This is a genomic window from Pseudomonas sp. PD9R, assembly GCF_019200975.1.
In the GTDB taxonomy this organism is placed as follows: domain Bacteria; phylum Pseudomonadota; class Gammaproteobacteria; order Pseudomonadales; family Pseudomonadaceae; genus Aquipseudomonas.
The window spans coordinates 1-46,876 of record NZ_JAHTMR010000027.1; the positions used below are offsets into that span (position 1 = coordinate 1).

A 46,876-nucleotide genomic window follows, 5' to 3' on the forward strand; every position below is an offset into this window, starting at 1 on the left:
ACTGACGGGATTATTCAGAGTCATCACATAGAGATTCAACCCATCCACGCTCCCTGCCGAACCTGGAGATCCGCAGCCACAGCGGCACGGGTGAAGTGTTGCAGGTGATCARCGTYCRSGCCGGGCGCAGCAGTGTGCGGGTGTTGCATTGGGAATCGGTGCCACTCAGTGCGAATGACCAATATCGTTACAGCCTGAATGACCATCTGGGCTCCTGCGCCCTTGAACTCGACAATAAGGGTGAAGTAATCAGCCAGGAGCGGTATCACCCGTTTGGCACCACGGCGTGGTTCGCAGGACGAGGGGAAGTTGAAGCGAGTTACAAAACCGTGCGCTATTCGGGCAAAGAGCGCGATGCAACGGGGCTTTATTATTATGGGGTCAGGTATTACGTGGCGTGGTGGCAGCGGTGGTTGAATCCGGATCCTTTGGCGGATGTTGATGGTTTGAATTTGCTTTGCTTTGTTGCGAACTCTCCTCTTCGGTTTTTAGATTTTCAAGGGGGAGCAAAATTCCCTGTGGAGTCAATTAGTTCTCATGAGGTTCGAGGTTTAATTGAGCGTGGTAAACACCTCGAGGCGTTGTCGCTAGCTCGTATCAAATCTTCGGTCGATGTGTCTATTATCAATGAGTGGATTTTTTCGCTTACCTCCGAAGTAGATATGCAGTCCATGACCGTGTTTCAGAATCGGCACGACAATACGATTTATCGAGTTGGCTCGGCGGTCGAAGGTGTCGGGTTCTTGGTTAAAAAAATGCAAGGCCCGGAGGGGCCTCAGCGCGAAGAGCTCGCATATAAAGTCAGTGAGAAAATCGGATTGCATTTTGTGCCACCTACAAAAGCTAAAGCTAAATCCATGATTCAACAGGAAGTGATTGGTACCAGAACTAACACTCAAGAAGGGCGAGATTTGCCGGCGGCGGCTAAGCTGTTTTATTTTTTAATAAATGAGTTTGATGATAATTCTGGAAATCAATTGTGGGATACGCTCGGTAATGTGTATTTGATTGATCATGAGGCGGCCTTCTCTGGAAGCAAAAACACGGTCTATAATTTATCTACGATAGAACTTTCGGAAGCTTTCAATGATGATCGATGGGAAAAATTCAAGTCAATAAGCGGCAGTGAGTGGAAAGCTATGATTTCCGAAAAGTATTCGACGCTTTCAAAGGAGGAGGTCACCGCATTTCTGGGGCGGATAGCGGATACGAAAATTGCGGTGCAACGAGAGATTGATTTCGGAGCCTTAGACTTCGGGAGCAAGCGCAGTTTTTGGCAGCGGGCAGTTGGGAAAAAAGCAGCATAAATCACGAGACAAGAGCTACTTTATTTGCAAGAAGCATAGTAAACAGGAACTAACCGCATGGCGCATTCATGATCGTTGATATACAGAAATAGCCCCACTTTCTGCGGCTAGGGGCCGCAGTTGGTGGGGCTATTATTTTTTACTAATTACTGCGCGATTGTCTTCACCGAAACCCCACGCTCAATCGGAGTCGAGCGACCATAGATATCGTCATACCGCTCGATATCGTCTTCGCCCAGATAACTGCCCGACTGCACTTCGATAATCTCCAACGGAATTTTCCCTGGATTGCGCAAACGGTGCACCGAAGCAATCGGAATGTAGGTCGACTGGTTCTCAGTCAGCAGAAACACGTTCTCATCGCAGGTCACTTCAGCCGTGCCGCTGACAACGATCCAGTGCTCGGCGCGGTGGTGGTGCATTTGCAGTGACAGGCACGCGCCCGGTTTGACCGAGATGTGCTTGACCTGGAAGCGTCCGCCCATGTCCACCGAGTCGTAGGAGCCCCACGGACGATAGACCTCGCAGTGGTTCTGGGTTTCGCTGCGGCCCTGTTCGTTGAGGGTGTTGACCATTTGTTTCACGCCTTGGACCTTGTCCTTGTGGGCGATCATCATGGCGTCCTTGGTTTCGACGACCACGATGTTTTCCAGGCCGATCACCGACACCAATTTGCCGTTGCCGTGGATCATGCAGTTGCGGCTGTCCTGGATGACCACGTCGCCTTTGGTGACGTTGCCGTTGACGTCTTTTGCATTCACTTCCCACAGCGACGACCAGCAGCCGACATCGCTCCAGCCTGCGGTCAGAGGCACGACGCAGGCGCGTTGGGTTTTTTCCATCACCGAGTAGTCGATGGAATTGTCCGGGCAGCAGGCGAAAGTGGCTTCGTCGATGCTCACGGTGTCGGCATCCTGCTCGCTGCGTTCCAGGGTCAGCAGGCAGGTATCGTAGATGTCCGGATCGTGTTTTTTCAGTTCTTCGAGGAAGCGGCTGGCGCGGAACAGGAACATGCCGCTGTTCCAGAAATAGCCACCGGACTGCACAAACTCAGTGGCGCGCTTCACGTCGGGTTTTTCGACGAAGTGCGAGACACGGCTGACGCCTTCTGGCAGCAGTGAATCGTTGGTCGACTTGATGTAGCCGTAACCGGTTTCCGGTTTGGTGGCCGGGACGCCGAACAGCACCATTTCGCCGTTTTCGGCGGCGACGGTGGCCAGGGCCAGGGCGCGTTGCAGGGCTTTCTGGTCTTCCAGCACGTGGTCGGCTGGCAGCACCAGCATCAACTCGTCGCGACCTTCGTTGACCAGCATCATCGCGGTCAGGGCCACGGCCGGCGCGGTGTTGCGGCCGAACGGTTCCATCAGGATGCGCTGGGTTTCCAGTTTACGGGCGCTCAATTGCTCGTTGACGATGAAGCGGTGGTCCTTGTTGCAGACCACGATCGGGGTGTCCATGCCTTCGAACACCAGGCGTTCCAGGGTTTGCTGGAACAGCGTGTGTTCGCCGGTCAGGGCCAGGAACTGTTTCGGGAATTGCTTACGGGAAAGCGGCCAAAGACGTGAGCCACTACCACCTGACAAGATCACCGGAATCATATTGTTACTCCTTGAAAATCGTTTGGGTCAGAGCTACTGCGTTCTGTCGTTTCACTCTTGTTTTTGTTCCGTATCGAAAGGCTGACGTTGCCGATGTAGGCGCTGCCGAAGGCTGCGATCTTTTGATCTTGTTTTTAAAGGCGAAGATCAAAAGATCGCAGCCTTCGGCAGCTCCTACATGGTTTGTGTCAGCTCTCCGAAAAAATTGTTAGCGCGTCGATACCGGGCGTTTCACCCAGACCGGCGACAGGCTGCTGCCACTGCCGGTGACGTACAGCACTGCGGCTTCACCGCGTTCCAGGGCGACCGGTTTTACGTCGCCGACTTTCGTTGCGCCATCGTATAGCGCCAGGCTGACTTTCACCGGGTTGATTTCGCGTTCGCCACGGCCCTTGGCGGCCACGTTCGGCACCACGTCGGTCTTGCCGTCGGCGGTTTTCAGGGTCAGTGCCTTGTCACTCAAGTTCTGCACGCGTACCAGGGATTTCTGTTTGTTCTTGAACGGTGGCTCTTCGATCAGTTGCGGCGCGCCGGAGGCGTTGTTGACCAGCGTGTAGTAGTGGTCACCCGCCAGTTTCACCGGCAGGCTCTGGCTGCCGACCTTGGCGCTGTAGTCGCCGCCCGGCATGAAGCTGAAGTCACTGCTGGACAGCGGCGCGACGTCGCTCAGGTTGGTGCTGCCGACGGTGGCGCTGACTTCGGTACTGCTGGCGTTGTAGATGCGCACGAAGGTCGAGCCTTTCGGAGCGGTCGGGCCGTACAGCGCGGCATCACCACCAGCAAAGGCGTGCATCGAGAGCACACTCATACCAGCAACCAGTGCAAAGGTCTTGGCGAGACGACGAGGAGTAGTCGTGAAAGTCATGGAAGTACCTCTCTCTTTCAGTTTTGCGCCCGATCGGGCGTCTCGGATTTAGCGTTGATGGCTACGTTTTGTTGGCGCGCGCCGGCTTGTTTAAGCTCTGCGACCCACTGCGGGTCGGCGTCGCCGATTTCGTTGTTCACAGGCAGATATCGTTCAGGAAACTCCCAGATCAGCACTTGTGGCGGGCTGTTCTTGAAAGCGTCGCTTTTCAGGTAGCTGAGCATCGGCAGAATCGGGCCGTGACCGTCTTCGGCGTAATTGACCACGTCGCTGTGCAGCGCCTGTTTCAATGCGCCGACGAAGTTCCAGTTGGGGTTGGCGCTGTAGCTGGTGCCGATCAGGGCCACCGGTACTTCGGTGTTGGCGAACAGGGCGTCGTCGCCGGCTGGCTGGTCGGAAACGGCAACGGTGTTGCGCTTCTGCAAAGGCTCTTGCTTGGGCATCAGGTTTTCGAACAGCGGGTCCAGCGGCAGGAACAGACGCAGGTCGCCCTTGTGGGTGATTTTCTCCGCCGGCGTAGTGACAAATTGCTGCGGCTCACCGCTGAGCGGGTACTTGTCGGCAATGGTCTTGGCCAGGCGGTTGGCGGCGATTTCGGCGCCTTCCGGGGTCCAGTGAGTGTCGGTGCGCAGGAATACTTGCTTGCCGTTTTGCTTGGCCTGTTGCAGTGGGCCGAGCAGGTCGGGCGCAGGAATTCGGTCGGCAGCCAGACGCTGATGGAAGTCCTTGTAGAGATTGGCGTGGATGCTCGCCGGTTTCACTTCACCCAGGTGTTCCGGGTACAAGCGCACCTTGGCCGGTACCACCGCCATCACCAGTTGCACACCTTTCTCTTTCAAGGTTTGGCGCACGCCTTCGACCAGCGCGTAGTTGCCTTGCAGGTTCAGCTCTTCGTTGACCACCGGGTGGAATTCTTCATCGCTGTACAGCCACTGATCGCGACCGAGCACCACGCCCGGACGACCTTCGTTGAACAGCTTGAAATCCAGTGCAGCCCAAAGGTTGGTGCCCAGGCGCTTGATCGGAAATTCGTCGTCGTAGTGCGTCTCTACGGCTTTGGTCCAGCGACCGTTCAGCACCGTCGCATCAGCGTTGGTACTGAAGCCGAGGAAGCTGCGCACCGACCATAGGCCGAGGGCCAGCAGGGTCACCAGAAACAGGCCGATGTAGAAGACGCGTAATGAGCGGGTCATGGTCAGATCCCTCAGAACTGGAAGTAAAGGAACGGCGAGAAGCTTTGTGCCGAGAGTTTGAGAATCGAGGCAATGAACAGCAGCAACACCAGGGCACGCATTGCGTAGCGCGACCAGTTCGCCGTCCAGTAGGCCGGTTGTACTTGAGCCTCGACGCCGACGGTGTAGCCAGGTTCGTGAATGCTCGCCGGGTTATCCCCAGGCACGGCTTTGATCAGGCCCGGTTGTGCAGCAGCGGGGCCATCAGCATCGACGTTCACCGCAGGCTTGGTCTTGACCGGTGGCTGGTTGGTGTAGAAATCGCGCAGGCCAAAGAACGCCAGGGTCACGTAAGCCACGATCAGCGTTGCCACTTGCAGGCCGGTGAGGCTGGCCTGGTTGAGTTCCGACAACGACCAGTCGCCGAAGCTGAACATCGCGCCGTACATGCGGCCGGCAACGTGCAGGTTTTCCGCACGGAAGATCACCCAGCCCATCACCACCAGCAGGAAGGTCAGCACCCAGCGGATCGGATTGAAGCGGCGCGGCGACGTGTTCAGGCCGATGGCCTTTTCTATCGCCAGCCACATGCCGTGCCAGGCACCCCAAACGATGTAAGTGATGTTCGCGCCGTGCCACAGACCACCGAGCAGCATGGTCAGGAACAGGTTGCGATAGGTCATCAACGTGCCTTTGCGGTTGCCGCCCAGCGTGATGTACAGGTAGTCACGCAGCCAGGTCGACAGGCTGATGTGCCAGCGCCGCCAGAACTCGGTGATCGACTGGCTGACGTACGGCTGCTTGAAGTTTTCCATGAAACGGAAACCCATCATCAAGCCCAGGCCGATGGCCATGTCGCTGTAGCCGGAGAAGTCGAAATACAGTTGCGCGGTGTAGGCCAGTGCGCCGAGCCAGGCATCGCCCGTGGTCGGGTTTTGCAGGGCGAAACAATGGTCGGCCACTACCGCGAGGGTGTCGGCGATGAACACCTTTTTGATGAAACCCTGCATGAACCGCGTGCAGCCCTCGGAGAATTTATCGAGGGTGTGGGTGCGGTTGTTGAACTGATCGGCGAGGTCACGGAAGCGCAGCACCGGGCCGGCGATCAGGTGCGGGAAGATCGCCACGAACGCCGCGAAGTCGATCAGGTTGCGGGTCGCCGGGGTGTCGCCACGGTAGACGTCGATGATGTAGCTGATGGACTCGAAGATGTAGAACGAGATCCCGATCGGCAACAGCACATGCGTCAGGATGAATGGCTCCAGGCCCACCGACGTCATCATCGCGTTGATGCTGTCGACGCCGAAGTTGGCGTACTTGAAGTAGCCGAGGATGCACAGGTCAACGGCCACGCCGAGCAGCAGCCAGCGCTGCGCCGGTTGGGTCCTGACGCCTGCGGCACCGACTTTCAGGCCGATCCAGTAGTTCCACAGCGTGACGGCCGCGAACAGCGCCAGGAAGTCCACACGCCACCAGGCGTAGAACACGTAGCTGGCGATCAGCAGCAGCAGATTGCGATAGCGTTGCCCGCTCAGGTAGTACAAGCCGAGAAAGATCGGCAAGAACAAAAACAGGAACACATTGGACGAAAAAACCATCCCGATCTCTCCTTGTTTAACCAACAGTCAAGGGCCAACGGCCCCCCCAAACCCCCCACGAAAACGGGGGCTAACTCACAAAAACAAACCTGACACCGACCGGTGTAGGAGCTGTCGAGTAAAACGAGGCTGCGATCTTTTGCTGTTTAGAAGATCAAGATCAAAAGATCGCAGCCTGCGGCAGCTCCTACAGGTCAGGAGCCTTTACTGCCTTTTTCATTGGCCGGGTCGTAGACCCTGGTCAAATCCCCACCGAGGCGGAAGGTCTTGAACGGTTGCATCCCGTGCTTTTTCGCCAGCACATCCGGCGCGCAGGTGTAGAGGGTGCAGAACGGTTCGAGCCAGGCGAATTTCATGTCCTCTTTCAAGTCGGTCATGTCCTGTTCCTTGCCGTTCTTTTTCTCGAACTCGTCCGGATCTTTCACCCCGGCGAGCACGCGATCACCCAGGCGTTTCAGCGCGCCGTTGTTTTCCTGGCGCAGATCCACACCGTTGACCTGGGCAAAACTGGCGATCATCGCCAGCGGCGGCAGGGCGTAGTTGTGATAGGCGAGGGCGCGCTGTTGACGCTTGAGTTCGTTGGGCAGGAAGCCGTCGGCGTCGACCTGATTGGCGCCGACTTTGTATTCCTTCACCGCCCAGTCGAACAGGTCGCGGCGGTTGGTGGCGATGGAGGTTGCCATCACCGACCACGCAGCCCAGTACGAGTGGTTGTTGGTCTTGTCCAGCGGCAGGTTGTCCCAGTCGCTGACCACCTGATCGGCCATTTTGCTGAACCAGGCTTCGATCAATTGCGACTCTTGCTGGTGGTTGGCCAGCGGATGCGAGTCGGAAAATTTCAGGCGAATGTACGATGAGGCCATGCTGCCGAGCGCCCATTTGCGCATCGACTTGCCGGTGTGGTTGAAGTCCTTGGACATCAACGCATCGGCCTTGGCCCAGGCGGTCAACCAGTTGAGCGTGCACTCCAGTTGTTCCGGACGACCGTCACGCATGAACTGCATCACGCGCTTGCTGGTGCCGCGCTCGATCTTGGTGATGTCGGCGGTGCTGTCGCGGAAGGCTTTTTCCGATTGCACGTTCAGGGTTGCGCGGGACTTGTCCGAACCTTCGTACTTGCTGCGAAATTGCAGCGAGCCGGTGTACGGCGTCGGCATCGCATCGCAGCCTTCGCTGCTGTCGCCGGTCTTGAGTTTTTCAATCGGCGCGAAGTAACCCTGGGGCGGGCGCAATGGCGCGGCGGCCTGGGTCGCTCCGGCAAATATCGCCAGACTCAATAACGTCGGTGCCAACAGATTTGAACGTTTCAGATGTCGCATAGCAGACCTCATTGCCCGGCCTGAGCGGTACGTTGCTCAGCGCCCGGGAACACGTTGCGTTTGCAGATTTTCGCTTCGACTTTCTGTGGTGCGGCGCCTGCTTGTTCAGGCCCCTGGACTTCGACGGCCAGCAGGTTCTGCGAGGCCCAGTCTTCGTCCGTGCGCAACTCGAAAGCGAAACGCCCGTCGGTGTCGGAGGTTTCCGGTTTGTCGATCTTGATGTCCTCGTGGCGCCCGTTCATGTACCAGAGGGTGGCTTGCAAGGTTTTCACCGAGGTGTCGGCGAAGCGGATGTCGACCTGGTGACTGCTGTTACGCAGGTCCATGTTTTTGCTGTTGACCATCAATTCGTTTTTGCCCGGCTTCAGGGTGGTGCTACCCGACATCTGCGCATCCTTGCCTTCGCAACCGTTGTCCAGTAGCGCCATCATCTGGCGGTAGATGGTTTCCTGGTCGAGGCGATAGAGCGGCGAGAATTCCCAGATGAGAATCTTCGGCGGGTTCTTCTGGAACTCGTCGCTGCCCAGGTACTGCAACATCGAACCTTCCAGGCCGCCGCCGGGGAACGCCACGTTGAGAATGTCGGCGCCGATGGCCTCTTCGAGGAAACCGGCGAAGTTGTAGTTCTTGCCGCTGTGGCTGGTGCCGACCAGGGTGATCTGCGGGTTACCGGAGTCGCCGAACAGATCGCCATCGCCCGCTTCGCCCTTGGGCTCGGTGGTGAATTGGTCCATGTACTGGATCGCGTAGCTGGTGCCACAGAGTTGACCGGCCATGTTGTGCAATGTTCCGGTCTTGCCCATGCGACCCGACTTATGGGTCTCGAATTCACGCTTTGGAATGTCGGCGAATTCAGGCAGTTGCTTGACCTTCTCGGCGACGATTTTCGCCGTGCGCTGCGCGCCGTACGGCGTCCAGTGCTGGTCGCCACGGAAGTAGAAATCGTGGGCGGGCAGGGTGTCCGGCAATTGTTCGTTGGTCAGCGGCGACAGGTCCGGCACCACGTAACCCATGGCGGCGAAACGGCCGAGCATGGTCTTGTAGTTCTTCAGTGCCTTGTCGAAGTCGTAGCTGGCTTTCTCGGCCGGGTTGAGCTTGTTGCGGTTCACCAGGCCACGGGTCGGCTGATAAACGACGACCAGTTCCACGCCTTTGCTCTTGAACGCATCGTGCAGCTGTTTCATGCGTTTGTAGCCAGCGGGTGTGGTGTCGAATTCGGTGCGCAAGTCTTCTTGCGTACGGAACAACCAGTCGCCCTGGGCCTGCACCAGCGTGGTGAAGTTCTGCTGATAGCGCGTGGTGTAATTTTTCGCGTCGTGGGCGGCCGGGCACAGGCTGCAGCACGGCTCGGCAGAGAATTTGGGTGCCTGGATATCGTCGGCGCGCGCGCCGCCAGAGGCCGCGAGAATGCCAGCGGTCAGTGCCGACAGGCTGAGTAATTTGATCAAGTGTGGGTGCATAAAATTATCCTCAGTCCCGCATTTCGGTCTGGCGTTCGACAGGGTCGATCAGCACGGCTTTCTGCTGGCGCACCAGCAGGTCGAGAATTTCATCCTGGCGCTCGCCGAGAATCCCCGAGAAGCTGATACCGCTGGATTTGGTCGGCGCGAGCATGGACACGCGATACAGTTCGACGCTCAGTGGCGAGTCGATGGACAGCGGGCCGCTGCCGTTGGCCGCCAGTTCACCGCCGACCACGATCAGCGACACCTCGGCATCGAACGGGTCGAGCTTGATGTCACGGTCGGTGTTGCTCAGGTCCTTGATGTGCCCGTAGACACCGGTCAGACCGTTGGTCATGGCGACGTTTTCGTAGAGGCGAATGTTCACGCTGTTACGAATGCGGATGCCGTGGCGGCGGTTGCTGATGACCTTGTTGCCCCACAACAAATTGTCGGCACTCTCGTAGAGGGTGATGCCGTCGGTGTGGTTCTGGTAAATCTCGTTGTGGGCGATCAGGTTGTTGACGCTGTTACGGTCGATCACCAGCCCCGAGAGGTGGTTGTCGTAGCTGCGGTTGTTGAAGATGAAGCTGTCGTTGACCTCACGGGAAATAATGATCCCGTGCTTCTTCTTGGTCCCGTACACCGTGTTGTCGGCGATGATCAGGCCGTGGGAACGGTCATGCGGGTCAATGCCGTAGACGATGTTGTCTTTGTAAGTGTTGCCCTTGACCACGAAGTCTCGGGTTTCGTAGCAGTAGAAGCCGTACCACATGTCCGAGAACTCGGAACCGACGATCCAGCCGGTCGGTTCAGGACGCTTGAGCACCTTGGCCATGTTCGGCGTGTACTGGGAAATACTCACGCCGTAGGACTTACTGTTGGCGTAACCGAAACTGGCGATCTTGCTGTTGGCGATGTAGGTCTCGGTGCCGCCCCAGGACAGCAGGAACGGACGGAATTCCTTCGGCGAATTGAACGTCGCCGGGCCGTTGTCCTTCTCGCGCCAACCGGTGATTTTGGTGTCGCGCACAAACAGCTGGCCATCGTTGACCAGGAACGAGCCGGCCTCTTGGGACAGGCGCAGTTCCTGAGTCTGTTTGTCGATTTCCAGAATGCCGTGGCGGCCGACCACGATCGGCAATTTGGCAAGGAATACGCCAGGTGCGGTTTCGATGACGTACTTGGGCAGCTTCTTCGCCACGTCCTTGAGGTTCATGTAGCCGTCGTCGACGAAGATTGCCTGCGGGATGCCGTGCTGACGCACCACCCATTCGGCCATTTTGTTGTCGCCGCCGATGAAGTCCTTCAGGGCGTCTTCCTGCATCATCCGGCGCACGCTGATTTTGCCGGCCTTGGTCCGCACGATTTTCGCGGCGATGGCTTCGGCGGTGTAGCCGGAGAGGTCCGGCAGTTTCGGCGTTGCCAGTTCCAGCGGCGCGGTGGGTGCACTGCTCACGGTGTAGGTCTTGGCCTGTTGCAGTTCCTTGGCAATGGTCGCCGGCTTGCCCGGTTGAGAGGCGACCGGCTCCGCAGTGGCGAAGGCAGCTGCGCTTGCCAGAAGCATCGCGCCGGCCAGCAAGGTCAAGGAACCTTTCTTGGCATTGTTCATGTCGGGGACTCCCTTCGCGGTATGCATCAGAAGCGCCAGATCACGTCGATGAACGCGCGGTGCATGTACGAATCGACCTGGCTGCCGTAGGCATCACCGGGCTTGAACACACCGCCACGGAATCGCACCAGTGCCGAAGGCTCGTCGATCTTCTGGCTCAACGCCGCCGGCAGCAGGCCTTGCTTGAAGTATTTGGTGACCACCAGATCCATTTCCTGGCCGAGGTCTTTTTCGCCATCGTTCAGCGGCAGCGAGGTGCTGGAGAGCACAGCGCCGGTGACGTCGTCGGTGTTGTTCTGCACCGCGTCGATGCCGTTGCTGCCCACCGGCTTGTTGCCGTCGACACGCCAGAATTTGTGGTAGATCAGACTGGCGTCGTATTCGTCGTTGAGCATCCACGAACCGAACAGGGTCGCGGTTTGCAGGTTGTTCATTTCGCCACGGAAGGCCTCGCCGAAACGATGCACTCGCGAGCGTGTGCCGGTGTAGTTCGAGCGGTTGCTTTCCAGGCCGTTCTGTTCGTAATCGGCGCTGGCACGGGCGTAGGCGCCACCGACTTGCCATTGCGGATCGAGGCGCAGGCGCACACCGAGGTCGGTCGCCCAACCGTCGACATTGCCGCTGCTCTTGGCTTGTGCGGGAGCGGTGCCGTCGGCGTTCAGCGGGTTGACCTTGTCGCGGTCGCCGCTCATGCCGGTGACGCTGCCCCAGTAATTGACCGTGTTGGTGTTGCGCCAGTTGTAGGCGTCGCTGTTGGCTTGAACGCCCAGCCAGCTGATGTCGCCGTTCTGTTTCTTGTCCAGCGAGTCATTCGGTACGCCCGGTTCCGGGTAGTCGAGCTTGCCGTCATCGTGGGTGTGATGACCGCGAATGCCGACCCATTGGCCCGGCGTCCACTGGTACTCCGCGTCGGCATAGGCGTGCAGGCGGTCCTTGTCGGCCGGTGCCAGTTCTTTCAAGTCAGTGCGGTACTCGCTGAAGCGCTCGGCGACACCGGCATGGGCGCGCAACAGGGTGGTGTCGAAGTCCCAGTTCAGGGCTTCGATGTTGGTATCGCGCCATTGGCCGTCGTCGTTGTGCAGACGCTGGCGACCGAATTTCAGGATCTCGCCGGGGTAAGGCGTGAAGCCGCTGTAGCCGACCCAGAACTCGCGCATTGCCAGGTAGTTTTTCTTGGTTACGCGGTCATTGTTTTGGGTGTTCTCGGTACCCTCGGACTGTTGCAGGGTGTCGGTCTCGATGATGTCGGTCGACGTCACGGCCTGACCCATCGCATAGGCGTTCCACGCGCCGTTTTCGCCGTAGACCCAAGGGCGCAGGTCGAGGCCGACGCCATTGACGTCGCCACCACGTTGGGTGCCGAGGTCACGATCGTCTTCGGATTGGCCGGTGATTTTCACTTCCAGGCCGAAGTTCTTGGTTTCGGTGATCGCCGCGAGTGTCGGGCAAGACCAGATCAGCGCGAACGTCAGGCCGATGCCGGCCTTCATGAATGGATTCAACTTCATAGGGTTTCCTCGCTGTCTTCTTGCAGCGCGTGCATTTGCAGCGTGTTCTGGCTCAAGGCACCGCGAACGGACTGTTCCTGTTTCAACAGGCGTTGGGCCTCGGCAAGCTGCGCAGGCGGCAGTTGGGCTTCGAGTGTTTGCGCAAGTTCGGTGGCTTGCGGGGTGTTCTGCGCCTTGGCCAATTGGCTGAAGACGTACGCATTGAGCGGGTCAGGCTTGGTGCCCTTACCTTGGGAAAACAGTTGGGCGATGGCGAAGTCGGCGCTGTTCTGGCCGTTGCGCGCGGCGGTCAACAAGTGATCAAGGGCCTTCTGCGGGTAGACCTTGCCCAGATAACCACGACGGTAAATCTGGCCGAGGTAGTAGTCGGCAGCAACTTCGCGGCCGACGGCTTTCTGGAAATGTTCTTCGGCGACCTTGGCGTCGGCCGGGACCATTTTGCCTTCGTAGTAGAGCCGGCCCAGCAACAACTCGGCGCGCGGTTGATCGGCGGCGCGGCCGTTGTCGAGGTACTTCATCATCTGGTCGACGTCGCCCAGTTCGGGGAAGTCGTAGAGCAGTTGCGCGAGGGTGACCCACGATGCCGGGTAGCCGGGGGCGATGGGTTCGAGCAGCGACTGCGCGGTTTTTTCGTCGGTCTTGCCCAGGGTTGGATCGGCGAGTACACGCGCGACGCTGTCGACCCGTTGGGCGGATACGGTGCCGCGAGCATGAGCTGCCTGCATCTGTTTGATCAGTTCGGCCTGTTGCTCAGGCTGGGCTTTTTTCTGATAGACCGTGGCCAGTTCGACGTAGCAAATGTCGGTGGTGTTGATTGCGGCTTTGCAGATCTTTTCCACGTCATCCAGATGCTGGTCGTAGGTGCCTTGGGTGCGATAGAGCAGCACTTGCGCCAGGCCAGCTTCCGGTTTGCCTTCGGCGCGCCATTGGCTGATTTGCTGCTGGGCATTGATGTTGGGGAAGCTGTGTGGGTATTGCAGGTACAGCATCGCCAACGGGATCAGGGTGTTGCCTTCGCCAGCGGCCGAGGCTTTTTTCAACAGGCCTTCGGCTTCGTGCTGCTCGGCTTCGGTAGAACCAGGTTTGGCCACCAGCAAACGACCCAGGCGCGCTTGTGCCCGTGGTGACACGCTGGCCGCAGCGCGGTAAGTCGCCTCGGCCAGTTTCATCTGCGCCGGGTCGCGGCTGTCGACCTGAATGTCGGCCAGACCAACCTGGGCTTCGCTGTAGCCCAGGTCTGCCAGTTGCTGATAGTTCGCCGCAGCGGTGGCGGTGTCGCCGCGCTTTAGGGCTTCGTTGGCCAGGCGCTGGTCGGGCAGGCCGGCGCAACCGCTGAGGCTGACAGCCAACGCAACTGCACACACTGTTCCAATGTGGGAGCCAGCCTGCTGGCGATTAGCCGGGGTCGCGCTCGACCAGCGCGGTGCATCAGTTGAACCGCGTTGATCCCATCGCGAGCAGGCTCGCTCCCACAGGGATTGCGGTGTTTTGAGTATAAGGGTCACGGGCATGTCCTCGACTTAAAGACCGGCAGCCATGGCTTTGTCGATCAGCCAGTTCAGGTTCGGGCCACGGTCGCTGCTCACTTCCACCGGGCGGCCGGTGAGGGTGGTGTCCAACGCTTCGTCCGGCTGAATCAGGACGCGGATATCGGAGGACAGGTCGGCGCTTTTCAGGCTGGTGCTGCTGACGATCTTGCCGGTGCGGGATTTGTCTTCGCCGGCAATCTGGAAGCGCACGGTCGTACCTGGCAGCACGTCGCCGAACTGGCGGTAGGAGAAGCGCGCTTCAACGTTGGCTTCGCTATTGCGCGGCACCAGTTGGAAGATCACATCGCCCTTGCTGGCGTACTGACCGTTGGCGACCATTTGCTGGCCCACGGTGCAATCACATGGCGAAGTCAGGGTGCCGGTCATTTGCTTGCCGAACAGCTCTTCAACCTTGGCCGGTGACAGTTGATCGTCTTCCAGGTGGCCCTTGAGCACGTCGAGCATGCTAGTACTGAAGGTTGCCAGCGGTGCGCCTTTGGCGGCCACGCCGTCAGCTTTCACCAGGCTCTGCACGGTGCCGTCACGGGGCATGGTGATGTTCACGCCGGGCACGCTGACCAGGCCGGCCTGGGCGTGGCTGACGAAGTACATCCCGTACACCGACTTGAAGATAAAGCCGAATGCGACGAGGCCGACAATGAAAATGCCCAGGCTGAAAGTCACCGCTTTCAGACGCCCGAACGCAGTCATGCCGTGGCCGCCATCCTTGACCTTGCGTGCCTTGGTGAAGTTGTCGCGCTGCAGTGTCGCGAGCACTTCGCCGATGCTGACGATGTCGCCGGCCAGGTGCGAAGTGATCAGGTGGCGCAGGGTGGAAATGTCCTGCTGTTCCAGGTTCTGAAACTGGCAGCCGGCACGACCGGTCTGGCGGTCGTAGGAGCGCACCTGCAATTCCACATCCATGGCCAGGCCGAGGTTGTCGATGACGAATTGCAGGCGGGCCTTGTACACCTCGCCGGTCTTGAGTGGCAGCTGGCCGGCGTTGAAGGCCAGGCCTCCGGCGGAGAGGTCCAGCACTCGCGCTTCGACCGGCGTGCGGTCAGGGCCGAAGAAACGCAGCTTGGCCGGGATTTTCACGCGGGCATGTTGGCGCTGGGCTTCGGATTCGTGCACTACGTTGGCGTTGACGGCGGTATTCATATGGGCGATTTCCTAGTTAATTCAGGCGAGTTCGGTCAGACCATCATCAGCAGCACGGCGACGAAAATGCTGCCGGCGGAGAAGGTCATGGTCCGAGACGACCAGGTGTTGAACCAACGTTGAAAGCTGGCGAGATCACGGGTCAGTTTGGTGTCCTGGCGAGTCCAGGATTGTTGGTCGAGGCGGAAGAACACGTAGATCTTCACCAGCGCGCCGACGATCTGGTTGTAATAGAGAATCGCCGGGTAAGCCGGGCCGATCCGGTGACCGGAGCAGGACAGCAGCAGGGTCAGGATCAGGCGGGTAATACCGATCCACAGCAGGTAAACCAGGATGAACGCGGTGCCGTACTTGAAGCTGGCGATCAGCGCTACGGTCAGGCCCAGCAGGGAAGTCCACATCGATACGCGCTGATCGAACAGCACCACCGACGTGAACGCGCCGAGGCGTTTGATCCCCAGGCCCAAAGCCCGGGAGTTCTGCCGCAGGTTGTTGCCGTACCAACGAAACATCAGTTTGCGACTGGCCTTGATGAAGCTTTTCTCAGGCGGGTGTTCCACAGTGTGGATCGCCGCATCGGGCACGTAGAAAGTGTCGTAGCCCAGGCGCATCAGGCTGAACCAGCTCGACTTGTCGTCACCGGTGAGGAACTTGAAACGGCCCAGGCGCCAGTGTTGCAGCGAGTCGCTCTCCACGTCGGCGATGAAGTCCGGGTTGGTGACCACGGTGGCACGGAACACCGACATACGGCCGGTCATGGTCAGCACGCGCTTGGACAGGGCCATCGAGCACATGTTGATGTGACGTTGGGCGAAACGCAGCTTGTGCCATTCGCTCATGATGTAGCCGCCGCGCACTTCGCAGAACTCGTTGGTGGTCAGGCCGCCGACGTTGCCGAACAGCTGGAACCACGGCACGGTCTTGAGCACGACGCCTTCGGCGAGCACGGTATCGCCATCGATCACGGCGACCACGGCACGGTCATCCGGCAGGTGCCGGGAGATCGCACGAAAACCATAAGCCAGGCCGTCGCGCTTGCCGGTACCGGGAATGCGCACGAAATCGAGCTTCACGCGGGCTGGCGGATTCATCCGGTTCCACAGGCTTTTCACCAGCAGTTCATCGGACATTTCGACGATGGAGCAGACCACAGTGGTCGGCAGGCCGCAGTCGATGGCCTCGCGAATCACCGAGCTGTAGACCTGTGCGGTGGTGAGGGCGTCGATACGAAAACTGGTGACCATCAGGTACACATGGGACGGGTCTGCCGCTTTACCCAGCTTGCGCACTTTGCGCCGCAGGTGCGGATAAACCACATAGAGAAACAGCATGCCGCGCAGAAAGTGCGTGGCACCCATCGAGTAACGCCAGATACCGACGAACCCGATCAGGAAAATGAAGTCCTTCGACTCGGAGTCGAACGTGGACACAGGCAACGCCATGGCGAGGCCCATCAGTAAACTTATATAAAACAGCCAACCGGCGGCCTGGAGTAGGCCGTGCTTTAGCCTGTGCATAATCTGCATCCGTCTATGGGGTTAAGGCAGGCTTACAAGGTCATGTAGGAGCTGCCGAAGGCTGCGATCTTTTGATCTTTGTCTGTTGATCGTTGGCGCCGTTGATGACGCCAAAAGATCGCAGCCTCGTTTCACTCGTCAGCTCCTACTGCGGGTTCGCACCGTTATTGCGCGGCGCCGCAGAGAGGCCTTGCGATTGCGCTTACCAGCAGATGCCTTCGGTGCGGCCGGTCACGCTGGTGGCCTTCGACATGAAGCCGACCAGGTCGATCACCTGCTTGCCGTGTGGAACGTTCTGCGCCAGGGCGCGGAATTTTTCGTCACGGTTGCCGAGGATGATCACGTCGGAGTTGTTGATCACGGCGTCGAAATCGGCGTTGAGCAAGGACGAGACGTGAGGGATCTTCGACTCGATGTAATCCTTGTTCGCACCGTGGACACGGGCGTATTCGACGTTGCTGTCGTAGATGCTCAGGTCGTAGCCCTTGCCAATCAGCATTTCCGCGAGGTCAACCAGCGGGCTTTCACGCAGGTCATCGGTGCCGGCCTTGAAGCTCAGGCCCAGCAGGGCAACTTTGCGTTTGTCGTGGCTGGAAACGATGTCGAAGGCGTTCTGCACCTGGGACTCGTTACTGCGCATCAGCGAGTTGAGCAACGGCGCTTCGACGTCCAGGGAACCGGCGCGGTAAGTCAGGGCGCGCACGTCTTTTGGCAGGCACGAACCGCCGAACGCAAAGCCCGGGCGCATGTAGTACTGGGACAGGTTCAGGGTTTTGTCCTGGCAGACCACGTCCATCACTTCGCGACCGTCGACGCCGACGGCCTTGGCGATGTTGCCGATCTCGTTGGCGAAGGTCACTTTGGTGGCGTGCCAGACGTTGCAGGTGTACTTGATCATCTCGGCGACGGCGATGTCCTTGCGGATGATCGGTGCATCGAGTTCTTCGTACAGCGATTGCAGAACGTCGCCCGACGCCTTGTCGAATTCACCGATGACGGTCATAGGCGGTTGGTCGTAGTCGGCGATGGCGGTGCTTTCGCGCAGGAACTCAGGGTTCACGGCCACACCGAAATCAACGCCGGCCTTCTTGCCGGAGCAGTCTTCGAGAATCGGGATAACTACGTTGGCGACGGTGCCCGGCAACACGGTGCTGCGCACCACGATGGTGTGGCGGGTGGTTTTGTCACGCAGGACAAAACCGATCTCGCGGCACACGGCCTCGATGTAGTTCAGTTCCAGGTCGCCGTTCTTCTTGCTCGGCGTGCCGACGCAGATCATCGACAGGTCGGTGTCGCGAATCGCCTCGGCGAAGTTGGTCGTGCCACGCAGACGACCGGTCTGGATGCCCTGTGCCAGAAGTTCGCCCAGGCCCGGTTCAACGATCGGCGATTTGCCGGCATTGATCATATCGATCTTGTCTTTGGCTACATCGACGCCAACGACGTCATGGCCCCGTGCAGACAGGCAACCGGCGCAGACTGCACCGACGTAACCCAAACCAAATATGCTGATGCGCATCGCAATTACCTCTGTATAGATCAAGCCATTAGATGGCCGGAGTTAATGGTGTTCAGCGGTCATAGTGCACTCGCAAGTGCGGCTTACAGGCGCAACAATGCCGTGTGCTGGCATGTAAATTACGAGTGTCTAAATAAGTGCACTCAAGGTGTGCGCAACTAGGCCTTATTGTTATGACTTGCCCTGTTATGCAGCCAATCCTCTGTTCCGAAGATATTCGTGCACTGGTCTTGCGCGCTCAATGCCAGGCCAGAAGCCCGTAAATCAAGCGGTTGGGTGCTCTGGTGAGCACGTTTATAGGGGCGCTGCCATGGCCTTGTAGGGGATAGTCATCAAGCGTTATCTCCTGTCCGTCGTATGTTGCCCAAATCAGTGATTAGTCAGCACAAGTTGTTGTGACAACTTTGCTACATGGATCTCTGCTCTGCGTAAGTTATCTCGTACAAACACGTTGAGAATCGTTACCGGTGGTATGAGCGGTGCATTTGGACATAGTTCCAGTCCACCCATCGTGAATTCTGAAATTTCTTGAAATATTGAGAAAGATGGCACTGCTTTCATATTGATAGCACTTGCCGTTTCGCCCTTTATATATAGGCGGATTATCGGAGGGGATAGTTTTTTGCCACTACTGATAAAAATTTTCAGTGCCACTACTGAAAAAAATGATCGAAGTCGAGTGAAACTAAAGTTAGAAAATTGACCGATGTGTTTTTGGCGTCATAAAAATGGCGAAATAGGCGGGGGATTCGAGGGTTCTCAATGACCGACGCATGATCGATTCAAACGTCATGCGCCGATCCGATGCTCACTCTGGTGCGTGGTCGCGCAGGAACACCAGGTTGTCCGGTTTAGACTGCTCGGCGCTGTAGCGATAGCCTTGCACGTCGAACTGCTTGAGGGCGGCCGGGTCGTTGATACGCTCTTCAATGACGAAGCGACTCATCATGCCGCGAGCCTTTTTCGCGTAGAAACTGATGATCTTGTACTGGCCGTTTTTCAGGTCCTTGAACTCGGTGTTGATGATGCGCGCGTTCAGGGCGCTGCGTTTGACCGCCGAGAAGTACTCGTTGGAGGCCAGGTTCAGCAGCACGTCGTCACCTTGGTCAACCAGGGCTTCGTTCAGCCATTCACTGATCCGCGTGCCCCAGAACGCATACAGGTCCTTGCCACGGGCATTGGCCAGTTTGGTGCCCATTTCCAGGCGATACGGCATCATCAGGTCCAGCGGGCGCAGCAGGCCGTACAGGCCGGAGAGCATGCGCATATGCTGCTGGGCGTAATCGAAATCGGCTTCGCTGAAGGTTTGTGCGTTCAGCCCGGTGTACACATCGCCCTTGAACGCCAGCAATGCCTGCTTGGCGTTGGCCGGGGTGAATGCCGGTGTCCAGCTGCCGAAACGCGCGGCGTTGAGCCCGCCGATCTTGTCGGAGACGTGCATCAACTCGCTGATCTGCGCCGGCGTCAGGTCGCGCAATTGCAAAATCAGTTCCTGGGAATGGTCGAGGTACTGCGGCTGGGTAAAGCGTTGGGTCGCCGGCGGTGTTTCGTAATCGAGGGTTTTGGCGGGTGAAATCACCATCAGCATGAAGTCGTCTCCTTTAATCGTAGGGGCGATTCTAGGGGGTTGTTCGTGTTGACTCCAGCTATAGGGGTAATAGGTGATCGGTGGTTTGTGGGACAAGATCGCAGCCTCGCTTCGCTCGACAGCTCCTACAGGTGCAAGCCGATTCAAGTAGGCGCTGTCTCGCAGCGCGAGGCTGCGATCTTTTGATCTACCCGCGATATAGTGCCGCGCGGGTTTTGTTATGGAGACATCCCATTGCGTATCGTTTTTCTAATCTCGGCCTGGCTCCTGAGCTTTGGTGCCATGGCGGCACCCGGTGACGTGGCGACCCTTGATCGCAGCACCTGGCCCGAGCAACTGAGCAACCCGACGCTGTTCGACGTCGCGTCGCGTGCTGAAATCCTCATGTTCGCCCGTGTGCTGCTGGCGAGTGAAGCCCTGGACGAACCGGCACTGGCCCAGCGCCTGGGCTTGCGCACGATCAACATGGAGTCGATCAACCATGTTCGCCAGCGCCTGTGGCAGCGCCTGCTGAGCAACTACAACTTCGCCCAGCAAAGTTGCGATCAGGATGCCTCCTTCTGTTTCCTGGTCGAGGACATGCCGACCCTGCGCGAGCAAGCCGGTAAAATCCAGATCAGCGAAGACAGCTACTACATCAAGTGGGCCGAGCCGAGTCGCCTGTTTCATGCCCAGTACCTGGACGAGCAACTGCGCAAGGCCGCACTGTTTCCGCAAGCCAGCAGCGAAATCGATCGTTTTGGCGACTTTGAGCGCAACGGTGATGAAATGAACGACCGGTTGTTTCTGCTGACCTTCGACAGCGCCGCGAACGCTATACCGGACAACACGGCCTGGGTCACTGAGTACCTGCGCAAGTCGAACATGAGCGGCACCTTCTTCGTTCTCGGCAAGGATATTCAGGCGCGCCTGGCCGAGCGTTCGGTCGCCAGCCTGCAATCGACGTATTCAATGCAGTGCGTCGGCGTGCAGGGCTGGGAGTTCCGGTCTCACAGCCACTGGCAGGACTGGCAGGACTCGGTGAGGCGCAGCGTAGAACTGGTGAAAAGCAAACTGCCGGAAAACTACGTGCCACTGTTCCGTCCGCCTGATGGGCAGCGACGTTCGGATGCCGAGAGCTTCTTCAAGTCTCAGGGCTTGCAGGTGGCGCTGTGGGACATTGATGCGCAGGATGGTGCCGGCAAGCTCAAAGGCAACCAGAGCGCGCAACGGGTGCTGACCTTGATGCTGCTGTGGCGTCACGGGGTGATCAACTTCAATGTGAAGCAGGACGGGGTGAAAACAGCGATGCCTTGGCTGATTACGCAAACGGCGCAAAGCGGGATCGGTTGGGAGGACTGCCAGGACGGGTTTCGATGAAAACGAAAAAGCCCCGAAAACATTGGGTGCGGGGCGATTTTGAGAGGGGTTTTGCTGCAGGTTGACTTCCGACTGTAAACGGGTGATGGCAGTCCGCCAAGCGCTTTTCGTCACTCTGAAAAATAAACTTCAAAAAAACGTCAAAGTGCTTTTTTCTGTCATGTGTTTTGGAGTATTACGAAGACAGACCGCCGAAACCTGCAACACAGGTGGCGTCTTCCAAGACCCTACTTGTTGCTTGCAATCACTTGAGTCCCCGCAGGTGAATTCGGCGGCCACTTCGAGGCGCAGCACCGCCAAGGTATTGCGTCGAATGGCTCCCACAAAGGTGACCGAGTATGGATGATCACGGACGTAGCTCTTCTTCCAACCAGCCAATCCTTTATGTACTCGATACCAACGTATTGATTCACGATCCAAACGCGCTGCTCAATTTCGAAGAACACCACGTCGCCATCCCGATGACCGTGCTTGAAGAGCTCGACAAGCTCAAGAGCGGGCATCACAGCGTTGCTGCCGAATGCCGCCAGGCCATTCGCCTGATCGACAAGACCCTGGGCGATGCCTCTCCCGAGGACGTCGAACAAGGCGTGCCGATCCAGCGGGGCAAGAGCGGGCCGAAGGGTTTGCTGTCAATTCTGATGAGCAAGCGAGCCGAACCGAACATCATTCTGCCCGAGCACCTGAACGACAACATCATCATCAACCAGTTGATCGACCTGCACGCACGCGATCCGAAACTGCCCGTGGTGCTGGTCACCAAAGACATCAACATGCGCCTCAAAGCCCGCGCCTGTGGGATCGCGGCCGAGGATTACAGCACTGACCAACTGGTCGACGACGTATCATTGCTGCCTAACGGCTACCACAATATGACCGGCTCCTTCTGGGACCTCGTGAGCAAGGTCGAAACCCGTCAGGATCACGGCCGCACCTGGCATCAGGTGAAGCTGATCGACAACCTGCCGGCGGTGCATATCAACGAGTTCATCATTGATGAGCAAGGGTTTGTCGGCTGGATCAAGGAGATCGACGAAGACAAGCTGCTGATTCTTGACCTGCACCAGGAACCGCTGTTGCATCAGGAAGCCTGGGGCTTGAAACCGCGTGACATCTACCAGAGCCTGGCGCTATACGCCTTGCTCGATCCGGACATCCATTTGGTCAACCTGTCCGGTGCTGCCGGTTCCGGTAAAACCATCCTGGCACTGGCGGCGGCGATTGAGCAGACCATGGTCAGCAAGCGCTATCGCCGCATTATCGCCACCCGCAGCGTGCAGGGCCTGGATCAGGAGATCGGCTTCCTGCCCGGCACCGAAGCGGAAAAAATGGAGCCGTGGCTGGGCGCTATCACCGACAACCTCGAAGCCTTGCACATGGATGACGAAAGCACCCATGGCAGCGTTGATTACATCCTCAGCAAAGTGCCGTTGCAGTTCAAATCCCTCAACTACATCCGGGGCCGCAGCTTCCAGCAGAGCCTGATCCTGATCGATGAATGCCAGAACCTCACCCCGCACCAGATGAAAACCATCATCACCCGTGCCGGCGCTGGTTCCAAAGTGGTGTGCCTGGGCAACCTGGCGCAGATCGACACCCCTTACCTTTCCGCGACCAGTTCCGGGCTGACGTACCTGACCGAACGCTTCAAGGATTTCCCTAACGGTGTACACATCACCCTGCAAGGGGTGCCACGTTCGATTCTGGCTGAATACGCGGAATCGCACCTGTAAGCCTCACCGAAACCGGGCGTCCGCAAGGTCGCCCGGTTTTTTTACGCCCGACACAAACCCATGTAGGAGCTGCCGAAGGCTGCGAGCTTTTGATCTTAAAAATCAAAAGATCGCAGCCTTCGGCAGCTCCTACGGGAGACGGTGCCGACCGTGCGTACACGGGATTGTGGTGATTGGATAATCTCGCGTGCGGAAAATTGACCCGCAGGTTTACAATCGGCGCTCCTGATCAGGAGTAATCCCGTGCTGACTCATCTCGATTCCCAAGGCCGCGCCAACATGGTCGACGTCACCGAAAAAGCTGTGACGTTCCGTGAAGCGACGGCCCAAGCGCTGGTGCGCATGCTGCCCGAAACCCTGCAGATGATCGTCAGCGGCGGTCACCCCAAGGGTGATGTGTTTGCCGTGGCGCGCATTGCCGGCATTCAGGCGGCGAAGAAAACCAGCGATCTGATTCCGCTGTGCCATCCGCTGATGCTGACCGGCGTTAAAGTTGAACTCAGTGCCGAAGGTGATGACAGCGTGCGCATCGTGGCGCGCTGCAAGTTGTCCGGGCAGACCGGCGTCGAGATGGAAGCCCTGACAGCCGCGAGTATTGCCGCGCTGACCATCTACGACATGTGCAAGGCCGTTGATCGCGGCATGACCATTGAAAGCGTAAAGCTGCTGGAAAAGGTCGGCGGCAAGAGCGGTCATTTCCAGGCGGACCCGGCATGAACATCACCGTGAAGTTTTTCGCCCGTTACCGTGAAGCGCTGGGCGTGGATTCAGTGAAGGTTGAAGGCCACTTCGCCACCGTCAACGACGTGCGAGCGCTGCTGGCACAACGTGACGGCGCCGAGGTGTTGAGCGAGCAGAACCTGATGTGTGCCCGCAACGAAGACCTCTGTCAGCTCGACGAGCCGGTGAGCGATGGTGATGAAGTGGCGTTTTTCCCAACCGTGACCGGGGGCTGAGCCATGGCGATTCGCGTGCAGTCCACGGCATTCGATCCGGGTGCCGAAGTCAACGCCATGCATGCGGCCAATGTCGGCGTCGGTGCAGTGGTGAGTTTTGTCGGCTACGTGCGCGACTTCAATGACGGGCTCGACGTGGCCGGGATGTTCCTCGAACACTATCCGGGCATGACCGAAAAGGCCCTCGGCAAAATCGCCATCGAAGCCGAACAGCGCTGGCCGTTGCTCAAGCTCGAAGTGTTGCATCGCATTGGCGCCCTGGAACCGGGTGAACCGATTGTCTTTGTCGGCGCCGCCAGTGCCCATCGCCAGGCAGCGTTCGACGCCTGCGCCTTTGTCATGGATTACCTGAAAACCCGCGCGCCGTTCTGGAAAAAGGAAAACACCAGCGACGGGCCGCGTTGGGTCGAGGGTCGTGACAGCGATCATGCGGCGGCGGATCGCTGGAAGAAGTAATTCCTGCGCTGTTCTTTCGTTCGTCATCGCGGGCAAGCCCGCTTCCACAAGTTTGGTGGTGTACATACATTTTGTGTATGACTCGGACACTGTGGAAGCGGGCTTGCCCGCGATGAGGCCATCTGCATCACCCAATAATCTCCTGACTCACCACCCGACCATCGGCCCGGGTCAATTCTGTTTGCCCAATTGACGAATAATACATAAAAGTCCAATATGGAATTATAAGTACAAAAAAGGCTTTCCCCCCGTTTCAGCTCTTTCTTCTGTCTTGCAAAACCAACAACAACCCGCGAGAGAACGAACATGAAGAAGTTTCCCCTCATCACCGGTCTGGCCCTGAGCCTGTTGGCGTGCAGTAGCCTGTTTGCCGCCGAGAAAACCCTGCGCATCGGTATCGAAGCGGCTTACCCGCCGTTTGCCTCCAAGACGGATCAAGGCGAAATCGTCGGTTTCGACTATGACATCGGCAATGCCCTGTGCGCGCAGATGAAGGTCAAGTGTGTGTGGGTTGAAGGTGAGTTCGACGGTCTGATTCCTTCCTTGAAAGTGAAGAAAATCGACATGGCGCTGTCGTCCATGACCATCAATGACGACCGCAAAAAGTCGGTGGATTTCACCCACAAGTACTACTTCACTTCATCGCGTCTTGTGATGAAGGACGGCGCGGTGGTGGATGACCAATACGCGAGCCTCAAGGGCAAGACCGTCGGCGTACAGCGCGCGACTACTACCGACCGTTATGCCACCGAGGTGTTCGAACCCAAGGGCATCAACGTCAAGCGTTACGGCAACAACGAAGAGATCTACATGGATTTGGCAGCCGGTCGCCTGGATGCGATTTTTGCTGACACCATTCCGCTGAATGACTTTCTGTCGATGCCTCGCGGCAAAGGCTACGCGTTTGTCGGGCCAGAGCTGAAAGACCCGAAATACGTGGGCGAGGGTGCCGGGATTGCGGTGCGCAAGGGCAATACCGAATTGGTGTCTGAGTTGAACACCGCGATCGATGGCATTCGTGCCAATGGCGAGTACCAGAAGATTTCCGACAAGTACTTCAAGTCCGATATCTACGGCGACTGATCGATAACAGATCGCAGCCTCGTTTCACTCGACAGCTCCTACAGGTAGACACGATCCCTGTAGGAGCTGCCGCAGGCTGCGATCTTTTGATCTTCAGCCTTTCAATTCCTTCAAATGCTTGTACACCGTCGCCCGTCCCATGTTCAGCACATTGGCCACATAGTTCGATGCGCTTTTACCCTTGAAGGCACCCTCGGCGTGCAATGCCAGCACCAGCTCGCGTTTGTGATCACGGGTCAGCAGGTTCAGGCTCAACTGCCGCTCGCGCAGCCAGTTGTGCAGGAAGGTGTTGATCCGCTCCTGCCAGTCGTCGCGAAACAGTGAGTCCGGTTGTGGGATCAGCTTGCTCGGCGACAGAAAAAGATCCAGCGCAGCCTTGGCATTCTCAAACAGCGAAATATTCAGATTGATGCACAACACTGCCACCGCATGATCCTCACGGTCGCGCAGCACGGTGCTGACGCTGCGAATCTTCTGACCATCCCAATTAAGCTTTTCGTACGGCCCGATGTTTCGATCGCTGACATCGTCACTGAGCATGTCCTCCAGCGCCGAATCATCGCCGATCACGCGTTTCGACAGGTTGTTGGCGATGTAGTCGACCTTTTGCGAGCGCAGGTCGTGCAGCACCACTTCGGCGTGAGGAAAGAACAGCGTGGCGATGGCATCGGCAATCGCCCGGAAGTTATCCAGGGACGCGTCGTTCAGGGCCGGGTCTTTTTCGGGGGCATTCATACGGTGGGGCTCCGGGCAGCGTCAGCGCCCCGTAAAACGGGGCGCTGAAAGTGTGCCGCAATCGTGACGGCGCGTCACCTGAGGACTTGTGTCAGGCCAGGCGGGCAGGGGAGAGCATGTTGGCGTCGAGGCCGAAGCGCGTGAGTTGCTCGGGCAGGGCTTCACCACGTACCAGCGCGGCGCTGGCCTGGCCCATGGCCGGTGAGGTCTGAATGCCATAACCGCCTTGAGCCGCGACCCAGAACAACCCCGGAACCTGTGGATCGAAACCCGACAGCAAGTCGCCATCGCTGACGAAACTGCGCAGGCCCGCCCAGGTACGGGTCGGACGGCGGATGGTCAGGGTCGTGGCTTCTTCGATCTGGTAAATGCCCATGGCGATGTCCAGTTCTTCTGGCTGCACATCGTGGGGTTCCACCGGGTCGGCGTTGGCCGGCGAACCGAGGAACATCCCGGCATCGGGTTTCATGTAAAAGGATTCGTCGAGGCTGACCAGCATCGGCCAATGGTGAATGTCCACGCCCTCGGGGCCGGCGAAGATGAACGCGGCGCGGCGCTTGGGTTGCAGGCCCAGCGGTTTGGCACCCGCCAGTTCGCCGATTTTGTCGGCCCAGGCGCCGGCAGCGTTGATGATGATCGGCGCGCTGAAGGTCTGGGTGCTGGTCTGCACGTGCCACACGCCTTCGGCATCCCGGCTCAGGCCCTGTACTTCGCAATCGGTCTGCACTTCACCGTTGTTGCGGCGAATTCCGCGCAGATAACCCTGATGCAGCGCGTCAGTGTCGATGTCGCTGGCAGTCGGATCGTAAATCGCACCGTGGACTTTTTCGCGGCGCAGGATCGGCAGGCGCACGCAGGCTTCTTCGGCGCTGAGTAATTGCATCTCCGGCACCGTGGCTTTTGCGCTCAGGTATTGATTGTTCAGCTCGGCCGGGTCACCGGTGAAGTCCACGGTCATTTCGCCGCGCGGGGTCAGTAGCGGGTGTTCGCAGAAACCGGCGGGCGGGGTATCGAAAAAATCGCGGCTGGCCTGGGTCAGCGCGCGAACCTGCGGCGTGCCGTAGGCGGCGGTGAACAATGCGGCCGAGCGTCCGGTGGAGTGATAGGCCGGGTGGGATTCGCGTTCGAGCACCAGCACACGCCCGTGCTGCGACAGCCAGAAACCGGTGGAAGCGCCGGCAATTCCGCCGCCGATGATGATGAAGTCTGCCTGGCTCATGAACGTCTCCAGTAATGATATCGATAACCCCTTGTAGGAGCTGTCGAGGAAACGAGGCTGCGATCTTTTGATCTTTTTTTAAGATCAAAGTCAAAAGATCGCAGCCTCGTTTCACTCGACAGCTCCTACAGGGGGATGTGGTGTCAGGGCTGCAGGCGGTAGATCGCGTTGGCCAGCGCAATGTCTTCCAGGCCCAGGCCGATGGAGCGGAAGAACACATGGCGGTCGTAGTCAGGACGCTGCACCTTGTTGCTGAGCAGATCGGGCAGGTCGCCGACAATCGCGTTTTTATCCCAGCCATGCTGTTCGCCGGCAATCAGCATTTCACCGGCTGAGCCCGGGGTGGTCAAACGGTAGTCGCAGAACACCTGCATGGCATTGAGGCTCTGTGGCGGAACTTCGTGGGCGCGCGGGGCGTTGGTGCTGATGGAGGTGATCAGCGCCGGTTTGCTCAGAGTGGACGGGTCCATCACCGGGCCGGCGGATGAGGTGCAGAGCATGATCACGTCGGCGTCCTGGATGGCGGCCTCGCGACTCTGCGCGATGGTCAGGCGTGGGTCTAGGCTTCTGATTTGCGCCTGGTCTTCTGCACTGGCCTCGGTCAGGCCCGGCGAATACAGGCTGATGCTCTGCCAGTCACGCAGCCCCTTCACATAGTGCACGTGGGCTTGGGCCACTTTGCCGCCGCCAATGATCGCCAGGCGAGTCGCTCTCGTCGGCGCAAGGGCGTCGATGGCCACGGCTGTGGTCGCGGCGGTGCGCGCGACGGTGAGTTCACCGGCATCGCAAAGCAGTAGCGGCTGGCCGGTCTGCGTCGACATCAGCAAGGTCCAGGCAGTGACCAGCGGCCCTTGGTCACGCACGATGTAAGGTGAAGTCTTGACTCCGTACACGCCATCTCCGGCCAGCACGCCCAGGTAGTTGATGAAATCCCCGGCACCCTGTGGGAATTCCACCAATTGCTGCGCCGGTTGCACCGCTTGGCCCCCGGCCAGGTCGCGGAACATTTTGCGCAGGATCTGCGGTACATCGACCTGCGTCAGCAACTCGCGAGCCTGGGATTGATTGATCACATAAGGGGTGCTGGGCATGGTCGGCTCCGGAGCGGCATGTAAACTAATTTGTCCATTATGGACTTTTAGTTCTATCGAGCAAGCCCTTGTTGAAAAAGCCAGGCGAAAAAAAAGCGCAGTCCGTTTCCGGCTGCGCCTCTTTGTGCAAGTCCTCCGTTACGGACGCTTGCGCTCAACCGCCCGCAGCAGATGCGTCGGTGGTGTTTCACAACTGATCTTGCGACCCAGCAACGTCTCGATAGACGGTAGCTGGTACGAATCGTCTTCACCGGCAAAACTGATGGACACGCCATCGGCACCGGCGCGACCGGTACGACCGATGCGGTGCACGTAGTCGTCCGGGACTTCCGGCAAGGTGAAGTTGATCACGTGGCTGATGCCGTCGATGTGGATACCACGACCGGCAACGTCGGTGGCGACCAGTACGCGAATCTTGCCTTCGCGGAAGCCTTCCAGGGTCTTGATGCGCTTGTGTTGCGGCACGTCGCCAGACAACTGCGCGGCGTTGATGCCGTCGCGCACCAGGCGTTCTTCGATGCGCCGCACTTCATCCTTGCGGTTGGCGAAAACGATCACTCGCTCCCAGCCGTTATCGTTGACCAGGTTGTAGAGCAGTTTGTATTTGTCGGCACCGGCCACCGCGTAGATGTGCTGCTCGACGTTTTCGCTGGCCACGTTCTGCGACTCGATCTCGACGATCGCCGGTTCTGTGGTCCATTGCTTGGCCAGGTTCATCACGTCTTCGGTGAAGGTCGCGGAGAACAGCAGCGTCTGACGCTCGTTCTTCGGCGGGGTCTGGCGAATGATCTGACGTACTTGCGGGATGAAACCCATGTCGAGCATGCGGTCGGCTTCGTCCAGCACCATGACTTCGACCATGTCCAGATGCACATCGCCGCGCTGGTTGAAGTCGAGCAAGCGACCCGGTGTGGCGACGAGGATGTCGCAGTGACGGGCTTCGAGGTGCTTGAGTTGCTTGTCGAAGTCCATGCCGCCAACAAACGTCATGACGTTGAGGCCGGTGTACTTGGTCAGGTCGGCTGCGTCCTTGGCGATCTGCACCACCAGTTCACGGGTCGGCGCGATGATCAGCGCCCGAGGTTCGCCCATGTAACGTTCTTTCGGCGGTGGCGTTTGCAGCAGTTGGGTGATGATCGAGATCAGGAACGCAGCGGTTTTGCCGGTGCCGGTCTGGGCACGACCGATGGCGTCTTTGCCTGCGAGGGTAAAGCCCAGCACCTGAGCCTGGATCGGCGTGCAATACGGAAAGCCCAGGTCCTGGATGGCGTGCATCAGTTCGGGGGCGAGTTTGAAATCGTGGAAGCGGGTTTTGCCTTCCTGGGGTTCGACGACGAAGTCTTCGAGTTTCCACGGGATAACCGGGGCTTTTGGCTTCGGTTCGCGGCGCGGTTTGGCAGGTTTTGGTGCTTCGCTGCGTGGTTGCTCGACGGCGGTTTCCACAACAGGTTGAACGGCCGGCGCGGTCGACGGCTCGTGTTTTGGTGCCGCTACGGTGGCGGCCCGGCCAGGCTGATGACCGTCGGTGCGGTGGCTGGGAGTGTGAGACGGAGCGCTGGGGACTGGCGCGAGTTGCTCAGTCTCGCTTTTACCGAACATTTTCTTGAGTGCTTTGAGCACGGTCATCTCATCAATTGGTTAAGGAATGTACGCCGGCCAGTGTAATGCAAGAATCGGGCGCGGCGTAGTGGGATGGATCAAAGGGCGTTTTTAAAGGCGAACACTCAACGCAAGCGCTCGGTGAGCCAGACGCCGATGTCGCGAATCTCCTCGGGTAACACTTCGTGGCCCATTGGGTATTCCTGCCATGTCACGGTGACACCACGCTGCTTCAAATGCTCATAGGCGGTCCGGCCCATCGAGTTCTGCACCACGTCGTCGTACTGACCGTGCAATGACAACACCGGAATGCGTTGCTGACTGGCGGACAATTCCAGCTCATCGCTGAAGGTCGGTGCATAAGTAGAGAGGGCAAGTACGCCACCCAGCGGTCCCTGCCATTGCAGGAACGCGGTGTGAAACGCCACGGCACCACCCTGGGAAAAACCGGCCAGAAAGATCCGCGAGGCGTCTATTCCGATGGCTCGCTGTACTTCGATCAAATTTATGATTCTGCGCGACGACTCTTCCAGCTGATCGCGATTGATCGCCCGCGCGGGGCTCATGGCCAATATGTCGTACCAGCTCGGCATCTCGTAGCCACCATTAATAGTGACAGCACAGGTCGGTGCCTGAGGGAGAACGAAGCGGGTGGTCAGCAAGGTTTCCTGCAGGGCTTCAGCGACTGGCAGGAAGTCATAGCGATCGGCACCCAGGCCGTGCAGCCATATTACGCAGGCGTCTGCGGGCTTGACGGGTTCAAGAATCAGGGGCTCGGTCATGGCTGCTCCAATGTTGTGCGTGCGCTCTCATTAAGTGCGAGGTCTGAGGGCGCGTCTGGTTGATCCGTTAAGAAGATGTCGCAAGGCTACAAGTTTTGCTATTGACCTGTGGCTGAACCGCTTAAGCGCCAGGTGTGGTACGGGCTTTGCTATGAGGAAGCTTGTATGAAAAATCCCACGTCTGTCGGTAACACTATCAGGCCATTGTTGGCAGTGGGATAGCAAAAAATCCGGTAATGGATGTTCGCCAGTGGCCGCTACGGGCTTCGCGAACGTGAAAGGGCTACAGCCCGTTCGGCCGATTGGTGAGAAGTGAGTTGTCCATTGTGTGGATTTTCTCCTACTAGACTCATGGCTACGGTCCTAAGTCGATTGACCCTAAAAAAAGCCAACACGGGTCAACAACGCCTCAAAAGGGTGCGACTGGACTCACGCTCCGACACAACAAGAGCAAAACTGGAGGTTTGAATGAAGATGTTGAAATCCACCCTGGCCGTCGTGACTGCAGCCGCAGTACTTGGCGTCAGTGGGTTCGCTCAGGCGGGCGCGACCCTGGATGCAGTGCAGAAGAAAGGTTTCGTACAGTGCGGCGTCAGTGACGGCCTGCCTGGTTTCTCGGTTCCGGATTCTACCGGCAAGATCGTTGGTATCGATGCTGACTACTGCCGTGCTGTGGCCGCTGCCGTCTTCGGCGACGCGACCAAGGTCAAGTTCAGTCAGTTGAACGCCAAAGAGCGCTTCACCGCGCTGCAGTCGGGCGAAATCGACATCCTGTCGCGCAACACCACCATGACCAGCTCCCGTGACGCTGGCATGGGTCTGAAATTCCCTGGCTTCATCACTTACTACGACGGCATCGGCTTCCTGGTAAACAACAAACTGGGCGTCAAGAGCGCCAAGGAACTGGACGGCGCGACCATCTGCATCCAGGCCGGTACTACCACCGAGCTGAACGTTTCCGACTACTTCCGTGGCAACAATCTGAAGTACACCCCGATCACTTTCGACACCTCCGATGAAAGCGCCAAGTCGCTGGAATCCGGTCGTTGCGACGTGCTGACTTCCGACAAGTCCCAACTGTTCGCCCAGCGCAGCAAGCTGGCTTCGCCGAAAGACTACGTCGTTCTGCCGGAAACCATCTCCAAAGAACCACTGGGTCCAGTCGTGCGTAACGGCGACGACGAGTGGCTGGCAATCGTGCGCTGGGTTGGCTACGCCATGCTCAACGCTGAAGAAGCCGGTGTGACGTCGAAAAACGTCGAAGCTGAAGCCAAGGGCACCAAGAACCCGGACGTTGCTCGTCTGCTGGGTACCGACGGTGAATACGGCAAAGACCTGAAAGTGAAAAAAGACTGGGTTGTCCAGATCGTCAAACAGGTCGGCAACTACGGCGAAGTGTTCGAGAAAAACCTCGGCAAGGGCACTCCGCTGGAAATCGACCGCGGGCTGAACGCCTTGTGGAACGCTGGCGGCATTCAATACGCACCACCAGTGCGCTGATGGTTCTATCACCCGGTAGGCCAACTGCCGGGTGATGTTCTGTTCCATTCTTTGCGGGGCACTTCATGCAAAATTCAATCGGCGCACCAAAGCAGAGGCTCAGCCTCAGCGATCCAAAAGTGCGTGCGTGGCTATTTCAGATCATCACCATTGTGGCGGTGGTCTCCATGGGCTGGTATCTGTTCGATAACACCCAGACCAACCTTCAGCACCGGGGCATTACCTCGGGCTTCAGTTTTCTGGAGCGCAGTGCCGGTTTCGGCATCGCTCAACACCTGATCGACTACACCGAATCGGACACGTATGCCCGGGTGTTTGTCATCGGCTTGCTCAACACGTTGCTGGTGACGGTCATCGGCGTGATCCTGGCGACGATCCTCGGTTTCATCGTCGGCGTATCACGGCTGTCGAAGAACTGGATCATCTGCAAACTGGCAACGGTGTACGTGGAAGTTTTCCGTAACATTCCGCCGCTGCTGCAAATCCTGTTCTGGTACTTCGCGGTGTTCCTGACAATGCCGGGGCCGCGCAACAGCCACAACTTCGGCGACACCTTCTTCGTCAGCGCTCGTGGCCTGAACATGCCGGCCGCGTTGGCGGCGGACGGTTTCTGGCCGTTTGTGGTCAGCGTTGTCGTGGCCATTGTCGCCATCGTCCTGATGAGCCGCTGGGCCAACAAACGCTTCGAAGCCACCGGTGTGCCCTTTCACAAGTTCTGGACTGGCCTGGCGCTGCTCCTGGTGATCCCGGCACTGTGCGCGTTGATCTTCGGCGCACCGCTGCATTGGGAAATGCCAAAGCTGCAAGGTTTCAACTTCGTCGGTGGCTGGGTACTGATCCCGGAACTGCTGGCCTTGACCCTTGCGCTCACCGTGTACACCGCGGCGTTCATCGCCGAGATCGTGCGTTCGGGCATCAAGTCCGTCAGCCACGGCCAGACCGAAGCGGCCCATTCGCTGGGCCTGCGCAACGGTCCGACCCTGCGCAAAGTGATCATCCCGCAAGCCCTGCGCGTGATCATTCCACCGCTGACCAGCCAATACCTGAACCTGGCGAAGAACTCCTCGCTGGCGGCCGGTATCGGTTATCCGGAAATGGTTTCGCTGTTCGCAGGGACCGTGCTGAACCAGACCGGGCAGGCGATCGAGGTGATTGCGATCACCATGAGCGTGTACCTGGCGATCAGTATCAGCATTTCCCTGTTGATGAACTGGTACAACAAGCGCATTGCGCTGATCGAGCGGTAAGGAAAAGCGCATGAGTACTCATATTTTCAAACCTGACATGCCGCCACCGACCAAAGTCTTCGGGCCGATGGCATGGATGCGCGCGAACATGTTCTCCAGCTGGCTCAACACCGTGCTGACCCTGTTCGCGTTCTACCTGATCTACCTGGTGGTGCCGCCGATCCTGCATTGGGCGATCCTCGACGCCAACTGGGTTGGCACCACGCGCGCCGACTGCACCAAGGAAGGCGCCTGCTGGGTGTTTATCCAACAGCGCTTCGGCCAGTTCATGTACGGCTATTACCCGCCGGAACTGCGCTGGCGCGTAGACCTGACCGTGTGGCTGGCGGTCATTGGCGTGGCACCGCTGTTCATCTCGCGCTTCCACCGTAAAGCGGTGTATGGCCTGAGCTTTCTGGTGGCGTACCCGATCATTGCCTACTTCCTGTTGCATGGCGGCCTCTTCGGCCTGACCCAAGTGGCGACCAGCCAATGGGGTGGCCTGATGCTGACCCTGGTGATCGCCACCGTCGGTATTGCCGGTGCGTTGCCGCTGGGGATTGTCCTGGCGCTGGGCCGTCGTTCGAACATGCCGGCAATTCGGGTGGTCTGCGTGACCTTCATCGAATTCTGGCGCGGCGTGCCGTTGATCACGGTGCTGTTCATGTCCTCGGTGATGCTGCCGTTGTTCCTGCCTGAAGGCATGAACTTCGACAAACTGCTGCGGGCGCTGATCGGCGTGATCCTGTTCCAGTCGGCCTATGTTGCCGAAGTGGTGCGTGGCGGTCTGCAAGCGATCCCTAAAGGTCAGTACGAAGCAGCCGCGGCGATGGGCCTGGGTTACTGGCGCAGCATGGGCCTGGTGATTTTGCCGCAAGCCCTGAAGCTGGTAATTCCTGGCATCGTTAACACCTTCATTGCCCTGTTCAAGGACACCAGCCTGGTGATCATCATCGGCCTGTTCGACTTGCTCAACAGCGTCAAGCAAGCCGCCGCCGACCCGAAATGGCTGGGCATGGCCACCGAAGGCTACGTGTTCGCCGCCCTGGTGTTCTGGATTTTCTGTTTTGGTATGTCGCGCTACTCCATGCATTTGGAACGTAAGCTCGACACTGGCCACAAGCGTTAGGAGTTCTTTTATGAGCGAAGCAATCAAACAGCCTGTGAGCCCTGAAGGCATTATTCAGATGCAGGGCGTGAACAAGTGGTACGGCCAGTTCCACGTACTCAAAGACATCAATCTGAACGTCAAGCAGGGCGAGCGTATCGTCCTGTGCGGCCCGTCGGGTTCCGGCAAATCCACTACCATCCGCTGCCTCAACCGTCTGGAAGAGCACCAGCAGGGCCGTATCGTGGTCGATGGCGTGGAACTGACCAACGACCTCAAGCAGATCGAAGCGATCCGCCGCGAAGTCGGCATGGTGTTCCAGCACTTCAACCTGTTCCCGCACCTGACCATTTTGCAGAACTGCACCCTGGCGCCGATGTGGGTGCGCAAGATGCCCAAGCGCAAAGCCGAGGAAATCGCCATGCACTACCTGGAACGCGTACGCATTCCGGAGCAGGCGCATAAGTTTCCGGGGCAACTGTCCGGTGGCCAGCAGCAGCGTGTGGCGATTGCCCGCGCGCTGTGCATGAAACCGAAAATCATGCTGTTCGACGAACCGACTTCGGCACTCGACCCCGAGATGGTGAAAGAGGTGTTGGACACTATGATCGGCCTGGCCGAAGACGGCATGACCATGCTCTGCGTCACCCACGAAATGGGCTTCGCCCGCACCGTGGCCAACCGCGTGATCTTCATGGACAAGGGCGAAATCGTCGAACAGGCCGCGCCAAACGACTTCTTCGACAACCCGCAGAACGAGCGCACCAAACTGTTCTTGAGCCAGATCCTGCATTGATCTGATTCAAGCGCTGACAAAACCCGGACCCAGTGCCGGGTTTTTTTTCGCCAACGATCCCTGTAGGAGCTGCCGCAGGCTGCGATCTTTTGATCTTTGTTTTTAAAAAGCAGATCAAAAGATCGCAGCCTGCGGCAGCTCCTACAAGGGGGTTGTGTGGATTGGCCGGGCTGACTAACATGTCAAAAAATTCATCCTATGATTGGATGAAAGGCCGAGTCTTATGTCAGATATTTCTCCATTAGTTAAACGATCCCTGGTCGATCAGGCCCTCGATCAGCTGCGTGCGCGTATCAATCAAGGCGTGTGGGCAGTCGGTCAGCGCCTGCCCACCGAACCTGAGCTATCCGCCGAACTGGGCATCAGCCGCAATACCGTACGTGAAGCCATGCGTGTGCTGGCGTTTTCCGGATTGATCGAAATCCGCCAGGGTGACGGCAGTTACTTGCGGGCGGTGGTTGATCCGCTGGATACGCTGAAAGCGCTGTCGAAGTGTTCCCTTGAACAGGCCCGCGAAACCCGGCACATCCTTGAAGTCGAGGCCATCGGCCTGGCCGCAATGCGCCGCACCGACGAAGACCTGCTGGCCTTGCGTGAAGCGCTCGGTGTGAGCGGGAGTCACTATCACGGTGATCTCGACACCTACATCGCTTGCGATCTGGTGTTCCACCGCCGTCTGGTGGACGCCGCACACAACCCCACGCTCAGCGAGTTGTATCGCTATTTCTCCACGGTCGTCGGTGCGCAATTGCGCCATTGCCTGAACGTCACGCCGCGACGCCAGGAAGTGTTTGACCTGCATATCGAACTGCTCGATGCCGTCGAGCAACGCGACCCGGAACGGGCCAAAGCCCTGTCGAGGCAACTGATCAATGAACCTTGAAACCGAGAACACCATGTCCAGCCAGAACAACACATCGCCCAAACGCACGGCGGAACTGGAAGAACTGCTGATCGACGCCGAGGCCGATGACGAAGCGGTCCAGCAAACACAGCCGGTGCTGCGGCGTCCGTGGCTGTTGTTGCTGGGGCTGATTCTGGTGGCGTTGAACCTGCGGCCGGCGCTGTCGAGCATGGCACCGTTGCTGAGTGACGTGTCGAAAAGCCTGGGTTTGTCGGCGGCCCAGGCAGGTTTGCTGACGACATTGCCGGTGCTCTGCCTCGGCCTGTTCGCCCCGTTGGCACCGGTGCTGGCCCGTCGCTTCGGCGCAGAGCGGGTCGTGCTGGGCATTCTCCTGACCCTGGCGGGCGGGATTATCTTGCGCAGTTCCTTTGGCGAAATCGGCCTGTTTGCCGGCAGCGTGCTGGCCGGTGCCAGCATCGGTGTGATCGGCGTCTTGTTGCCAGGCATCGTCAAACGCGACTTCGCCAAACAGGCCGGAGCCATGACCGGTGTCTACACCATGGCCCTGTGTCTGGGCGCGGCGATGGCGGCGGGCTCGACGGTGCCGCTGAGCGAACACTTCGACAAAAGCTGGGCTATGGGTCTTGGTTTCTGGGTGATCCCGGCGCTGATCGCGGCGATTTTCTGGTTGCCGCAAGTCGGCCAGAAACACGGTGCGCACAACGTTGCCTACCGCGTTCGCGGATTGCTGCGTGACCCGTTGGCCTGGCAAGTGACGTTGTACATGGGCCTGCAATCATCACTGGCCTACATTGTGTTCGGCTGGTTGCCGTCAATCCTGATCGGTCGCGGGCTGACGCCGACCCAGGCCGGGCTGGTCCTGTCGGGTTCGGTGATCGTGCAACTTGTCAGTTCCCTGGCGGCACCGTGGCTCGCCACGCGCGGCAAGGATCAGCGCCCGGCCATCGTGATCGTCATGGTGCTGACCCTGGCTGGTTTGTTCGGTTGCCTGTATGCACCGATCGAAGACCTTTGGGGCTGGGCGATTGTGTTGGGGCTGGGGCAGGGCGCTACGTTCAGTCTGGCGTTGACCCTGATCGTGCTGCGTTCGCGCGATTCCCACGTGGCGGCGAACCTGTCGAGCATGGCCCAGGGTTTCGGTTACACGTTGGCGTCCATGGGCCCGTTCGCGGTCGGCATCGTGCATGACTGGACCGGCGGCTGGACGGCCGTGGGCTGGATCTTCGGTGTGATTGGTCTTGGCGCGATTCTCGCCGGGCTGGGTGCCGGGCGTTCGTTGTACGTGCAGGTGGTCAGCGAGAAAATTTAGACGGGAGCGGACTCTGCACGTGGGGCAACTCAAGCGTTGCCGAACCGTCGAATGCCGCATCGCTAGTCCCGCGTTGATGCGGGGGCAGTGTTAATCAACGGCTCTGAACCCCAAGGTTCAGAGCCGTAGTTATTTACAGGTACTCAATGCCAATGGTTACTGAGCCTTCCAGGGTGACGTCGTCGGTCAGGGTCAGGCTGTCGGCACGAGCGATAAATGTGCTGATGCGAACGTCCATCGCTAGGTCCTGTATGTAAATGGGTGCGATCGGGCCGGCAGCATCGGCAACGGAGGTCCATGATCCAGGCTGTATTGGGTTTCTCGGATCCCAACTCGCGCCAGCGTCATCTGAGACGATGACTCGCACGGATTGTCCATCTGCAACGGCGTTGGATGCGTCCAAGTATACAAAGCCAATTTTCTCGTCCGCGTCGGTCAATCCCAAACCAAAATACGTGCTATTTGATGCAGTATTAGGCTGGTTATCGACTGGGTTTAGCGCGAAGAGATTCGGTGCATCACAGGCCACGGTTATTTGCAGCCGGTGAGTACCTACCTGCGTGTTACTGGTTTGATTAAGGTCCTTTGCGCGGATCTTGCCATTGTCCACCATCCCGCCACCGGACAAGCTCGGCAGGCACGCCGCCGGAGTGATGGTGCCTTTGACCGTCAGGGTATCGGTGGCGAGGGCATACGGTGCAAGGCTGATCAAAGCGGTTGCGGACAGTGCTGCGAAATACTTTTTCATTAAAGAATTCTTATTTGTTTGGCTGATTGATTACCTGGGCTAGTGCCAGGCACTACGGCTGAAGGCTGGCGGTGCTGAACCACTCGAAATGATGGCGTGAGCGGTTCAGCGAGGCGGCCTCACAGGTACTTCACTTCAAATGTCACGGAGCCATCGAGGGTGACGTCGTCGGTCAGGGTCAGGCTGTCGGCCCGGGCGATCATCGGCCGGATTTCCAGACCCAGGGTGAGCATCGCTACTTCTATCGGCGTCGAGTGGTCGGCGAGTGAAGCGACTGATAAAAGTTCACCTGGAGTCACAGAACTCGTACTGCTCCAACTTGTTCCACCATCATCCGAGAAGATAGGCTCTGCCATTACTCCGTCCGCTTGAGTGGCCAGGATTGCCGTATAAAAACCGCCCAGATTTTCGAGTGCGTTGGTCTCCCCTAAGCCGAAATAAGCGGGATTTGTTGCTGTTCCGGGTTTGTTATCGATTGGATTCAGAGCAATAGGTATAGGTGCGTCGCAGGCCACGGTTAGCTGAATCGGGTGGCTTCCTATTTGGGTTTCGGTGGTCTGATTCAGATCCTTTGCCCGGATCTTGCCGACGTCGATCATCCCGCCGCCCGACAAGCTCGGCAGGCAAGCTGCCGGCGTAATGGTGCCCGTGACAGTCAGGGTATCCGTGGCAAGCGCATAAGGCGCAAGGCTGATCAGAGCGGTTGCCGACAGTGCTGCGAAATACTTTTTCATTGATATACATCCTTTGTGGTTTTTCCCTTGCCTGCCACCAAGGCACTCAAGTGCACCCCGGTTTGAGCAAGGTCGGTTGGGTGTTACAGGTAAATAATTTCGATCGTCCCCGAGCCATCGAGATGGACGGCGTTGCTCAGGTCCAGGCTCGATGTGGGGGCGATAACGGCGTCAACGGTTACGCCAGCGCTAAGGTTCTGGATCTCGACCGGGCCTGCGGTGCTGCCGGCACTGTCGGTGAAACCCAGGTAACTTTTTGAGCCAATCGGAATCGGGCTCGAACTGGCGGTGCTCCAGGCCACGCCGCTGGTGGTGGAATCGGTTCGATACAGGCGGGTATAGCTGTCAGCGCTGGTCAGCGCCGGGTCAAATTCAAGCGAATACAGACCGATCTTGTTGTTGCGGTTATCGACGTTCAGGCCGTAGTAAATCTCGCTGTCGACCGTCGCCGAGCCCTCGCGGTTGTCCTGCATGCGCAGGGCAAAAGGAGTCGGGGCATCGCAGCTCACCCGCAGGGTCAGACTTTTGGGCGGCAGGCGGGTACTTTTGTCGGTATTCAGATCGTTTTTGTGCAGCCTGCCGAAATCGACCACTCCTCCGTTTGACAGCTCCGGTTGACACGCGGCGGGCGCGAAACTGGCGCGCAATGTGGCGGTCCGTGAGCGACCCGCCGCGACCGCATCGAACAGGCCGGTGGTTTCCCAAACGACGGCATCACGCACTTGCAATGCTTGTTCCTGAGCCCAGGCCGTCAGCACAAGCTGTGCCGAGAAGTTGTGCCCCTGAACCGCTACGCCGGCCTGAACCGGAACGATGCCATGCTCCGGTCGCCAGATCAGGCTCGACGCTGTTTCTGTGGGCACCTGACCGACACCGGCAATCAACCCCAAATCTACCGACTGACCATCGAGCACGGCATCGCCAATGCGCATTTCATAGGTGCCGCGTTCGTCGAAGCGAAAACGTTCAGCGGTCGCGGTGATGGCGCGGTAAAGCACCGTCATGTCGGTGGGTTGTGAACAATGCAAATTGAGGCTTAGCCGGCGCTCGCCCAAAGTGCGGTCTGAGGTTGCATCCTGGCGTATCGCCCGATTCATCAGACCGTAATCGAGTAGCGTCTGGCTCAGATTGAACTGGCACTCATCGGCCTGCGCCCAGGTGAGTGGCGCGAATCCACCCAGCGTCAGAGCGCCGAGGGAGAACAACAACGGGCGGGACAGTTTCATGAAGTCATCCTCAAAGGGCTCGGCACTGGGCGGCGGCGGTCTCGTAATACACCTGGGTGTCGGCCTTGGCCGGCAGTTCGAAACGCAGTTGGCAGCGATCCAGCCCCGGTGCGGTTATCCACAGGGCGCGGGCATCGAGAACGTTGGGTAGAAACACCAGTCCGCCTTCCTGGGCCAGGGTCACGAATTCGCCATCCTCGGTATTCACGGTCGCGCCACGGGGCAGCGGTGCACCTTCGTCAGTGGTGACCTTGAGCAGGGCGCGGCGGGTCTTCGTCACCGCGAAATCGATTTTGTCGACGGCACCGCGCCCGGCAGAAATCACCGCCAAACCGTTGTTGATGTCGGCGTTGCGCGGCAGTGAGCGGGTGTCGACTTGCACCGGGCTGTTGCCATAGGCGGCCAATTGCGGGATCACGGCCTGGCCTTGCCAGTCGGTCCAGACCGGGCCGCTCGGCGTCGTGACTTTTACGGCGTCGACGTCGCCGACGGACAACAGCGCAAAGGTGTCGCGCACCGCATACGGTGAGAGCGTCAAGCCGTCGCCATGCAGCACAACGCCGCCGCGAGCGCCCACCTGATAGCTGGAGCGTTCGGCATCGGAACGGGAGTAGTTCAGGTCCAGTTGGCTGTAGCGCGGCAGCAGCGAAACACCGGCCGTGGATTGCACCTGTTGGTTACGCGTGTCGTGTTCGACGCCGACGCGGTAACTGAATTGGTCGTTGATCTGTTCATTCAAGCCCGCACCGCTGCGGTATTCACCGGCGGAACTGCGTACCCAGGTTCGCCCGCGACGGTTCTCGCCGAGTGGAATGCTGACATTGAGGTAAACGCTGTCATCGCTGCGGCTGGTGCCGCTGACGTGCCATTCGGCGTTTGCCGAGACCGACACACCACCGATGCTGGTGCCCCAGGACGCCAGTGCGCGACTACTGCTTGACCCGTCGAACGCAGTTGAACGGCTGAAGCCGCTGCTGAACGCGCCCATCCAGGGATGCGACCAGGCTAACGCTGCACTTTGCTGGTCGCGGTAACGGGATTTGCTGCTATCGGTTTTGTTGTCGAACACCGCGTCTTCGAGTTCGCGGTATCCGAAAGTCCGGTATGAAGTTCCCGCGTTGATCGACCACTGCTCGCCCAAACGTTGCGAGACGTTCAGATCGGCTTGAAGTCCCTGGGAGGGTTTGCTGCCACTGGCATCTGCACCTTGAACGGTGGCCTGGATCTGCGTTTCAGCCCATGGCAGCACGCCAACGCTGGCACCTGCCGCGCGATAGTCGGTGGCGCCGGTGAGGCCTGCGCTGGCCAGGACTTGCGGAGCAAGTGCGCCACTCCAGCCACCACTGATCACCCACGGATTGCCTTCCTGGGTATTACCGAATTTGCGCACCTGGCCGGCGGCCAGCGAATAGCCGGGGGCGGGCAGACCGACACCCAGCATGGCGGCAGGGATGGTAAAGCTTCGCTCGCCGCCATCGGTTTCCTTGATCGTGACTTCCACGTCCGAGCGGTTGTTGAGCCGACGCACATTGCTCAGCGAGAACGGCCCTGCCGGGACCACCGTCGAATGGATCAGAGAACCGTTCTGCCGAATTTCGACCTGTGCCTGGCTGTGGGCAATCCCTTCGATGGGCGAGCTCTGGCCTTCGACCTGCAACGCTTGCTCAGTCATCAGTTGCACGCCAGTGATCTGGGCACCCGCCAGCACCGGGTTATAGAGATTGATCTGACCGGCCTGAAACACCGTTTCTTGGCTGGCAAAGGTGCGTTGGGCATACGCAGCAAGATGGTTAGTGCGAGACACGTCGTCCTGCCAGGTCTGCACCTGACGACTTCGCACGATCCAGTCACCGGCGTTGAAACCGACTTCGGTGTTGGCCGCCAGGTACCGGCTCGTTTGATCGCCGTTGTGGCTGAACAGGCTATTGAGGTCGTAGTTGAGCAAGCCCGCAATGCCACCGGTTTGATAACCCGAGAAGTCGCGGACAGTGGGGCGTTTGGCCTCGGTGGAAACGACCAGCGACAGTCCGAGGTTTGCCGGGTCCGGTTCGATCAGCGTTTGCGGCCAGGCGCGGATGAAATCGTGGCAGCGTTTATCGTCCGGGAGGCCGACAGGCACAATCAGGTCTGCGGCATCGAGAAGCGTCTGGTCAAAGCACACGTCGCCTTGATCGTTGAACGTGACGTCGACTCGACCCTGACGTTGGCCATTGACCGTCAGCGTGACCGGATGTTTTCCAGCGGTGAAACGCGGTGCTGCCAACAACAACGTGGCCAACGCCGGATCGATACCGCGTTGTTGCAGGGTGTTTTGGTCAAACGACACCGGCCACGCGACATTGCTCAGTTCCTCGGCTTGGGCATCCAGCAACATCAACAGGTTGCCCAGCAGTAATGCCACGCAGTGTCCGGGCCGCGCCCGATAAGCGCGTGCGTTGGCGAGCCGAATAGCAGGCACGGCTTCGCCGTCACGGTAAAACAATACTGTGTTCATGGGGTTCACTTGGATTGTGCTTGCGTGCTGGCCGTTTCCGCTGTGGCTTCAGCTGCGCGTGTGGTGACGGTTAAACGGCCGTCGCCTGGATGCATCGGCGCTCACTGATCCTTGAAAGCGCTGCCGGCGGTGTGTATTTCAGGGGCTGATGGGTGCGTCGTATGCCGGCGCTGAAAAACCGTAGACGGTGGCCGGTTGAAAGCGCACTTGGGTGGCGGCCCCGGCTGGTGCCGGAACGCTGATGTGCTCACCGGGCAGCACGTAGGTTTTGGGCAGCATCGCTTGAGTCGCAGCCGGCATCAGCTGCACTTCCTGGGCCAGGCGTACCACGTAGGGCGTGTCGTTGCGCACAGTCAGTTGGTCGTCCTTCAACGACCATTGCAGGTCGGTCCATGGCGTGCGATTGAGCGCCAGGCCGGCCGGATGAAGTAGCAGCGGCAAATTCTGGCGCACTGTCACTCCCACACGGGCGTGCCCGGGTTGGAGAGGGGATTTGCCCTGGGGTATGCCCTCAAAGATCACCCGCTTCAAACGCTGAGTGAGCAAGGGCTTTTCCGATTGAAGAATGAAACGCACCAGCTGGGTTTTCGACGCTTCAACCCGCGCCAGTGGTGGCGTCACGAACACCAGGGCCTCGCTGTCTTCGGGAATGTCTTCGATGGTGACATGCAGCAGTGACAGGCCGGGATCGGTATTGGTGACGGAAACGGAGGTCTCGCCGTCGGCTTCGTTGACGATCACCACCGAGGTGTCCGGCACCATACCGTCGGCCTGAGCCTGTGAGGTCAGCATCAGGGCAAGCGCGCCAATGCCGGTGTGGATCAGTAAGCGGGCGGAGGTAAAAAACTTCGTCATGAGGTGTCTCGTCAAAGGTTTCGAATAAGAGGGGCTGGTTCTGACTATCGGTAATGGACTTCCAGGGTGGCATTGCCATCGATGGCCACATCATCAGTCAGGGTCAGGTTCTGGGCGGGAGCGATGCCGGTTCTTACCCGAAGATCGACGTTGAGGTCCTGGATCTCGATCGGTGCCCAGGCACCGGAGGATTGATCGCCGAACGCGGCCAGCCTGAGTGGCGGCAACGCGAGTCCGCTGGCGTTCTCCCACGTATGGCCATCGTCTAGAGACTGGAGCGATGTTGTCGCAGCGCCATCGGCAAACGGATTACGCAAGGTGATGCTGAAACCGCCAATTTTTTCGACATCGTTGATCAATCCCAGACCGAAGTTGAGCCCCGGATTCGTTGCTGAAGTCGCCCGGTTATCCACAACCTTCAGGGCAAACGGAGTGGGTGCCTCGCAATTCACCGCCAGTTGCAGCGTGGCATCGGGTAGCAGCGTTATGGCGGTCTGATTGAGGTCTTTGGCCGAAACCTTGCCGTGGTCGACGACTCCATTACTGGACAGATTTGCTATGCAGGACGCTGGCGTAATAACACCCTTGACGTTCAGCGTGTCGGTTGCAAAAACGGACGATGCGGCCGCCAGAAACAGTGCTGAGCCGAAGAGAGTTAGCGCTTTGTTCACGGATGAGCTCACTCTTGATGAAAGATTGGTATCAGGGGGCTGACAGTGGTTAGTGCCTGTGCGGCAGGTCTGCTTGAGTGGCGCAATTTAGCGAGCGGCATAGGTTGGCGGAATGCAACAAATACGAAAATGTACTGCTTGGTGTATGAAAGGGTGTTGCAGACAAAGTCAGCGGGTTATCCATCGCCTGCAGGTCAAACAGAAAAAGGATGTCGAAGTCACCCGGGAGAAGGACTGCTCATTTAAGTGCGCGGGCAATGCTGGGGCTCAGCAGTTGCCCGCGTTCTGCGTCGGGTTCGCGATTGTCCATTGGCGACAACGCATAACGAGTTTCCGCATCGCAGTTCACTGTCAAATGCAGGGTGTATTTGGGCAAAATCGTGACGCTGTTCGGGTTGAGGTCTTTCACGGAAATTTTTCCGTGATCAACAACACCCCCTCCGGCCAAGTTCGTTATGCAAGCCGCTGGTGTGATAACACCCGTGACGGAATGCAACAAATACGAAAACGGACACCTTGATGTATGAAAGGGATTTGCAGGCAACGTATCGCCACCTTCCGTTTGTGCCGTTGCGTTGTGAGCTATTTAGCTACGACCTGTAGGAATAATCTGTTTGTTATGTGAGGGTAAAAGTTCGGCCCTGAATACGTTGATCGGACGTGAGGTGAGACCCTGACGGGGCGTTGTGAGGGAACACAGAACTGCGATAGTTTCCGCGCCTTTCAGTCACCTTGTAGGAGACGTCCGACATGCGCGTAATTATTGCTGACGACCATTCTGTGGTTCGCCTCGGATTGCGGATGCTCATCGATTCCAGCAAAACCTGTGTGATCGTGGGCGAGGCAGAGGGCCCGGACAGCCTGATGAGGCTTCTTGCAAATACGCCATGCGACCTGCTGGTTTCCGACTTTTCGATGCCGGGAGACCAGCAGGCCGATGGCCTGAATATGTTAGGCACGCTTCGGCGTCACTACCCGGCGATGCCGGTCATCCTGGTGACGATGTTTGCCAACATTGCAACGCTGAGGGCGGCGTTGGCTCAAGGTGTGATGGCGATCATCGCCAAAAGCGATTCGGCGACGCAGTTGCCCCTGGCAATCAAAACGGTGGGCGCAGGGCGGCGCTTTATCAGCGAGTCATTGCACACGGCGCTGGCGGGGGCGGGTGCCGGTGATCAATCGCATCAACCCTCATTGTCGGCCAAAGAACAAGAAGTAGTGAGAATGCTCGCCAGCGGTATGACCGTCAGTGAAATCGCGAGCCATTTCAAACGCAGTGTTTCGACCATCAGCAAACAAAAAAACATGGCCATGATCAGGCTCGGCATCTCCACGGATGTAGACCTTTTTTCCTACGCCCGTGACAGCGGGATGGTGCACTAGATTCTCACGGCTCCTACGCAGTCAGCGTATTCCCGTCGCGAATGCCAATAGTGTTCCGCGCATTTGTTGACTATCGTGCAGGCATTCTTACGAAGCCACTTTTCACATCAGGGAGCCTGCACATGAATGATGCCCACAGCGCATTGATCACCCGGTTTTACCAAGCCTTCCAACGGCTGGATGCCGAGGCCATGAGCGCCTGCTACACCGATGACGTGGTGTTCAGTGACCCGGCGTTCGGTGAGCTTCGCGGTCGTGATGCGGGCGACATGTGGCGAATGCTCACCACCCGGGCCAAGGATTTTTCCCTGACCTTCGATAATGTCCGCGCCGACGAGCGCACGGGCGGCGCGCATTGGGTGGCGACCTACCTGTTCAGCCAAACCGGCAACATCGTGGTCAATGACATCCAGGCGCGTTTTGTCTTTCGCGATGGCAAGATTTGCGAGCATCACGACAGCTTTGATTTGTGGAAGTGGTCCCGACAGGCGCTGGGCTTTAAAGGTCTGGTGCTGGGTTGGACGCCTCTGGTGAGAAACGCCGTCCGCGCTCAGGCGTTGAAGGGGCTGAAGGCATTCCAGGCCAGTCGCTGATAAGATCGCTGCTTGTCTTCCTTCAAGTCTTGATTGCCACGTGAACTCCCCGAGCGAAACGCCCGTCATCAAAACCTGGTTCGTTTACCTCGTTCGCGCGGCCAATGGTTCGCTCTACTGCGGGATCAGCGACGATCCGATACGCCGCTTTGCCAAGCATCAGAGCGGCAAGGGGGCGCGTTTCTTTCTTTCCAGTCCGGCCATGGCGCTGGTGTATACCGAAGCTTGCCGTGACAAAAGTGAAGCGTTGCGCCAGGAACGCTTGATCAAAAAACTCAAGAAAAGCGCCAAGGAATTTCTGGTGGCGAGCTACATCGAGATCAAAAGATCGCAGCCTTCGGCAGCTCCTACATGAGATCAAAAGATCGCAGCCTTCGGCAGCTCCTACATGAGTGTAGATACCGTCTTGACTCTCACCGGGCAAGTGCAAGTTTTGGGTCAAATGGTTGTCCCGATTTGAGCACCCCGTAAACGAAATGCAGCAGCTTACGCATTGCAGCACAGATGATCTGCTTGGGGGCCTTGCCGTTGGCCTTCAGGCGATCTTTCATGGCAATGATCGCTTCGTTATGCCGCAGCGCTACCAGGCCTGGCATGTAGAGGCCAGCACGCAAGCGCGC

The 46,876-nt window shown here is 58.5% G+C and carries 40 protein-coding genes and 2 pseudogenes; 16 read left to right on the top strand and 26 right to left on the bottom strand.

Going from position 1 to position 46,876, the window contains the following annotated elements; all coding sequences use genetic code 11:
* Window positions 1–47: 47 nt before the first annotated feature.
* Window positions 48–521: pseudogene (locus tag KUF73_RS31505) on the top strand (RHS repeat domain-containing protein); the annotation flags it as partial.
* Between the two features lie 932 nt (window positions 522–1,453).
* Here the strand turns inward: KUF73_RS31505 and KUF73_RS29535 are convergent.
* The 13 genes from KUF73_RS29535 to yaaA form a co-directional block, all read right to left on the bottom strand.
* Complete coding sequence (locus KUF73_RS29535; RefSeq protein ID WP_218441480.1) at window positions 1,454–2,905, bottom strand: mannose-1-phosphate guanylyltransferase/mannose-6-phosphate isomerase; 1,452 nt, start codon at window positions 2,903–2,905, stop codon at window positions 1,454–1,456.
* A 208-nt stretch (window positions 2,906–3,113) separates the two neighbouring features.
* Window positions 3,114–3,770, bottom strand: a complete 657-nt coding sequence (locus KUF73_RS29540) for an alginate O-acetyltransferase AlgF (protein WP_218441481.1) — start codon at window positions 3,768–3,770, stop codon at window positions 3,114–3,116.
* Window positions 3,771–3,787: 17 nt separating this feature from the next.
* Window positions 3,788–4,963 (bottom strand): alginate O-acetyltransferase, encoded by a 1,176-nt coding sequence (locus KUF73_RS29545; RefSeq protein WP_218441482.1) that lies wholly within the window; start codon window positions 4,961–4,963, stop codon window positions 3,788–3,790.
* Between the two features lie 11 nt (window positions 4,964–4,974).
* A complete protein-coding gene (locus tag KUF73_RS29550) occupies window positions 4,975–6,540 on the bottom strand; it encodes an MBOAT family protein (protein WP_218441483.1) in 1,566 nt (521 codons plus the stop codon).
* A gap of 194 nt (window positions 6,541–6,734) precedes the next feature.
* Window positions 6,735–7,859, bottom strand: a complete 1,125-nt coding sequence (locus tag KUF73_RS29555; RefSeq protein WP_218441484.1) for a mannuronate-specific alginate lyase — start codon at window positions 7,857–7,859, stop codon at window positions 6,735–6,737.
* Window positions 7,860–7,867: 8 nt separating this feature from the next.
* On the bottom strand, window positions 7,868–9,319 hold the full coding sequence (locus KUF73_RS29560) for an alginate O-acetyltransferase (RefSeq protein WP_218441485.1): 1,452 nt from the start codon (window positions 9,317–9,319) through the stop codon (window positions 7,868–7,870).
* 10 nt (window positions 9,320–9,329) lie between these two features.
* Window positions 9,330–10,913, bottom strand: a complete 1,584-nt coding sequence (gene algG / locus KUF73_RS29565) for a mannuronan 5-epimerase AlgG (RefSeq protein WP_218441486.1) — start codon at window positions 10,911–10,913, stop codon at window positions 9,330–9,332.
* A gap of 26 nt (window positions 10,914–10,939) precedes the next feature.
* Entirely contained in the window at window positions 10,940–12,421 is a 1,482-nt protein-coding gene (locus KUF73_RS29570) for an alginate export family protein (protein WP_218441487.1), read from the bottom strand.
* Window positions 12,418–13,932 (bottom strand): alginate biosynthesis TPR repeat lipoprotein AlgK, encoded by a 1,515-nt coding sequence (gene algK / locus KUF73_RS29575; RefSeq protein WP_218441488.1) that lies wholly within the window; start codon window positions 13,930–13,932, stop codon window positions 12,418–12,420. Before algK ends, KUF73_RS29570 begins: the two co-directional genes overlap by 4 nt.
* A 9-nt stretch (window positions 13,933–13,941) precedes the next feature.
* Window positions 13,942–15,111, bottom strand: coding sequence for an alginate biosynthesis protein Alg44 (locus KUF73_RS29580; RefSeq protein ID WP_218441489.1), 1,170 nt, complete (start codon window positions 15,109–15,111; stop codon window positions 13,942–13,944).
* Between the two features lie 35 nt (window positions 15,112–15,146).
* The gene (gene alg8, locus KUF73_RS29585) at window positions 15,147–16,628 is read right to left on the bottom strand and encodes a mannuronan synthase (RefSeq protein ID WP_371135574.1); all 1,482 of its coding nucleotides are present in this window, start codon (window positions 16,626–16,628) and stop codon (window positions 15,147–15,149) included.
* Between the two features lie 202 nt (window positions 16,629–16,830).
* A complete protein-coding gene (locus KUF73_RS29590) occupies window positions 16,831–18,147 on the bottom strand; it encodes a nucleotide sugar dehydrogenase (protein WP_218441490.1) in 1,317 nt (438 codons plus the stop codon).
* A gap of 808 nt (window positions 18,148–18,955) precedes the next feature.
* Entirely contained in the window at window positions 18,956–19,735 is a 780-nt protein-coding gene (gene yaaA / locus KUF73_RS29595) for a peroxide stress protein YaaA (RefSeq protein ID WP_218441491.1), read from the bottom strand.
* A gap of 234 nt (window positions 19,736–19,969) precedes the next feature.
* On the opposite strand from yaaA, the gene KUF73_RS29600 reads away from it, so the two are divergent.
* The 6 genes from KUF73_RS29600 to KUF73_RS29625 all read left to right on the top strand — a co-directional run bounded on the left by KUF73_RS29600 (window position 19,970) and on the right by KUF73_RS29625 (window position 25,322).
* Window positions 19,970–21,094: a polysaccharide deacetylase family protein gene (locus KUF73_RS29600; RefSeq protein ID WP_218441492.1), complete on the top strand. Its 1,125-nt coding sequence runs from the start codon at window positions 19,970–19,972 to the stop codon at window positions 21,092–21,094.
* 338 nt (window positions 21,095–21,432) lie between these two features.
* The gene (locus tag KUF73_RS29605; protein WP_218441493.1) at window positions 21,433–22,827 is read left to right on the top strand and encodes a PhoH family protein; all 1,395 of its coding nucleotides are present in this window, start codon (window positions 21,433–21,435) and stop codon (window positions 22,825–22,827) included.
* 243 nt (window positions 22,828–23,070) lie between these two features.
* Window positions 23,071–23,544, top strand: a complete 474-nt coding sequence (moaC, locus tag KUF73_RS29610; RefSeq protein ID WP_218441494.1) for a cyclic pyranopterin monophosphate synthase MoaC — start codon at window positions 23,071–23,073, stop codon at window positions 23,542–23,544.
* Window positions 23,541–23,783 (top strand): molybdopterin converting factor subunit 1, encoded by a 243-nt coding sequence (gene moaD / locus KUF73_RS29615; RefSeq protein ID WP_218441495.1) that lies wholly within the window; start codon window positions 23,541–23,543, stop codon window positions 23,781–23,783. Before moaC ends, moaD begins: the two co-directional genes overlap by 4 nt.
* A 3-nt stretch (window positions 23,784–23,786) precedes the next feature.
* Window positions 23,787–24,239, top strand: a complete 453-nt coding sequence (moaE, locus tag KUF73_RS29620) for a molybdopterin synthase catalytic subunit MoaE (protein ID WP_218441496.1) — start codon at window positions 23,787–23,789, stop codon at window positions 24,237–24,239.
* A 306-nt stretch (window positions 24,240–24,545) separates the two neighbouring features.
* Complete coding sequence (locus KUF73_RS29625) at window positions 24,546–25,322, top strand: ABC transporter substrate-binding protein (protein ID WP_218441497.1); 777 nt, start codon at window positions 24,546–24,548, stop codon at window positions 25,320–25,322.
* Window positions 25,323–25,415: 93 nt separating this feature from the next.
* Here the strand turns inward: KUF73_RS29625 and KUF73_RS29630 are convergent, their stop codons facing one another.
* The 5 genes from KUF73_RS29630 to KUF73_RS29650 form a co-directional block, all read right to left on the bottom strand.
* Complete coding sequence (locus KUF73_RS29630; protein ID WP_218441498.1) at window positions 25,416–26,057, bottom strand: transcriptional regulator; 642 nt, start codon at window positions 26,055–26,057, stop codon at window positions 25,416–25,418.
* A 91-nt stretch (window positions 26,058–26,148) separates the two neighbouring features.
* The gene (locus tag KUF73_RS29635; RefSeq protein ID WP_218441499.1) at window positions 26,149–27,276 is read right to left on the bottom strand and encodes an FAD-binding oxidoreductase; all 1,128 of its coding nucleotides are present in this window, start codon (window positions 27,274–27,276) and stop codon (window positions 26,149–26,151) included.
* A 143-nt stretch (window positions 27,277–27,419) separates the two neighbouring features.
* Window positions 27,420–28,367, bottom strand: coding sequence for an ornithine cyclodeaminase family protein (locus KUF73_RS29640; RefSeq protein ID WP_218441500.1), 948 nt, complete (start codon window positions 28,365–28,367; stop codon window positions 27,420–27,422).
* A 138-nt stretch (window positions 28,368–28,505) separates the two neighbouring features.
* Window positions 28,506–29,993 carry an ATP-dependent RNA helicase RhlB gene (rhlB, locus tag KUF73_RS29645; protein WP_218441501.1) on the bottom strand — a complete coding sequence of 496 codons (1,488 nt, stop codon included), beginning with the start codon at window positions 29,991–29,993 and terminating at the stop codon, window positions 28,506–28,508.
* A gap of 98 nt (window positions 29,994–30,091) precedes the next feature.
* Window positions 30,092–30,748, bottom strand: coding sequence for an alpha/beta hydrolase (locus KUF73_RS29650; protein WP_218441502.1), 657 nt, complete (start codon window positions 30,746–30,748; stop codon window positions 30,092–30,094).
* Window positions 30,749–31,216: 468 nt separating this feature from the next.
* Here KUF73_RS29650 and KUF73_RS29655 point away from each other — a divergent pair, with 468 nt between their 5' ends.
* From KUF73_RS29655 to KUF73_RS29680, 6 genes are all read left to right on the top strand, one after another.
* Window positions 31,217–32,248 (top strand): amino acid ABC transporter substrate-binding protein, encoded by a 1,032-nt coding sequence (locus tag KUF73_RS29655; RefSeq protein ID WP_218441503.1) that lies wholly within the window; start codon window positions 31,217–31,219, stop codon window positions 32,246–32,248.
* A 65-nt stretch (window positions 32,249–32,313) separates the two neighbouring features.
* Window positions 32,314–33,495 (top strand): amino acid ABC transporter permease, encoded by a 1,182-nt coding sequence (locus KUF73_RS29660; protein WP_218441504.1) that lies wholly within the window; start codon window positions 32,314–32,316, stop codon window positions 33,493–33,495.
* Between the two features lie 10 nt (window positions 33,496–33,505).
* Window positions 33,506–34,603 (top strand): amino acid ABC transporter permease, encoded by a 1,098-nt coding sequence (locus KUF73_RS29665; protein ID WP_218441505.1) that lies wholly within the window; start codon window positions 33,506–33,508, stop codon window positions 34,601–34,603.
* A gap of 10 nt (window positions 34,604–34,613) precedes the next feature.
* On the top strand, window positions 34,614–35,378 hold the full coding sequence (locus tag KUF73_RS29670) for an amino acid ABC transporter ATP-binding protein (protein ID WP_010444394.1): 765 nt from the start codon (window positions 34,614–34,616) through the stop codon (window positions 35,376–35,378).
* Window positions 35,379–35,601: 223 nt separating this feature from the next.
* Window positions 35,602–36,261: a FadR/GntR family transcriptional regulator gene (locus tag KUF73_RS29675; protein ID WP_218441506.1), complete on the top strand. Its 660-nt coding sequence runs from the start codon at window positions 35,602–35,604 to the stop codon at window positions 36,259–36,261.
* Window positions 36,251–37,552 (top strand): CynX/NimT family MFS transporter, encoded by a 1,302-nt coding sequence (locus tag KUF73_RS29680; RefSeq protein WP_218441507.1) that lies wholly within the window; start codon window positions 36,251–36,253, stop codon window positions 37,550–37,552. The genes KUF73_RS29675 and KUF73_RS29680 overlap by 11 nt, the downstream gene beginning before the upstream one ends.
* Window positions 37,553–37,685: 133 nt before the next feature.
* Here KUF73_RS29680 and KUF73_RS29685 read toward each other — a convergent pair whose 3' ends face one another.
* The 7 genes from KUF73_RS29685 to KUF73_RS29715 all read right to left on the bottom strand — a co-directional run bounded on the left by KUF73_RS29685 (window position 37,686) and on the right by KUF73_RS29715 (window position 44,824).
* Entirely contained in the window at window positions 37,686–38,300 is a 615-nt protein-coding gene (locus KUF73_RS29685) for a DUF1120 domain-containing protein (protein ID WP_218441508.1), read from the bottom strand.
* A gap of 119 nt (window positions 38,301–38,419) precedes the next feature.
* Window positions 38,420–39,034 carry a DUF1120 domain-containing protein gene (locus tag KUF73_RS29690; RefSeq protein WP_218441509.1) on the bottom strand — a complete coding sequence of 205 codons (615 nt, stop codon included), beginning with the start codon at window positions 39,032–39,034 and terminating at the stop codon, window positions 38,420–38,422.
* An 83-nt stretch (window positions 39,035–39,117) separates the two neighbouring features.
* On the bottom strand, window positions 39,118–40,260 hold the full coding sequence (locus tag KUF73_RS29695; RefSeq protein WP_218441510.1) for a DUF1120 domain-containing protein: 1,143 nt from the start codon (window positions 40,258–40,260) through the stop codon (window positions 39,118–39,120).
* A gap of 10 nt (window positions 40,261–40,270) precedes the next feature.
* On the bottom strand, window positions 40,271–42,754 hold the full coding sequence (locus tag KUF73_RS29700; RefSeq protein WP_218441511.1) for a fimbria/pilus outer membrane usher protein: 2,484 nt from the start codon (window positions 42,752–42,754) through the stop codon (window positions 40,271–40,273).
* Window positions 42,755–42,892: 138 nt separating this feature from the next.
* Entirely contained in the window at window positions 42,893–43,609 is a 717-nt protein-coding gene (locus KUF73_RS29705; RefSeq protein ID WP_218441512.1) for a fimbria/pilus chaperone family protein, read from the bottom strand.
* Window positions 43,610–43,653: 44 nt separating this feature from the next.
* Window positions 43,654–44,280: a DUF1120 domain-containing protein gene (locus KUF73_RS29710; RefSeq protein WP_218441513.1), complete on the bottom strand. Its 627-nt coding sequence runs from the start codon at window positions 44,278–44,280 to the stop codon at window positions 43,654–43,656.
* 238 nt (window positions 44,281–44,518) lie between these two features.
* On the bottom strand, window positions 44,519–44,824 hold the full coding sequence (locus KUF73_RS29715) for a DUF1120 domain-containing protein (protein WP_218441514.1): 306 nt from the start codon (window positions 44,822–44,824) through the stop codon (window positions 44,519–44,521).
* Window positions 44,825–45,030: 206 nt separating this feature from the next.
* Between KUF73_RS29715 and KUF73_RS29720 the strand changes: the two genes are divergently transcribed.
* The 3 genes from KUF73_RS29720 to KUF73_RS29730 all read left to right on the top strand — a co-directional run bounded on the left by KUF73_RS29720 (window position 45,031) and on the right by KUF73_RS29730 (window position 46,611).
* Window positions 45,031–45,663 carry a response regulator gene (locus KUF73_RS29720; RefSeq protein ID WP_218441515.1) on the top strand — a complete coding sequence of 211 codons (633 nt, stop codon included), beginning with the start codon at window positions 45,031–45,033 and terminating at the stop codon, window positions 45,661–45,663.
* Window positions 45,664–45,785: 122 nt separating this feature from the next.
* The gene (locus KUF73_RS29725) at window positions 45,786–46,256 is read left to right on the top strand and encodes a nuclear transport factor 2 family protein (protein ID WP_218441516.1); all 471 of its coding nucleotides are present in this window, start codon (window positions 45,786–45,788) and stop codon (window positions 46,254–46,256) included.
* 40 nt (window positions 46,257–46,296) lie between these two features.
* Entirely contained in the window at window positions 46,297–46,611 is a 315-nt protein-coding gene (locus tag KUF73_RS29730; RefSeq protein ID WP_218441517.1) for a GIY-YIG nuclease family protein, read from the top strand.
* Between the two features lie 58 nt (window positions 46,612–46,669).
* Here the strand turns inward: KUF73_RS29730 and KUF73_RS29735 are convergent.
* Window positions 46,670–46,876 (bottom strand): annotated as a pseudogene (locus KUF73_RS29735) (IS110 family transposase); the annotation flags it as partial.

Coding starts and splice junctions, on each gene's coding strand:
- KUF73_RS29535 (WP_218441480.1), bottom strand. CDS start 2,905: ATGATTCCGGTGATCTTGTCAGGTGGTAGTGGCTCACGTCTTTGGCCG.
- KUF73_RS29540 (WP_218441481.1), bottom strand. CDS start 3,770: ATGACTTTCACGACTACTCCTCGTCGTCTCGCCAAGACCTTTGCACTG.
- KUF73_RS29545 (WP_218441482.1), bottom strand. CDS start 4,963: ATGACCCGCTCATTACGCGTCTTCTACATCGGCCTGTTTCTGGTGACC.
- KUF73_RS29550 (WP_218441483.1), bottom strand. CDS start 6,540: ATGGTTTTTTCGTCCAATGTGTTCCTGTTTTTGTTCTTGCCGATCTTT.
- KUF73_RS29555 (WP_218441484.1), bottom strand. CDS start 7,859: ATGCGACATCTGAAACGTTCAAATCTGTTGGCACCGACGTTATTGAGT.
- KUF73_RS29560 (WP_218441485.1), bottom strand. CDS start 9,319: ATGCACCCACACTTGATCAAATTACTCAGCCTGTCGGCACTGACCGCT.
- algG (WP_218441486.1), bottom strand. CDS start 10,913: ATGAACAATGCCAAGAAAGGTTCCTTGACCTTGCTGGCCGGCGCGATG.
- KUF73_RS29570 (WP_218441487.1), bottom strand. CDS start 12,421: ATGAAGTTGAATCCATTCATGAAGGCCGGCATCGGCCTGACGTTCGCG.
- algK (WP_218441488.1), bottom strand. CDS start 13,932: ATGCCCGTGACCCTTATACTCAAAACACCGCAATCCCTGTGGGAGCGA.
- KUF73_RS29580 (WP_218441489.1), bottom strand. CDS start 15,111: ATGAATACCGCCGTCAACGCCAACGTAGTGCACGAATCCGAAGCCCAG.
- alg8 (WP_371135574.1), bottom strand. CDS start 16,628: ATGCACAGGCTAAAGCACGGCCTACTCCAGGCCGCCGGTTGGCTGTTT.
- KUF73_RS29590 (WP_218441490.1), bottom strand. CDS start 18,147: ATGCGCATCAGCATATTTGGTTTGGGTTACGTCGGTGCAGTCTGCGCC.
- yaaA (WP_218441491.1), bottom strand. CDS start 19,735: ATGCTGATGGTGATTTCACCCGCCAAAACCCTCGATTACGAAACACCG.
- KUF73_RS29605 (WP_218441493.1), top strand. CDS start 21,433: ATGGATGATCACGGACGTAGCTCTTCTTCCAACCAGCCAATCCTTTAT.
- moaD (WP_218441495.1), top strand. CDS start 23,541: ATGAACATCACCGTGAAGTTTTTCGCCCGTTACCGTGAAGCGCTGGGC.
- moaE (WP_218441496.1), top strand. CDS start 23,787: ATGGCGATTCGCGTGCAGTCCACGGCATTCGATCCGGGTGCCGAAGTC.
- KUF73_RS29625 (WP_218441497.1), top strand. CDS start 24,546: ATGAAGAAGTTTCCCCTCATCACCGGTCTGGCCCTGAGCCTGTTGGCG.
- KUF73_RS29630 (WP_218441498.1), bottom strand. CDS start 26,057: ATGAATGCCCCCGAAAAAGACCCGGCCCTGAACGACGCGTCCCTGGAT.
- KUF73_RS29635 (WP_218441499.1), bottom strand. CDS start 27,276: ATGAGCCAGGCAGACTTCATCATCATCGGCGGCGGAATTGCCGGCGCT.
- KUF73_RS29640 (WP_218441500.1), bottom strand. CDS start 28,367: ATGCCCAGCACCCCTTATGTGATCAATCAATCCCAGGCTCGCGAGTTG.
- rhlB (WP_218441501.1), bottom strand. CDS start 29,993: ATGACCGTGCTCAAAGCACTCAAGAAAATGTTCGGTAAAAGCGAGACT.
- KUF73_RS29650 (WP_218441502.1), bottom strand. CDS start 30,748: ATGACCGAGCCCCTGATTCTTGAACCCGTCAAGCCCGCAGACGCCTGC.
- KUF73_RS29655 (WP_218441503.1), top strand. CDS start 31,217: ATGAAGATGTTGAAATCCACCCTGGCCGTCGTGACTGCAGCCGCAGTA.
- KUF73_RS29660 (WP_218441504.1), top strand. CDS start 32,314: ATGCAAAATTCAATCGGCGCACCAAAGCAGAGGCTCAGCCTCAGCGAT.
- KUF73_RS29665 (WP_218441505.1), top strand. CDS start 33,506: ATGAGTACTCATATTTTCAAACCTGACATGCCGCCACCGACCAAAGTC.
- KUF73_RS29670 (WP_010444394.1), top strand. CDS start 34,614: ATGAGCGAAGCAATCAAACAGCCTGTGAGCCCTGAAGGCATTATTCAG.
- KUF73_RS29675 (WP_218441506.1), top strand. CDS start 35,602: ATGTCAGATATTTCTCCATTAGTTAAACGATCCCTGGTCGATCAGGCC.
- KUF73_RS29680 (WP_218441507.1), top strand. CDS start 36,251: ATGAACCTTGAAACCGAGAACACCATGTCCAGCCAGAACAACACATCG.
- KUF73_RS29685 (WP_218441508.1), bottom strand. CDS start 38,300: ATGAAAAAGTATTTCGCAGCACTGTCCGCAACCGCTTTGATCAGCCTT.
- KUF73_RS29690 (WP_218441509.1), bottom strand. CDS start 39,034: ATGAAAAAGTATTTCGCAGCACTGTCGGCAACCGCTCTGATCAGCCTT.
- KUF73_RS29695 (WP_218441510.1), bottom strand. CDS start 40,260: ATGAAACTGTCCCGCCCGTTGTTGTTCTCCCTCGGCGCTCTGACGCTG.
- KUF73_RS29700 (WP_218441511.1), bottom strand. CDS start 42,754: ATGAACACAGTATTGTTTTACCGTGACGGCGAAGCCGTGCCTGCTATT.
- KUF73_RS29705 (WP_218441512.1), bottom strand. CDS start 43,609: ATGACGAAGTTTTTTACCTCCGCCCGCTTACTGATCCACACCGGCATT.
- KUF73_RS29720 (WP_218441515.1), top strand. CDS start 45,031: ATGCGCGTAATTATTGCTGACGACCATTCTGTGGTTCGCCTCGGATTG.
- KUF73_RS29725 (WP_218441516.1), top strand. CDS start 45,786: ATGAATGATGCCCACAGCGCATTGATCACCCGGTTTTACCAAGCCTTC.